Here is a 57,179-nt window from a genome sequence, read left to right as displayed (position 1 = left end):
GGTTTGCCATCCAGGGTTTTGCTTGAGAACTCGTACACATTGCTTGCCATGGGAATTGCCTTTCAAGTGAAGATTGAAAGCCAAGTTTACCCGCAAACCAGAATGGCTCAAGCTTGGTTGGACCCCGAAATCACGCTCATCGCCACTTCTCGAGTAATCCTTCCAGTCATCAAAAGCCGCTGTACCGCCTGCTCCATGGTTTGCATGCCATGCTGAGAACCCGTTTGAATCGAGGACAACATTTGCGCCACCTTGCCCTCTCGAATCAAATTTCGAATCGGCGGTGTGGCCATCATAATCTCGTGAGCAGCAACCCGACCACCACCCTGCTTTTTCAGCAAGGTTTGGCAAATCACAGCGCGCAGTGATTCCGACAACATGGCGCGTACCATGCTTTTGTCAGCCGAAGGAAATGCATCAATAATTCGATCGATGGTTTTGGGTGCTGACGAAGTATGAAGGGTTGCAAACACCAAGTGCCCGGTTTCTGCGGCGGTCAGCGCAAGCTGAATGGTTTCAAGATCACGCATTTCCCCAACCAGAATCACGTCAGGATCTTCCCGCAACGCAGACCTTAAAGCCGCGCCAAAAGAATGGGTGTGCTCTCCAAGTTCTCGCTGGTTGATAACGCAATTCATTGGCGTGTGTGTGAATTCAATGGGATCCTCAATGGTCAAAATATGTGCCTTCTGGTTGCGGTTCACATCATCCACCATGGCAGCCAAAGTAGTACTTTTTCCAGAACCCGTGGGCCCGGTTACCAGTACTAAACCATTCGGTTCACGCGCAATTTGTCGAAACACCGCGGGTGCTTCCAGTTCCTCCAGTGTTTTTACGCGGCTGGGTACCACTCGAAACGCGGCAGCAGCTCCCCTGCTTTGCATGAACGCATTCACACGGAAACGCGACAAACCATCCACTGAAAAGCTGTAATCACATTCATGCGACTGTTCCCAACCTTGCCATTGCGCTTCTGTCATCGACCCTTGAATCAGTCGATAAATCTCACGGTGCCCCAGCACTGACTCGCTCAGTTTGCGCATTTCACCGTTTACGCGGACCATGGGTGGCATGTCTGCCGACAAGTGCAAATCCGATGCGTGCTCCTCCACAGCCCAGGTCAACAATTCGGTCAGTGTCATATGGCTATAATCTCCCTTTAAGCATTGAATTGATGCACCATGAGCCGAGCCACACAACTGGCTGACATTCAAAGCCGAATCAAGAACGCATGCAGCAAAGCTGGCCGACCTAGCTCGGCTGTCAAGCTGCTGGCAGTCAGTAAAACTTTTCCCCTAAGCGACATACTCGAGTTTTACAACTTCGGGCAAACCGCCTTTGGTGAAAATTACCTGCAGGAAGCACTGGATAAAATCACCCAGCTGGCTGATCACCCCAATGCGCAAACAATCAATGCCAACATTGAATGGCATTTCATTGGCCCCATTCAAAGCAACAAAACAAAAGCAATTGCGGAGAACTTTTCCTGGGTACACAGTGTTGATCGCTTCAAGATTGCACAGCGTTTGTCAGATCAACGGCCCGACAAGCTTGCTCCCTTGAATGTGTTGGTGCAAATCAACACCTCTGGTGAAGACAGTAAATCGGGTATCAGCCCGGAACAGGCATTCGATTTGTGCATGCAAATTCAGGGCTTGAACAACATTGCGTTGCGTGGGTTGATGACGATTCCCAGCAACACCGACAATATCGAGCAACTGAAAGCTGAATTTTTAAAGTGCAAATCAATTTTCGATTCGCTCAATTCAAAGGGCCTGAGCATGGACACACTTTCAATGGGCATGTCCGCAGACCTGGAACTGGCGATTGAATGTGGCTCAACTTGCGTGCGTGTGGGCTCGGCCCTGTTTGGCGCACGCGACTACTCAAAATAAACACACGGAATCACGATGCAAAAAACTCTATTCATTGGCGGCGGCAACATGGCGTTTGCCATTCTTGGCGGATTAATTGGCAGTGGCGTACCCGCCAGCGCATTTCATGTGCTTGACCCCAGCCCGGAAGCAGCCGCAAAAATGTCTACTTTGAATATTCAGTGCACCACCGATTGGCCAGGCAATTTCATCCCGGACATTGTGGTGCTTGCCGTGAAACCTCAACTGATGCAAAGCGTACTGAACAGCCAGGCGGCGCATTTGAAAAACATGCTGATCATCAGTATTGCAGCTGGCGTAAGTGTGGCTCAAATTCAGGACTGGAGTCAGCAACACCAGGCACGGGTGGTGCGTTGCATGCCCAACACGCCCGCCTTGGTGTCACAAGGTATCTCGGGCTTGTTTTTCACTGCCAATTGTTCTGAAGAGGATCGCAACATTGCCCGGCAAATCTTCAGCAGTTGTGGTGAGGTACTGGTACTGAATAATGAAGACGAAATCAATGCAGTCACAGCGATTTCCGGCAGCGGTCCTGGCTATGTGTTTTTCCTGATGGAGGCATTGGCAAAGGCAGCGAAGAACCTGGGATTCAATGAAGCGCAGGCCAACTTGCTGGTGAGCCAAACTTTTCTCGGAGCTGCCACGCTGGCCAGGCAGTCCGATGATTCATTCGCCACCCTGCGGGAGAAAGTCACCAGCAAAGGTGGTACTACTTTTGCCGGGCTAGAGCAGTTGCGCACACTGGGTGTGCAAGAAGCAATTGACAGCGCAGCCAAAGCCGCCTGTGCACGCGCTGTGGAGCTGCAAAAAGGTAGCAACTAAATTTAACTCAGAGGTACTGCAGCACCAGGCCCGCAAACAAGGCAGCACCCAGCCAGTTGTTGTGTAAGAACGCTTTAAAACACAGCGCACGGTCTCGATTGCGAATCAGCGTAAAGTGATAGGCGGCAATTCCCGCAGCGCAAACCCAGCCCAGCCAAAAAGCAGGGCCATAAGCCTGCAAGCTGGCCACCCAAGCCCAAATCAACAGGCTGGCTGCGTAGCACACCACAATGCCCGCTACATCATATCGGCCTAGCGTTATCGCAGCCGTTTTGATGTTCAATTTCAAATCATCTGGCTTGTCGACCAGCGCATATTCCGTGTCGTAAGCCACGGTCCAAAATACATTGGCAACAAAAACAAGCCACGCGTACCCGGGCACAGTGCCCTGTACAGCCACAAACGCCATGGGAATCGAAAAACCAAATGCAATGCCCAAATATGCCTGCGGCATCGGAAAAAAACGCTTGGTGAACGGGTAGCTGCCTGCCAAAAAAGCGGCGGGAATACTCATCAAAATCACAGGCCATCCCAAAGGCAAGGTAATCAGCAAAGCGAGAATTGCCAAAGCCGCCGCCAAGAGCAAAGCCTCTTTTTCACCAATACGCCCGCTGGTCAAAGGCCGGTTACGGGTTCGTTCTACATGCAAGTCAATGTCACGGTCCGCATAATCGTTAATGGCGCAACCCGCAGAACGCATCAACACCACGCCCGCAACAAATATTAGAAGCACATGCCAGGGCGGCATGCCTTCAGCCGCCATCCACAACCCCCACAGCGTGGGCCACATCAAGAGCAAGATCCCGATTGGCTTGTCCAGGCGCAACAGCAGGTAATAGTCCCGCAGACGCGCCTTGTTCAAAACGGTCATCACTTATCGCACCATTTGGGGTGCATCCAGAAACTCAACACCATTGAGGTCGCACGCCATAATTGCATCGCGCAAGGCCTCCAGCGCTTCACGCCGGCCAAAACTTTTTCGCCACACCAATGCCACGGTTCGTCGCGTGTCATCGTCGGCCAAGGGAATGTAAGTCAGCAAACTTTCTTTGGGTACCGGGTTTGGAACTGAACTGGAAGGCAGCACCGTGATCCCCACACCGGAAGCAACCATGTGGCGAATGGTTTCAAGAGAACTGCCCTCGAAGGTGCGCTGAATGCCTTCAGACGATTGAGAAAATCGCGACAGTTCCGGGCACACACCCAAAACCTGATCCCTGAAACAATGCCCTGTGCCCAGCAACAACATGTTCTCACTGCGAAGGTCATCAGACTTGATTGATTTTTCGTTGGCCCAGCGGTGAGACTTTGGCAAGGCCACCATGAATGGCTCGTCGTACAAAGGCTGAATCACAAAACCCGATTCGTTGATTGGCAGCGCCAACACTGCCACATCAATTTCCCCCTGCTTCAGCAACTCCAGCAAGCGCACCGTAAAATTTTCTTGCAGCACCAAGGGCATGGAGGGCACGCGCTCAATCATGCTGGAGACCAAACCCGGCAACAAATAGGGCCCAATGGTATAGATGACACCCACACGCAGGGGGCCAGCCAACGGGTCCATACCCTGCTGGGCAATGCTTTTGATCGCCGATGCTTCCTCGAGTACGCGCTGCGCTTGAACCACAATTCGCTCACCCACAGGCGTCAACGACACTTCGCTGGACCCCCGTTCAAAGAGGGAAACACTGAGCTCTTCTTCAAGCTTTTTAATCGCGACGGACAAGGTGGGCTGGCTGACAAAACAGGCATCCGCAGCACGGCCAAAATGCTTTTCGCGGGCCAACGCCACAATGTACTTGAGTTCGGTGAGGGTCATTTAATTTTGCTATCAAAACTGCGAGTGCAATTATTATTGCAAACGCAGCCACATCAAGCAACACATCTTTTGTTCGAAACCTTAAAGACGCATGGGCAAAATCACCATTTGCTGGCCAGCGTTGTGCAAACGGCGTTGAAGTTCCAATGCAGCCTGATTGTGCAACAAGCGGGTCAGAATGTTTTCATTCTCAAACACCAGCTTGCTGGTGAAGAAAATTGCATTGGGATGGTTTTCAGCAACCGCCTTCGCCAGGTTCGTTAGCTCTTCCACCGCGTCCGTTCCGAAAGACAAATAACTCTTGGCACGCAAACCGTGGCTGCGACAGAAGTTCACGAAGTAGTTCAGTGAAACAGAAGCATCCACGCGCATTGCTTCAAGCGCTTCACGACCACCGTAGGCCTTGGAGTCTACAGTGCGTGCATTCATGAACACGAAATTCTGAAAGTGGTTGGGAAACATGCGCTGCACCCAAAGCAAGGCGTGCAAGCCACCACCCCGGCTGTTGCCCACAATGAACACCGCCGTGTTGCCATCGGGAATCAACTCGGGTGGCGAGTGTGCCGAGCCATACTGCGCCATGGCAAACACTTCATCAATCTTCGCAATTTTTTCTTTGGTTTCCCGGTAGTGGTTGCGTACCCACAAGCACACCACCACCACCACCGTGGTGATCAGCATGGTGATCCACCCACCTTGAAAAAACTGGGTAATGATGGTGCCCAACAAGATCGAAGCAGAAACAGCAAAGCCCAGCGACGCTGACAAGAAGCCTTTGACGAAACGTTTCTCGTGTCGATTTTTGAGCCAATAAACGCAAAGTCCCAGCATGGAAAGGCTGAACACGATAAACACATTGATGGAGAACAGCACCACCAACAAATCCACATTCGCATCGCTTAGGTAAATGGCCAGCAAAGCCAAACCGCCCATCAACATAATGCCGTTCTTGGTCACAAAACGGTTGGACAGGTAGCGGAACTGGTGAGGCAACCAGGAGTCAATTGCCATGGTCGACAACACCCGCGGGCCTACAGCAAAAGCGACATGGGCTGCCAGTAACAACACCGCCGTTTCCAGCCCCAGCATGACCAACAATCCCAGAATGACATAAGGCCAGTCCCAGCCAAGGTCGGTAAACACCCTTTCGAACAACACACCATTCAGAGCCATCGTGGGCTCAATGTTCACGTCCCACAACAAATACAAAGCGGCCAGGCTTGCTGCTGCAAAAGCCAGGGCACAGGCCACGTAGGCCAACATTTTCCGACGGTTCTCGCTGCTTTGCCTGTAGCGGCTTAACTGCACCGTGTCTGAAGCGGCCTCAATGCCGGTGTAGGTACCACCGCCCAGAAAAAAGCCACGCGCAAAAATTGCCAACACCGGCAACCAGCCCAAAGTATTCAGATCAGACTCGGTGGTTTCAATACTGCGCTTTACCACCCCACCGATGTCCTGAAAGTGGTCAGAAAAACCCACCAGAATGAAAACCAGGTGAGTCAACAGAAAAGCCACAAACAAGTACTTGAAAGGTTTCAGGTTCAGGTGGCGTCCCTGAATGTGGAAATTCATCAGCGCAAGCATCAGGGCCATTGAAACCCACACCCGGTACTCGTAAAAGTACGGTGGCAAAAAGCTGAACATCAAGTGCGTCGATGCACTGATGCCCAAAGCCACCATCAACACATAATCCACCAACAACGCCGCACCAGCGATCAAACCCACCCTGGGGCCCAGCAAATTGGTGGCCATGGCATAGCCACCGCCGCCCTTTGGAAAAAGCTCGGTGACACGGAAATAGGTCAGCGAAACAAGAAGAATTGACAGGGCCGTCAACAGCCCCAGAAACAACAGCAAATGCCGAGAATCACCCAGCGCCTTGAATGATTCCTCAGGCCCAAAAGCCACAGAAGCCAAACCACAGGCACCTACAGCAACCCAAGCATACTTCTCGGAGAAAATATCGTCGCGTTCCCCCGCCTCCAGGGACGAAGACGCAGAGCGCGGCGAAGCCGGTTTTTGGGTTTGACTCATGCCTACATTGCAGCGCAACAAACAAGTCGAGTATGGTATACCGTCCCCAAGGGCAACACAATGCACCACTCAGCGTTATCATTGCAAATGAACGCAATTAGATTCCTTTACCCAAACATTCTCGAATTCTGAACATGACACAAGCCACCGTTGTATCTACCTCCAAAGCCCCCGCCGCCATTGGGCCCTACAGCCAAGCCATCAAACTGGGCAACCTGGTGTTCACCTCCGGTCAAATTGGCCTGAACCCCGCCACAGGTGATCTCGTAGGCCCCAGCACAGAAGAACAGGCGCGCCAGGCATTCACCAATCTGAAAGCAGTGGCCGAAGAAGCCGGTGGAAGTCTTGCCAATGTGGTGAAGTTCACCCTGTTTCTAACCGACTTGAGTGAATTCGCCCAGGTCAACGCGATCATGCAGGAATATGTGTCTGCACCCTTCCCAGCTCGATCCACTGTGGGTGTTGCCAGCCTGCCCAAAGGCGCACGCTTTGAAGTTGAAGCCATTCTGGCCCTGTAACAGCGCCCTCAAGCCACGCACTTGACCGCAGCAGCCCCAACCCAACAGCCCGGCTTCGAGGAGCTGCTGCCGCTGCCGACGACCATTTCAGACGCGGTCGCAAGCCTGCTGACCGCCCCGCACTGGATGGGGCTGGCACTTCACCTGCCACTTCGTTTTGAAGACAAGGCATCAATTACGGCGATGGACTCGCTTCAAGTGGGTCAGAAAGTGAACTTGCTGGCCACCGTGGTGGGCAATGAAGTGCAGTACCACCCCAGAAAACAACTGCGGGTTTGGGTTGAAGACGGCGACACCACCTTGCTGTTGCGCTGGCTTCATTTTTATCCCGGTTTGCAACAAAAACTGAGCGAAGGCACCCGGATCCAGGTCAGCGGCCAAATTCGCCAAGGCTATGGCACTTTCGAGATGGTTCACCCCACCGTCAAAATTGCGCCACCTGGAAGCTTGGACGAGAACACCAACCCAACAGTACAAGCCACAGGTGCGAATGCCGTGCTGGAACCCGTATACCCCAGCACCGGGCAACTAAAACAAAGTGACTGGCACCGCTGGATGAAAAAGCTTCCAGCAGCTTGTTTCATCGATACCCTGCCCATCCATTTGTGTAAAAAATACAAGTTGCTACCCTGGCCCCTTGCCTTACAAACCCTGCACGGCCAGGCCAAACCCGAAGAACTCTACAACTTGAATTTGCGCACCCACCCCGCTTGGACGCGGGTGAAGGTGGATGAACTGTTGGCCCAGCAGCTTTTGTTGCGTGAGTACCGCCAACAACGCACCCAGGAAAAAGCAAGCCCACTGAAAGCCCCGAAAACCTCAAAAACCAGCCTGCTTGGGCAGTTCATGGCCCAGTTGCCCTTCAAGCTGACAGGAGCCCAAGAACGTGCCTGCCAGGAAATTTTCGAAGACCTCGCCAACCCCTACCCCATGCAACGCCTGCTTCAAGGCGATGTGGGAAGCGGGAAAACACTGGTGGCTGCAATGGCCTGTTTGCGCGCTGTCGAGAACGGCAAACAGGCTGCAATTTTGGCCCCCACAGAAGTACTGGCAGCACAACACCACCACAAGCTAAGCCCACTGTTTGATGCGGTAGGCGTGCGCTGCGCAAAGTTGCAAGGGGCCATGAAAAAAAGTGAAAAAGACCGCGCCTTGAAAGCACTGGCCGCCGGTGAGGTGGATGTGATTATTGGCACGCATGCCCTGGTTCAGGACCATGTGGAATTCAAAGCCTTGGCACTGGTTGTGGTGGATGAACAGCACCGCTTTGGTGTGGCCCAGCGCCTGTCACTGATTGCCAAGGCAAACAACGGGCATTTGGCCCACCAACTCATGATGAGTGCGACACCCATTCCTCGCACCTTGGCGCAAACCTATTTGTCTGACCTTGCAGTATCCAGCCTGGATGAAAAACCACCAGGCCGAAAACCCATCATCACCAAGCTGCTGTCCCAAAAAAAACGGAATCAACTCATTTCAGCCATTGAAGTTGAAATTGACAAAGGGCAACAAGTGTACTGGGTCTGCCCGTTGATCGAAGAAAGCGAAACGCTCGATCTTCAAGCTGCACAGGCCACCTACACCGACTTGTGCGAACAACTGCCCACACGGCGAATCGGCCTGCTACATGGCAAACAGGACAACAAACTGAAACAGACCACCATGGCTGCGTTTGCAGCCGGTGAACTCGATTTGCTGGTGTCCACCACAGTGATTGAAGTGGGCGTGGACGTGGGCAACGCCAGTTTGATGGTGATTGACCAGGCGGAACGTTTTGGCCTGGCCCAACTTCATCAACTCCGAGGCCGTGTTGGGCGCGGCAGCGTGCAAAGCGTGTGCGTGCTGCTGTATGGCGGGCCTTTGTCAAACACCTCCAAATTGCGCTTGAAAGCCATGCATGAAAGCGATGATGGATTTTATCTGGCTGAAAAAGACCTGGAAATTCGGGGCCCCGGCGAACTGCTGGGCAAGCGGCAATCTGGTTTGCCCATGATGCGCTATGCCGACCCACTGGTGGACAAAGACCTGCTGGATTTGGCCAGAACCCTGGCGCAACAAATGCCACCGGAAGCAGAGAACACGCGTCGGCACATACAACGGTGGATTGAAGAAACACCTTGGTGGTTAAGCTAAGTTGCCCTCTTCGAGCTCAGGATTCACGAATGCGAGACAACAAAAAAGCCAGTTCACTGAACTGGCTTTTCTGACTGCTGCGGCATTTCTGCCCCGTGAACTACAGACTGCTTATTGGGCAGATTGCTTGTTCACACGGTTTGGCAACTTTTCCTTGATACGTGCGGACTTGCCAGAGCGATCGCGCAGGTAGTACAGCTTGGCGCGGCGAACATCACCACGACGCTTCACTTCAATCTTTTCGATGGAAGGTGAGTACATCTGGAATGTACGCTCTACACCTTCGCCAGATGAAATCTTGCGAACGATGAAAGACGAATTCAGACCACGGTTACGACGGGCAATTACCACGCCTTCGTAGGCCTGCAGACGCGAACGTGTACCTTCGATTACGCGAACGCTTACGATTACTGTGTCGCCAGGGGCGAACTCGGGAATTTCTTTACCCAAGCGAGCAATTTCTTCTTGCTCAAGTTGTTGAATCAAATTCATTGATAGCTCCAAGTCATCATTCACGGGCTTTTTTGGCTCAATAAATTGAGTTTGCACCGCCAGAGGATGAAAAAATTAAAAGGTGTTTGCCTGCCGGTTTGATGCAAGCAATCCACCAACCTAAACCTCCTTGCCAGTTTTCCCGGCTTGATTCGTCGAATCAGGCGCAAAGCTTTCCAGCAATTCAGGTCGATAACGTTCCGTGTAAGCTTTCGCTTGCTCAAAACGCCAACTCTCTATTTTGGCATGATTTCCAGACAAAAGCACGTCCGGAACTGCTTTATTTTCAAAAACTTCCGGTCGAGTGTAGTGCGGACAGTCCAGCAAACCCGCCTCAAACGAATCCTGAGTCGCAGACAAGGCATGATTCAACACATCAGGCAACAAACGCACCCATGCATCAACAAAACAGGCCACCGCAAGTTCACCACCCGACAGTACAAAATCACCCAAACAGTAGGTTTGATCCACGTACGCATCGATAAAGCGCTGATCCACACCCTCGTAGCGGCCACACAATAAAATTGCACCGGTACCCTGATCACTCATCGCCCGAATGTTGGCCTGTTGAAGCAATGGACCGTGCGGCGTGAGAAACACCACAGGAGCCTGGTCGCCGCGTTCAGAACGAATCGCTTTGACACAGCGCACCAAAGGTTCAGCCAGCATCACCATGCCCGGGCCACCGCCGTAAGGCCTGTCATCCACAGTTCTGTGGGGGTCCTCGGTGAAATCGCGCGGATTCCAGCAATTCAGTTCAAACAACTGCTTCTTGAAAGCCCTGCCAACCACACCCAACTCAATCAAATTCGGAAACTGGTCGGGAAAAAGCGTGATCACGTCAAAGCGAGGACCTGGCATCAGTAGTCTTCCTGCCAGTCCGCTTGAATTTGCTTGGCCTGCGTGTCTACATTCAAAACATAGGCTGCCACGAATGGAATCAGCATGTCCTGCTCAGCTTCGCCCTTGACCGACAAAATAGGGTGCGCGCCATGGTCAACAACCTGAACAACTGTACCCAACACCCTGCCTTGCAAGTTGCTCACCACACACCCCACCAAATCGACCCAATAGTACTCACCCTCAGCAGGAGCGGGAAACCGTGCGCGCGACACATAAACCCGGCGCCCCTTGAATTGGGCTGCCAGTTCTGGCTGCTCTACCCCCTCAAGATGGGCAACAATGCGGCTGGAGTGTGACTTGCTTTGCAAGACACGAAAAGGCTCAAACACAAGGTCTTCGAATTTCGGCTGCGCTGTGCGACCAACCGCGGCCCCTTCGGAGGCTGGCAGGCGCGAAACCCACCACTGCTTGCTCTTTAGCAACACATCGGGCTCTTCAGACGAAGGCAACACATTGACCCAGCCCTTCAGGCCGTAGGGTTCACCAATTCGGCCCAGTTCTACCAAATCGTCGGGTACGTTCATGCTCGGTGTCCAAAAATGGCAAACCATCAAACCAAAAACAAAAGTCCGCGAACGGAGCATCCACGGACTTTGTATCACAACCTGCTTTCTAGCTTGCGTGTGATCCGGACCAAGCCGGATCGCAATCGCTTGTATTAAGCAGCTTGCTTGGCGTTGTATTCACCCACCAAGCGCTCTACTGTAGAAGAGCACTGTGCACCAACGCTTTTCCAGTAGGTCAGGCGATCCATGGCAATACGCAGGCCTTCAGAGCCTTCAGGTGCTACTGGGTTGTAGAAACCGATGCGCTCGATGAAACGGCCATCGCGACGGTTGCGTGAATCAGCAGCCACCAGGCTATAAAATGGGCGCTTTTTAGAACCACCACGTGCGAGTCGAATGACGACCATAATTTCCTCTATTAAATTAGTGCCTGCAGCACAAACTTTGGCCACTGCAAACGAATGAATCATTGGGATTTCGACACACGAAATCCGATAACCCGCTATTATAGCCAGCGTAATCCAATCTAACAAGCAGTGTTTTAAAAAATGAATGCATCACCCCAAGAACCCTTTAAATCCAAGCTTTTGTTCTGCTGGCTTGCCCTGCTCACCGGCGCCATTGGCGGTCACTGGATTTATGCGGGTAAAAAACGTTTCTGGTTTTACATGCTGACCTTTCCCTTGTCAGCTTTTGCAGGCTGGATAGACACCATGCGCTATGGCCTGATGAAAGACGAACAATTCAATGCCTTGCTGAACCCCGAATACCCGGTTGATACGCGACAAACCACTGGCGCCGTGGTGGTGTCGATAGCCCTTTCCCTGGCGTTTGGCATGACCGCCCTGATGGCCACACTGGCCATGGTGTTTCAATGGTATTTCAGCGGCATAGTAAGCTGAACCGTGAGTTAAGCACCGCCGCCCGACCGGTGCGTGCAAAAAAAAGCCCGCTTGAAAAAGCGGGCTTAACAGGGCTTGAGGAGACAGAGACACTTGCTTGGTCGCAATGCTCGCCCCTAGGGGGAGTATGCGATTGCACAAGCAGTTGGCCTACCCTTAAAACGTGGGGGAACCCCATCGCTTTGCGGGCGACTCGGTTCAAGAGGCCGAATCAACCAACATTAATAAGTGTCAGCGCCACCACTTTAGTTTCATGGTTTCAAGTATTTTTTAATCAAACGCCCCACATACCGCGCCACACCTACTTCTACGCTGTAAAAACTTCCGGTGTAACCCGCAGCACGCAAATTGTTTAAGTCGGCTTGAGTGTAGCTTTGGTACTTGCCTTTTAAAGCATCCGGAAACTCAATGTATTCAATAAAACCACCCTGCACTGCCTCCTGCAAGTTCAAAACTGCACTGCCCTGGCTTTCACGCAAAGTGTTCAGTGTGGTCAAGGCGACATCATTGAAGGTTTGTGCACGCCCTGTGCCCAAGTTGTACACGCCCGAAGGCGCGGTATTGGCGTGCTCGAAAAAAAACATGTTTACTTTGACCACGTCTTCAATCGATACAAAATCCCGCTGTTGGCAGCCAGCCTCATAACCCCCGTAAGGGCCAAACAACTTGACTGAACCACCCTCACGGAACTGGTTGAAGTTGTGAAAAGCCACCGAGGCCATGCGACCTTTGTGCTGCTCACGATCGCCGTACACATTGAAATACCGAAAGCCGAATACCGGCGCCTTCAAGCCAGTTTTCATTTGCCGACGCAGCACCTGGTCAAACAAAAACTTGGAATAGCCATACACGTTCAGCGGTTTTTCAACCTCACGGTTCTCAAAGAATTCCGTGCTACCACCGTAAACCGCCGCCGATGACGCATACAGGAATGGTGTTCCCGTGCGTTGTGCCCACTCAAACAGGGTTTGGGTGTAGCGAAAATTGTTGGTCATCATGTAGTTGCCGTTGTGCTCCATGGTGTCGGAGCAAGCACCCTCATGAAAAATCGCATCAAATTTGCCAAACTCGCCACGCTCAATGCGAGCGAGAAAATCAGCTTTGTCCAGGTAATCGGAAATTTCACAATCCACCAGGTTCAAAAACTTGTCACCCTTGGTCAGGTTGTCTACAGCCAGCACCTCGGTAATGCCGCGTTCATTCAATGCCTTTACCAAATTGCTGCCGATTAAACCCGCTGCTCCGGTCACAATCACTTTCATCATCAAATCCTTTAATTTAACTCTTCCGGCAATATCACCGCAGTACCCAACTTGCCGACCACCACACCACCGGCCTTGTTGGCCAAGGCCACGCTGTCAGGCAGGCTCATTCCAGAACCCACTGCACAGGCCAGTGTGGCGATGACAGTGTCGCCAGCGCCGGATACATCAAATACCTCGCGGGCCTGCGCAGGCACATGAAAACTTCCATCGGCTGTAAACAGCGTCATACCCTCTTCTGAACGCGTCAGCAACAAAGCCCCCAAACTCAAACGCTCACGCAAGGTTTGCGCTTTTTCAATCAACTGGGCTTCGGTTTTCCAGCTGCCCATCACCTGTTTGAACTCCGATCGATTCGGCGTTAACACCGATGCACCCGCGTACTTGCCATAGTCATCCCCCTTGGGATCAACCAAGGTAGTTTTGCCTGCCTTTTTACACAAGGCAATCATTTCGGCCACGTGCTCCAGGCTGCCCTTGCCATAATCGGAGAACAGCACCACATCATGCTTGGCGTATTCCTGCTCAAACAACTCCATTTTCGTGGTCAATTGTTCGGGCGAGGGGCGCTCCTCGAAATCAATGCGCACCAGCTGCTGCTGACGGGCAATGACACGCAGCTTAACCGTGGTGGGAAAATTCGGGTCTTTCAGCAAACGTGAACGTACACCACTTTTTTCAAGCAAAGCCTCAACGGTATGGCCCGGTTCATCGTTGCCCACCACGCCCATCAAACAAAGCTGCGCACCCAGTGAACTGGCGTTAATCGCCACGTTGGCCGCACCACCCAGGCGTTCGTCCTTGGTGCCCACCAGCACAACAGGCACTGGCGCTTCCGGAGAAATGCGCTCTACATCACCGAACCAATAGCGGTCCAGCATGACATCGCCGACCACTAGAATTTTTGCATCTTTGAATTGGGACCTGTCGACCATTGTTCAGCCTGTTTTAATGGGTATGAGCCTGGGTATGTGCTGCCTTTTTTGCAGACACAGGATAAAAATCAAGTTCCTCGGCGCGGCGCGGCACAATCGAATCCCAATTGGCGCAACCCGGACACTGCCAGTAAAACTTCTTGGCCTGAAAACCGCAAGACTGACAACGATAACGCTCCAGGCGCTGCGTATGTTTTGAAATCAACTCGCGCGTCAAGCGAAGGTCTTGCATTCTGTCGTCGTCGAGCTTGCCACGCAGCTGGTGCTCAAGCAATTTGTCCAAGCCCAGCAAGCTGGGGCGGGCACGCACCTGCTCGCGCAACAATTCAAATGCCGCAAATGGCCCTTTCGTCTCTTCAACAGCTTGCGCCAACACCAATAGCAAATCAATCGAAGGATACATGGTGCAGTATTCCAGCAAGGCTGCAATACCCTCTTCTTCACGTTCAAGTTTCTTGAATGCAGCCCACATGTTCGGCCCCACCAAGGGCAGGTACCAAGGATTCTGTCGTTCAGCTGCCCGCCACTGGCCAATGGCCTCTTCAAACTGGTTTTGAGTAAAGTAAATGTCACCCAGCAACAAAGAGGCCCGCACGTTCTGTGCATCGGTCAGCAAAGCATTTTGCAACTCGGCCTTGCCCTTGTTCAAATCGCCCGCATCAATGAATTGGGCTGCAAGTTCACAGTAAAAGTGTGCAATATCACCCGCAGGAACATCAGCGCCGTATTCGCGAAGTTTGTGCGCTTGCGCAATCGCCTTGTCCCACGCTTTCTCCAGCTCGTACAGCTCAAGCAACTGGCGCGAAGCCTCGGCTTTCATGTCCGATCCCGACAAACTGTGAAAAGCCTGCTCGGCACGGTCCAGAATACCGGCCCGTAAAAAATCCACACCCAGTTCATAGGTGGCTTTTTCTCGGTCTGCCGGCGTAATTTGTTCGCGTGTGGTCAAAAACTGGTGAACCCGAATTGCACGATCAATTTCACCCTTTTTACGAAACAAGTTGGCCAAAGCAAAATGCAACTCTACGGTGTGGGTGTCGATCGCTGCCACTTCCAGAAAAGCATCAATCGCCTTGTCAGGCTGCTCGCTCAACAAGAAATTGACACCTTTGAAATAGGATGCTGGCAGTTGACCACGCTCAGATGCGTCTGAACGTTTTTCAAGGCGTGCCGCCATCCATCCCAAGCTGAATATCAGCGGGATGAGTACCAACCACCAGGTTTCAAATTCCATGGCTTGGGCCTATCGGCAAGGCCGGCATGGGTTCTTCAACGACAACAGGTGCATTACCCTGCGCTTTAAGTTGAGTCAGTTCTCGCTCAAGGCGTTCCGCATTTTTGGAGGCCACAGAGGCAGCACGTTTGGCTTTTAACCAGGAAGGCAACAAGGAAATCCAGGCGAATACTGCACCCAACAGCAAGGCCAACAACAATGCAACCACCAGTTGCACCTGAATTTCAAGCCCAGGCAACCATTTGACGGTGACTAAATCGGTATTTCGAATGGAAAAGGTGAGAACAACAAGGAAGAGTGCAAGGCGCACTACCCAGGCAAGTATTTTCAAGGTGGTCCCCTGTTTGTAGTTGGATCAACGCCGATTCATTCATCGGCGTGATAACTCAGGCTTCACCGAAGAACGATCGAATTAACTCTCTTTCTTGGAGTATAAATCAACTCGCTCGCGTAGCTCTTTGCCGGGCTTAAAGTGTGGCACGCGCTTTTCAGGCACAACCACTTGTTCGCCTGATTTTGGATTGCGACCCACGCGCTGAGGGCGACGGGTCAGAGAAAAACTGCCGAACCCACGGATCTCGATGCGCTGACCTTCGGCCAAGGCTTGAGTCATGGAATCAAGAATGCTTTTGACAGCGAAGTCCGTGTCGCGCACAGGCAACTTGGGGAAACGCTTGACCAGCTGATTGATGAGTTCTGATTTTGTCATTGTTCTTAAAATAAAAAGGCGCTTCCCGAACAGGAAGCGCCACTTCTACAGACTGATTACTGGTTGTTACCCAGTTTTGCTTTCAACAACGCGCCCAGGCTGGTGGTACCAGCAGAGCCTGCGCTTTCTTCAGCAATTTTCTTCATGGCTTCATCGGTATCAACCTGGTCTTTGGCCTTGATGGACAAAGCGATCGAGCGAGCCTTGCGGTCCACGTTGATCACCATGGCTGTTACAGCATCACCTTCCTTGTATGCATTGCGAGCATCTTCAACGCGATCGTTGGAGATTTCGGAAGCACGCAGGTAACCTTCAATGTCGTCACCAAGGTCTACAACCACGCCCTTGGCATCTACTGATTTAACAGTACCGTTGACCATGCTGCCACGGTCGTTGGAAGACGCAAATACGGTGAAGGGGTCGCCAGACAACTGCTTGATGCCCAAGCTGATGCGCTCACGCTCAGTGTCGATGGCCAACACCAAGGCTTCGACTTCGTCACCTTTCTTGAAACGACGCACGGCTTCTTCACCGGTTTCGTTCCAGGACAGGTCGGACAGGTGCACCAGACCATCGATGCCACCAGGCAAACCGATGAACACGCCAAAGTCAGTGATCGACTTGATTGCGCCAGATACCTTGTCGCCTTTCTTGAAGCTGGTGGAGAACTCTTCCCAAGGGTTGGCTGCACATTGCTTCATGCCCAGGCTGATACGACGACGCTCTTCGTCAATTTCCAGAACCATGACTTCAACTTCGTCGCCCAACGTAACCACTTTCTTGGGATCGACGTTCTTGTTGGTCCAGTCCATTTCAGACACGTGTACCAAGCCTTCGATGCCTTGCTCAACTTCAACAAATGCGCCGTAGTCAGTGATATTCGTAACCTTTCCGAACAAGCGTGTGTCGGCTGGGTAGCGACGTGACAAACCGACCCATGGGTCTTCGCCAAGCTGCTTCACGCCCAAGGACACGCGGTTCTTTTCCTGGTCGAACTTCAACACTTTTGCTTCGATTTCTTCGCCAACTGTCAGCACTTCTGACGGGTGACGTACACGACGCCATGCCAGGTCGGTGATGTGCAACAGACCATCGATACCGCCCAGGTCCACGAACGCGCCGTAGTCGGTGATGTTCTTGACGATGCCCTTGACCACAGAACCTTCCTGCAGGTTGGACAGGAGCTTTTCACGCTCTTCACCCATAGTGGCTTCAACCACTGCACGGCGCGACAATACAACGTTGTTGCGCTTGCGATCCAGCTTGATCACCTTGAATTCGAGGGTTTTGCCTTCGAATGGGGTGGTGTCTTTTACGGGGCGCACATCTACCAGTGAACCTGGCAGGAAAGCACGGATGCTGTTGACCATCACTGTCAGGCCGCCCTTCACCTTGCCGGTGATGGTACCTGTCACCAGCTCGCCTGATTCCAGGGCTTGCTCCAGGCTCAGCCATGCGGACAGGCGCTTGGCCTTGTCGCGTGACAACAGTGTTTCGCCGTAACCGTTTTCCAGCGCTTCGATGGCCACGGAGATGAAGTCACCGTCGTTGACTTCGATATTGCCGTGGTCGTCTTTGAATTCTTCGAGAGGGATGTAGCTTTCAGATTTCAGCCCGGCATTCACAACAACGTAGTTGTAATCAACACGAACAACTTCGGCTGTGATCACTTCACCTGCACGCATTTCTTTGCGATTCAGGCTTTCTTCAAACATAGCTGCAAAGCTATCTGGGGCTTGGGTAATTTCAGTTGTGGTCATAAATTTGAGATTTAACACGCCACTGCGGGAAGCAAGGCGGAGTTCAAAAACGCATTTTTCGGGATTGAAAAATACGGCATTCCCTTTTTAATGAACGATCACCAACAATTTAGTAAGGTTCATTAAACGAGGGATAGCAGTGTATCAAGAAAGCCTTTGCTGATCAAGCGTTTAAATGCGTTCTTGCGCCCAGTTCAGGATGGTTGCAACCACTTGATCGATGGGCATGTTGGAACAATCCAACACGAGGGCATCATCGCAGGGCTTAAGCGGCGCCACAGCCCGCTCGGTGTCGCGTTTGTCGCGGGCCATCAAATCGCTGTATATGGCCTGAAAATCTGCTTTCTGACCACGCCCTTCAATTTGATTCACACGCCGCTCGGCACGCACCTGAGCACTGGCCGTCAAAAACACCTTCAGAAAGGAATCCGGAAAAACAACGGAACCCATGTCGCGACCATCGGCCACCAGCCCCGGTGTTTGGCGAAAATCACGTTGCCGCTGCAACAAACCAGCGCGAACTTCCGGCACCACTGCCAGGCGGGAGGCCATGACACCGGCCTCCTCGGTACGAATCGCCTCAGAAACATCTGCACCGTCAAGCAATACCTTGTCACCCCGGAATTGCACCGGCAAATTGGCGGCCATGGGAATAATGCGCTGTAAATCGGCTGACAAATCGGGATTCAAGCCCCCTTGAGCAACCGCCACCGCCAACACGCGGTAAATTGCACCGCTGTCCAGGTAGTGGTAGCCGAGCTTTCCTGCCACCAAAGCGGCCACAGTACCCTTGCCTGAGGCAGTGGGACCATCGATGGCGATTACCGGACATGTGGACATGGTCTTCTACCTAACCCTTGCGAACTGATTGAACCTGCATGCCCAGTGCGTTGGCCAATGTCACAAAGCCCGGGAAAGATGTATCTACCGTTTGCGCACCATGAATTACCATGGAGCCGTGGGCGCGAATGGCCGCCACGCTGAATGACATCGCGATGCGGTGATCGCCTTGTGATTCAATGCTGGTGGCTTTGTAGCGCAGGCCGTCCACATGGCCCAGGCCCTGAATAATCATGCCGTCCTCAGTGGGCTCGGCATCAATGCCGCACTTTTGCAGGCCATGCGCCATTACAGCAATGCGATCAGACTCCTTTACGCGCAATTCTTCGGCACCAGTCAGTACTGTGCGCCCCGTGGCGTTGGCCGCTGCCACGAACAACACAGGAAATTCATCGATCGCCAAAGGCACCAGGTGCTCCGGAATATCGATGCCTTTCAAAGCGGCGCTGCGAATACGAACGTCGGCAACGGGTTCCCCGCCCACCTCGGCGTGGTTACTCAGTTCAATGTTGGCGCCCATCAACTTTAAAATATCGATGACCCCAGTGCGAGTTGGATTCAAACCAACATGCTTCAGGGTGATGTCCGCCTGCGGCGCAATCGAAGCTGCCACCATGAAAAAGGCGGCTGAGGAAATATCAGATGGCACATCAATTTTGGTGGCTTTCAAAGTTTGCCCACCCTTTACACTGGCTTTGGAGCCTTCGGTGATCACCTCGACCCCGAAGCCGCGCAACATGCGCTCGGTGTGGTCGCGAGTTACCGCAGGCTCGGTGACGGTGGTGGTGCCCTCAGCATACAGACCGGCGAGAAGAACACACGACTTCACCTGCGCCGAGGCCATGGGCAACACATAATCAATCGCTTTCAAGGTGGTGCGACCATGAATATGCAGTGGCGGACGCCCCCCTTCCTGCGCTTCTATTCGTGCCCCCATCAGCACCAAAGGGTCGATTACCCGTTTCATGGGGCGCTTGCCCAGGCTTGAATCCCCAGTCAGCATGCAATCAAAATCCTGGCCGGCCAGCAAACCCGACATGAGTCGCATGGAGGTGCCCGAATTGCCACAGTCGAGTACCTCACGCGGCGCTTTCAAACCATGCATGCCCACGCCGTGAACTTTCACCTTGCCATGGTCAGGCCCCTCGATACTTACACCCAAGGCGCGAAAGGCATTCATGGTTGCGAGTGCGTCTTCGCCCTCCAGAAACCCCTCAACTTCAGTGGTGCCCTCTGCAATCGAGCCCATCATGATTGAACGATGGGAAATTGATTTGTCGCCAGGCACACGGGCGGAACCCGACATGCTTTCGGTGCTGCTGGCGTGAAATTCGATCAAATTCAGATCTGACATAACAAGGTATCCGTTGAATAATTGGACTGAATCAATTTTGTTTCCAGCGACTGCGGTATTCAGAAGCCTGAGCAAGAATACGCTCGAGTGCAGCCCTGTCATCATTTTCTATAGCGGCCCGAAGAGTTGCGATATTTGCTTCAAAACCGCTCAGCATGTTCAACAGGGCAGCGCTGTTATTTTGGAAAATATCAGCCCACATTTCAGGCGAGCTGGCTGCAATACGCGTGAAATCGCGGTAGCCAGCCCCACCCTCTTTCATGAATTCTGCGCCCTTGGGATGACCCAATACGCTGGCCACGTAGCCAAAGGCGAGCAAATGAGGCAGGTGGCTAACCGCGCCAAACATTTCATCATGGTCCATGGCATTCATGGTGCTCAGCTTTGCACCAATGGCCGACCAAAAGTTTTCCACTTTTTTCAAACCGGCGGGGTTGGTTTGTGGCAAGGGGCACAACACACAATTGCGACCCTCAAACAAATTGGCGACTGCAGCAGAGGGGCCATGCGACTCGCCACCTGCAATTGGATGTGCCAACACAAAACGGGACTTCAAGCCCGGGAACTGTGGTTCAAGTTCGTCCAGCATCACAGCCACATCCGATTTGGTACTACCGGCATCGAAGATCAGGCAGTTGGGCGGCAAAGAAGGCAGAAACTGGGTCAGCACCTGTTTGTATTGCCGAACAGGAATGGACAACACAACAACATCGACATTGCGAACATTGGCATCCCCGGGACCTGCGATGCACTCATCAACAATGCCAAGCCGCAGTGCCTCATGGGCTGTTTCAAGCTTGCGGGAATAGCCCAGCACATGCCCTGCCAAACCTTTTTTCTTGGCGGCCAAACAAATGGACCCACCAATCAAGCCTACGCCAATGGCGAGCATTCGATTAAAGACAGTTCCCTTGGCCATTACGAAGCCTGCAGGCTGGCCAGCGCCTTGGGCAAGGCCACCAAAAAGGCTTCGTTTTCATGCGGCAGGCCAATGGACACACGCAACCACTGTGGCAAACCATAACCATTCACCGGGCGAACAATGACGCCCAGTCGTTGCAGGGCATCGAACACTTTCATGCCAGCTTCATCGGTGTTTCCAGCCTTGAACAACACAAAATTGCCGTAGGAAGGCACGTATTCCAAACCCAGAAACTTCAAACCACCTTCGATTTGCTCAAGCCCTTTGAGATTAACTTCATAGGTTTTCTGAAGGAATTCCTTGTCATCAATTGCAGCTTCAGCCGCGGCCAAGGCCAGGGAGTTCACATTGAACGGCTGGCGAACCCGGTTCATCAAATCCGCCACTTCTACACTCGACACCGAATAACCGACACGCAAACCAGCCAGACCATAAGCCTTGGAAAAACTGCGTGACACCAGCAAATTGGGGAACTGTGCAACCCACTGGGTGGAATCGTACTGATCCTCGGGTTTCAGAAATTCGTTGTAGGCCTCATCAAGCACCACCAACACATTCGAAGGCACCTGTTTCAAGAAAGCCAGCAGTTTTTCCTGTGGCAAAAAAGTGCCGGTTGGATTGTTGGGGTTCGCAATAAAAACAATGTGTGTTTGCGCATCAATGGCTTTCAAAAAACCATCGAGATCATGGGTAAAACTCACCGCAGGCACTACTTTGGACTGCGCGCCGCAACCCTGCGTGGCCAAAGGGTAAACCGCAAAGGCATATTGTGAAAACACGGCATTGGTGCCCTGGGTCAAAAAGGCTTTTGCGGCCAGTTCCAATACGTCGTTGGAACCGTTGCCCAAGGTAATTTGCTCAGGCTTTACACCATGGCGTGCCGCCAGCTTGGCTTTCAAGGCAAAACCGTTTGCATCGGGATATCGTCCCAAATCGGCTGCGGCCTGCGCTATGGCAGCCTTGGCCTTTTCGCCAAGACCCAGCGGGTTTTCGTTGGAGGCCAGTTTCACAACGGTGTTGGGGTCAAGACCCAATTCGCGAACAACATCAGAAACCGGCTTTCCCGCCTTGTAAGGGGCTATCGCGCGAATGAATTGAGGGGCTTGCTCGGTCAGTTTTTGCATGGTGCTACGTCGTCAGGTGCGTTGTGCGGCCGGGTATGAACCCAGCACTTTCAAAAAAGAGGCGTTTTGCTTCAGTTGATCCAAGGCTTTTGCCACAGCTGGCTCGGTTTGATGGCCCTGCAGATCGATAAAGAAATAATATTCCCAGCGCCCGTTGCGAGCGGGTCGGGATTCAAGCCGGGTCATGGACACGTTCTCAGCATTGAACGGCTCCAACATTTTGTAAACCGCACCCGGTTGATTGGGCACCGAGGCAACCAGGCTTGTTTTGTCTTGCCCGGAGGGTCCGGTTAATTGATTGCCCAAGACCAGAAAACGGGTGGTGTTGTGGGCATCGTCCTGAATGTGCTCCTGAAAAGCCTTCAAGCCATAACGTTCTCGCGCAGCCTGACCGGCAATTGCAGCCACTTTGACATTTTCGCTGGCCATTTGAGCCGCCACACCGTTGCTTGCCACGGTTTCCTGCTGAATGTGTGGTGCATATTGCGAAAGCCAGCCACGGCACTGTGCCAAGGCTTGAGGATGCGCACAAATTTTTTCAATACCCTCGAGCGACCCGGTTTGACACAACAACTGATGATGAATGGCAAGCTGCACTTCACCACACACCAGGGCACTTGATTCAACCAGTGCATCGAGCGTGCGGGCAATCGACCCTTCTGTTGAGTTTTCAACGGGCACCACGGCAAAATCAACCTGCTGTGCCTGCAACTGGCGAAAGGCTTCTTCAATGGTTTCTACAGGTTCAGCCTGAACACAATGCCCAAAGAACGACCACACAGCCTGTTCGCTGTAGGTGCCTAGCGGGCCAAGAAAAGCCACATGCACTTCACGCTCCAGGGAGCGGCAAGCCGACATGATTTCTTTGAACAGGGTGTTGATGTGCTGTGAATTCAAAGGCCCCGAGTTGGCAGCATTCAATTTGTCGAGCACTTGTGCTTCCCGCTCGGGGCGCATCACAGGGGCATCGGTTTTCGCTTTCACATGACCGATGGATTGTGCCAGGCTTGCCCTCTTGTTCAGCAACACCAGCATTTGCTGATCGATGTCATCGATTTGATCGCGAAATTTCAACAACTCCGCATTAATATCAGGCGTGCTCATCAAGCCTCCGTCTTTTCAAATTCAAGCATGAACTCGACCAGGGCCTTGACCCCTTCGACCGGCATGGCGTTGTATATGGAAGCACGCATTCCGCCCACTGACTTGTGTCCTTTCAACTGCACCAAACCGCACTCGGCAGCCTTGCTTAAAAACCGCCCGTTCAGGGACTCATCAGCCAAGGTGAAAGGTACATTCATGCGAGACCTGTCGGCAGTACGAACCGGACAGTTGTAAAGATTGCTGCTGTCAATGGTGCCATACAACAAAGCGGCCTTCTCTTGTGCCTGGGCCTGCGCCCAAGGCACACCACCTTGCTCAAGCAACCATTCAAACACCAAACCTGCGATGTAAATGGAGTAAGTGGGCGGGGTGTTGTACATGGACCCGTTCTCAGCCACGGTGCCCAATTCAAATGCAGATGGACATATCGGCAAGGCACGATTAAGCAATGTCTTGTCGACAATCACGATGGTGACCCCGGCAGGGCCCACGTTCTTCTGCGCACCACCGTAAATCAAACCGTATTTGCTCACGTCGAGCGTTTTTGACAAGATGTTCGAGGACATGTCGGCAACTACAGGGCAGTCCAGCTGACTGGCCATGGCTTCAATTTGACCACTGAATTCAACACCGCTGATGGTTTCGTTGTCGCAATAATGCAGATAAGCCATTTGCTGACCATTCACCCGGTCAAGCAACGAGCTGCACTCGGGCACATAACAGGCGGCGGCTGCATCGGCCAAGGCGTTTGCATTGTCCAGCACCACACGCGCTAGCCCGTACTTTGAAAATTCCTTGGTGGTTTTTTTCGACCATGCACCTGTGTTGACAAAGGCTGCTTGCTCAAAACCCTGAAGCAAATTCATGGGCACAATTGCATTCATACCCACTGCGCCACCCTGCATAAACAAAACGTCGTGAGTGTCGGGCACATTCAACAGTTTGCGGAAATCACTGCGGGTTTTCTCGAAAATGCTGGTGTATTCGGGACTGCGATGGCTCATTTCCATCACGGACAAGCCCTTGCCATGCCAATCCAGCATTTCCTCGGCGGCACGGCGCAAGACTGGCTCAGGCAAAGCCGCCGGACCTGCAGAAAAATTCCAAACTCTAGACATGCGTGCCCTGTGCAATTAACCGTTTATTTACTCTTCAGTGGCGGCGGGCGCGTCAGGGGAGTTGTCCTCCTCGGCCTCACCCAAATCTTCGGCATCCGACTCGACAATCCGCTGCAAACCAGACAACCAGGTACCTTCGTCCACACTGATCAGGGTCACGCCCTGCGTGGCGCGCCCCATTTCGCGAATTTCTGAAACCCGGGTACGAACCAGCACACCACCGGTGGTAATCAACATAATTTCATCGGCGGGGTTGACCAACACAGCCGACACAACCTTGCCATTGCGCTCGGAGGTTTGGATCGCAATCATGCCCTTGGTACCACGACCGTGGCGGGTGTACTCGGCCACCGGTGTGCGCTTGCCATAACCGTTTTCGGTGGCCGTCAATACCGATTGCTCTTCACTTTCAGCGACCAGCATGGCAATTACGCGTTGGCCCTCTTCCAGGTTCATACCGCGCACGCCACGGGCATTTCTACCCATGGCTCGCACATCGTTTTCATCAAAACGAACTGCCTTGCCCGAATCGCTGAACAACATGACATCGTTGGTGCCGTTGGTCATGGCAGCACCAATCAGGAAATCGCCTTCATCCAGGTTCACCGCAATAATGCCGCGCTTCATGGGGCGGGAGAAATCGCTTAACTTCGACTTCTTGACCGTACCCAAACTGGTGGTCATGAATACATACTTTTCTTCGTCTTCAAAGCTTTTCACTGGCAAGACGGCGGTAATCTTTTCACCTTCAGCCAATGGGAACATATTGATGATCGGGCGACCACGCGAAGTGCGCGAACCTTGCGGTACTTCATACACCTTCAACCAATACACACGACCTGCGTTGCTGAAGTAGAGAATGGTGTCGTGGGTGTTGGCCACGAACAGGTAATCAATCCAGTCGTCATCCTTCGTGGTGGCAGCCTGCTTGCCCCGTCCACCGCGTTTCTGGGCGCGGTATTCGGTCAATGGCTGGCTCTTGATGTAACCGGAATGGGAAAGCGTCACCACCATGTCCTGGGGCGTGATCAAGTCTTCAGTGCCCAGTTCCGTGGCATTGAATTCGATCATTGAACGACGTTCATCGGCGAACTCGTTGCCAATCGATGTCAATTCGTCTTTGATGATCTGGTTGATCCGTTCGGGCTTGGACAAAATATCGAGCAGGTCGGCGATCTGGTCTATCACCTCTTTGTACTCATTCAAAATCTTGTCTTGTTCAAGGCCAGTCAGGCGCTGCAGGCGCATGTTCAAAATTTCCTGCGCCTGCACTTCGCTCAAGCGATACATGCCATCGTCTTGCAAGCCCAGACGGGCGGGCAAACCTTCGGGGCGGAACGCTTTGGCACCACCAGAATCGCCGAGCTCAGTGCGCGACAACATTTCGCGAACAATGGACGAGTCCCAGCTTTTGGCCACCAAATCGGCTTTCGCAACCGGTGGTGTGGGTGCAGCCTTGATGATTGCGATGAATTCATCAATATTGGCCAATGCCACCGCCAAGCCTTCAAGCACATGGCCACGATCCCGGGCTTTGCGCAGCTCGAACACCGTGCGGCGGGTAATTACTTCGCGGCGATGGCGCAAGAAGTAGAAAATCAGATCACGCAAGTTCAACAAACGCGGCTGGCCATCAACCAAAGCCACCATGTTGATGCCGAAGGTGTCCTGCAGCTGGGTATTTTTATACAGGTTATTCAGGATAACCTCGGGCACCTCACCGCGCTTCAGCTCAATGACGACTCGGATACCGTCTTTGTCAGATTCGTCGCGAATGTCGGAAATGCCTTCAATTTTCTTTTCAGACACCAACTCGGCAATGCGCTCAAGCAGTGTTTTCTTGTTCACCTGATAAGGCAATTCATCGACGATGATGGACTGGCGACCACCTTTGTCCATGTCTTCGAAGTGGGTTTTCGCGCGCATGACCACGCGGCCACGGCCAGTTCTGTAACCTTCGCGTACGCCTTGGATGCCGTAGATGATCCCTGCGGTGGGGAAATCGGGCGCCGGGATCAATTCGATCAAATCGTCAACCGTGCACTCTGGTGCGTCAATGGCATAAAGGCAGGCAGCTACAACTTCTTTCAGGTTGTGCGGGGGCATGTTGGTGGCCATACCCACCGCAATACCCGACGAACCATTGACCAGCAAATTGGGCAAGCGGGCAGGCAATACTTTTGGCTCTCGCTCGCTGCCGTCATAGTTTGGGCCGAAATCGACGGTTTCCTTGTCGATGTCCAGCAACATCTCCTGAGCAATTTTGGCCAGACGAATTTCGGTGTATCGCATGGCCGCAGCATTGTCGCCGTCGATTGAGCCAAAGTTACCTTGGCCATCGACCAACATGTAACGCAAAGAAAAATCTTGCGCCATGCGAACAATGGTGTCGTAAACCGCAGAGTCACCATGGGGATGGTACTTACCGATCACATCACCCACAATACGGGCCGATTTCTTGTAAGCCCGGTTCCAGTCGTTGTTCAACTCGTGCATGGCAAACAGCACTCGGCGGTGCACGGGCTTTAAGCCGTCGCGCACATCCGGCAGAGCCCGCCCAACGATTACACTCATGGCATAGTCGAGGTAAGACCTGCGCATCTCCTCTTCAAGACTGATAGGGAGCGTTTCTTTTGCGAATGAATCCATGTTTCTTCTTGTGTTGAATTATTTGACTGAAGGAATAACAATCCGGGACGCTGCCATTCACGGCGGCGTCACATCCCTGGCGCTACACTTGCAAGCTTTCGATTGTATCAGCCAAAATCGCTGAAACTGGGCGCAATGGTGCGTTCCAAATCATCTAGTGACCCTGCCCATGCAACTGCTGACCCCCCAATGGCTCTTGTGCCTGAACCACACCACCGAAGTGCTTGAAAACCATGCGGTTTTAATCAATCACGATCAAATTCAGGCGATTGGACCACGCGACGACATGTTGCAGACACACCCCGACGCAGACAGGGTTGATCTGCCCGGGCAAGTGCTCATGCCAGGCCTGATTAACTGCCATACCCACGCGGCCATGAACTTGCTGCGCGGTGCCGCAGACGACTTGGCCCTGCATGACTGGCTGCAAACCCGGATTTGGCCGCTTGAAGGCGAATTGGCGGATGCTGAATTCGTGTACGACGGCACCGTGCTTGCGGCCACAGAGATGCTTCAAGGTGGGATCACAACGTTCAACGACATGTATTTCTACCCCGATCAGGTTGTGCAGGCTGCGCTGGACGTGGGTTCGCGGGTATTTGTAGGCATCACCGTGATCGAATTTCCGACCCGCTACGCATCAGAAGCGAAGCAATACATCGAATTGGGGATAGCCGCCCGAGACAAATTCAAACACGAGACCACCGTGCACTGGACGGTGGCCCCGCATGCCCCCTATACCGTGAGCGACGATACCTTCAAACACATGGCCATGCTGGCCGAGGAACTTGACCTGCCCATTCACTGCCACCTGCATGAAACCGCCAGTGAAGTGAGCGATGCCACAAGCCGCGACGGCATGCGGCCCTTCGCCAGATTCGAACAACTGGGCCTGATCAACGAGCGTTTGTTGGCCGTTCATGGGGTGCACCTGAACGAGCATGAATTGCAGGTGATGGCGGCCAAGGGTGCAACGTTGGTGCATTGCCCGGCTTCCAACCTGAAACTGGCCAGCGGCATCGCACCTGTGGCAGCAGCCCTGAAAACGGGCGTCAACGTGGTAATCGGCACCGATGGCGCAGCCAGCAACAACAAGCTGGATCTTTGGGAAGAAGGCCGCCTGGCCTCCTTGCTGTGCAAAGGAGCCAGCGGCGATGCCACCGCATTCAACGCGGGCGAGTTGCTCAAGAGCATGACTTGCAATGCGGCAAAGGCCCTGGGTGCAGACCACCTGATTGGACACATTGCTCCGGGAATGCAGGCTGACCTGATTGCAGTGGCGATCGGAGAGTCTGCGCACCAGCTACCCAACCACAATCTAATCTCGAAACTGGCTTACAGCGGGGCTTCCAGAGACGTGAAGCATGTTTGGGTAGCGGGCATTCAAGTTGTGCAATCGCAACAACTTGTGGGCAAAAGGGCACAATTAGTCGGGGAAATCATGCGAAAAACCCAACGAGTGTGGCAGACTCGTGTCGAGAAAGTTGGTTGAGAGGGTGATAACTATGACAGCCTCTACTGTAAACTATCAACCAGCTTGAACCCCTATTTAACCCAAGGAGCAACAATGAAAAAAATGTCGACTCTCACGCAAGTTCTGATGGCAATGGCCATTGGTACAGCGTCTACAGCCGCTATGGCCCACACAACAGACAAAGGTGAAGGCCTGGCAGGCTATGTAGTAGATGGCAGCGGCAAGGTTGTTAAAGACGGCTCCGGCGAGTGCATCCGCACCAGCTATTTCACAGCCGCTTTGGCAATTCAGGAATGCGATCCTGACTTGATCCCCAAGAAGCCAGCACCAGCACCAGTTGCTGCACCAGCACCTGCTCCTGAGCCTGCACCTGCGCCAACACCAGTGATTACGAAAGTAAGCCTGGAAGCTGATGCATACTTCGACTTCGACAAGGCCACTCTGAAGCAAGGCGGCAAGGACCGTATTGATTCTGAAATCGCCAAGTTGGGTCAGGTTGACCTGAACAGCGTCATCGCAATCGGCCACACCGACTCAATCGGTTCCGATGCTTACAACCAGAAGCTGTCCGAGCGTCGTGCTCAGGCTGTGAAGGACTACATGGTAAGCAAGGGCGTGCCAGCTGACCGTATCCAGATCAAGGGCATGGGCGAAAGCCAGCCAGTGGCTGACAACAAGACCCGTGAAGGTCGCGCCAAGAACCGTCGCGTTGAGATTGAATTCAACGCAACACAGAAAGTTGTTAAGTAATTAATAACCTCTGGTTCTGATCAAAAAAGCCCGGCCCAGCCGGGCTTTTTTGTTTCTGCCTTCGGTTAAACTAAAGGCTGTTGAACACACAACGCGAGCCTTTAACAATGAGCAGTATCGAATCCAACAACGTTGACCATGCCGAACTGGCCAAATTCTCCGCCCTGGCCAGCAAATGGTGGGATCCCAACAGCGAGTTCCGCCCCCTGCATGAAATCAACCCGCTCCGATTGAACTGGATTGATGAACGGGTTGGACTGAAAGGCAAACGCGTGCTGGATGTGGGCTGTGGTGGCGGCATTCTGGCTGAAAGCATGGCGCGCCGTGGCGCAGATGTTCTGGGCATTGATCTCGCAGACAAATCACTGAAAGTGGCCGAACTGCACAAACTGGAAACTGGCGTCAACAACGTGAACTACCGGTATGTGTCGGCAGAACAACTGGCTGCCGAGGAACAAGGCACTTTTGACGTAGTGACCTGCCTTGAAATGCTGGAGCATGTGCCAGACCCCGCACAAACCATTCAAGCCTGTGCCGACTTGTGCAAACCCGGCGGTTGGCTGTTTTTCTCGACCATCAACCGCAACCCCAAAAGCTTTGTGTTTGCGATTGTCGGTGCGGAGTATGTACTCAACCTGTTGCCCAAAGGCACGCATGAGTATAAAAAATTCATCAAACCGTCCGAATTGGCCCAATATGCCCGCCTGTCCAAACTTGATTTTTCGGAGATCATCGGGCTTGTGTACAACCCGCTCACCAAGGTGTATAGGCTGGCCCGCGACACCGATGTGAATTACATGGTGGCTTGCAGAAAACCCGCTTAAGGAATTGTTCAATGCCTTTTAAAGGAATTCTGTTCGACCTGGACGGCACGCTGGTAGACACCGCGCCCGACCTGTGCGGCACCATTCAAGACATGCAAAGCGATCGCGGCGTGGACATTACGCCTTATCGTGCCATGGAACATCTGGCCTCGGGCGGTGCGCGCGCTTTGCTGAAAGCAGGATTCGGGCTGGAAATGCACTACCCGGAATTCCCGGCCATGCGTGCCGAGTTTCTTGAACGTTACGAGGCCAGAATTGCCCGGGAAAGCGCGGTGTACAGCGGGATTATTCCCTTGCTGAATGAAATCAAGGCACGTGGCGCGCAGTGGGGAATTGTCACCAACAAACCCTTCTACCTAGCCGAGAAATTGGTACATGAACTGGGCTTGACCCAAGGATGTAGTGTGTTGATTGGCGGCGACACGGCTGAAAAACCAAAACCCTCACCACTGCCCTGTTTCATGGCAGCGGGCCACATGCGCCTGCCCACCGAACAATGTGTAATGATTGGCGACGATGAGCGGGATGTAATCGCAGGCCGGGAGGCTGGCATGGCGACCGTGGCTGTTGAGTATGGCTACATTGCCAGCCCTATTGAGCAATGGGGTGCCGATGCGGTGATTAAAACTGCGCATGATTTGGCCAGGTGGCTTGAAATAAGAATGTGAGCCCCCACATCAAGGGTGTTATAATTGGGTTTCCAATGGGGTCGATCTGGTTTCGACGTGGGTTGCAAAGCTATTGGGGCGTGTCGAGGATCAGTTACCTCGTAAATCCATCTGAAAAACTTTAAACGCAAACGACTCTTCGTTTAGCCCCGAACTCAAACTAGCTGCTTAAGCTAGTTTAGTTTGGACTTCCTACACCAGCTCGCCGATGGGCTGGGCGGGGTCAAACCCGCAGTGGGATCATCTACATCGGACCGCTTACCGGAATGCTGCCGGCCGGTAAGTTAAATTAGGTGGATCGCGGATGCTGAAGAATGTCGCTTTTCGTCAGTAGCCGTTAAATACAAAGAAGACGACTACACACGTAGAACTGGTAGTGGAGGATTTGCGGACGCGGGTTCAATTCCCGCCGGCTCCACCAAACAAAAGAAAAAGGCCATCCCTGTGATGGCCTTTTTTTATTTACTTCACCGACAAAATATACCGGGCAATGGCCAGTGCATCTTCGTCAGTCACACGCGGCTGCGCGGGCATGGGCGTATTCCCCCACACCCCTGCACCGCCTGTTTGAATTTTCTTGGCCAGCTTTTCAGCCGCGCCAGCCTCATCAGAATATTTCAAGGCCACTTGTTGATAGGTAGGACCGTACTTTTTTTTGTCCTCGGCATGACATGCCGTGCAATTGTACTTTCTCACCATCTCAGGGCTGGCCATCGCGCTGCCGAGATTAATGAATAGGGAACCCGCGATTAGTGCTGCTGCGTACTTGCTCATATTCCACTTCCTTGAAAAGGCCGCGCTCCCGATAAGGTTGCGCGGCCCTGTTTACAACGCCAGAATCATTCAGTTCGGTTTGATTTGATAAATCTCACCTTCATCTGTGGCCACATACAAATTGCCATCATGGCCCTGCACCACGGAACGGAATCGGCCCGCAGGCATGGGCAAAGGCATGATGGTGCGCTTGGATGTCAAACCGTCTTTGCTGATATCCAACAGGTCAATCCGGTTGCCAACCGGGGTGCCATGAATGCCGATTCCCATGTAGCCAACCGCCATTTTCCCGTCCCAGTCTTTCCACTGTTTGCCACTGAGGAAAACACCTGAGGACATGCCCTGAGACAGGTTTTCATTGTTCCAGGCCGGTTTCATCGCCTTGGGGTAAGTTTTGGTGTCGGTCATCGGCATGAATGCCGCGCGCTTCACAGGTTCCATCGCACCCATTTGATTCGGGCTGTAGCCACAATAGGCATCGGGACAATCACCACGACCACCGACATTGGGACGGGGATCCCAGCCAGCATTGCCGCCGTTGCTCAACACGGTAACCTCATCGGAATGCCAAGGTCCATTCTCGGCAGTGACCGGCTGATTGGTGCCCGGCCGGAACGCGATGCCCTGGGGATTGCGGTGACCATAGGTGAATATGCGGGCATCGAACCCCTTGGGCGGCTTGTTGCCAGCGGCGGCTTTTCCATCGCGATCAATGCGCAATACCTTACCGCCGAGCTTGCTCGGGCTTTGTGGTACGGCACCATTGTGTGTGTCGCCAGTAGTCACATACAGAAAACCGTCGCCTGAATTGAAGCGGATTCTCCCGCCGTTGTGCGCGCCTGAAGAACCGAAGGGATGATCACTTGCAGCGGTTTTGTAGGGAATGTCGTCCACAATATCGATCCTGTCCGAGGTCTTGCTCAAGTCAGCATTGACCGTCAAACGAATTACCCGATTAGTTTGGGGATTGGATTTGCTGGACGTGGAGTACACATACACAAAGCGGTTTTTCGCAAAATCAGGGTCAACAGCCACACCATTCATGCCCGCTTGGCCATCACAAAACAAGTCGGGCATGGAATCGGCGTAACCCGTCGCGTCTTTCATCCCTACCAGCTTATTGACGGTGCCTGAAGGCAAACGAACAGAAAGACCGTGACATTTCTCAGTGAAAAACATCGCGCCGTCTGGCAAAAACGCCATGTCCCAAGGATTCTCCAGCTTGGTCAAAACGGCGGTTGCTGTAAGATTGGGGGCTGCTGCAATCGCGATTCCGTTGAAGGCCATGGTGGCTGAGGCGAGGACTGCGCAGGACAAGAGTTTATTAAGCTTCTTCATTTTGTCTCCTGATTCTGAGGTAAGGCAAGCATGTAATCTGAAATCAAAGCGATTACAACATCGCTTGGGATCAAATCACACCAAGCGAAAATTGCACATATTTAACACTCGGTCAATATGGCCTTACCCGCGGTGAATCATTCAGTTTTGGAAGACTTGCCTTTCAGAATCAGGCTGAAGAAATTTTTGCCGCTTGCCTTGTCACCTTGATCGGAAAGCAATCGCGGCACACTGCAACCCAGCAGCAAAATAGTGGATCCGCTAAAGGCCAAAAGTCCTCCCATCAGGGACAATGGCCAGCTAAGATCGAGAAGACGCAACAACAATGCGACAACGAGGCTGAACAACACCAAAAAACACAAATAAATTTTCATGATCCAAAACACCAGTTCAGTTCTTCAATCACAGGTCTCCAGACTTGTGAAAGTTCACTGCAATGCAAGGTTTCCTTGCCAACGAACAACGCTCACCGGAGCGTACCTGTTTAATTGCCAAAAACTATTAATTGGATTGCATGTGTTTTTGGACCAGCGAATATTAATGAAAATAGCAATCTATAGCCAGAAAATGTAATGTCGAATTACGGCCATATTTGGAAATGCACATGACTCATTTTTCTCACAATGCTAATTTGTACAAGTCATGTTTTTTAACAATTTCGACATACAATTGCTGCAGCGCAAAAAATTCCCGATTGTCTATTTCTCGAACTAGACAAAATTAGAATTACGATTATTTTTTTATTTAACAACTGTTCACTTTTCGCCACACCTGACAGGCACCAGCCCCACAAATCATGCAAAAAGGCGTTTTTCTCTCTGTTTTGGCCTCCGTGCTGTTTGGCAGCATGTACTACTACACCACCCTGCTTGAGCCACTGAACGGCGAAGAGATTTATGGCTGGCGAATGCTGCTCACCTTGCCTGTAATGACCCTGTTTCTGATCGGAACGAAGGATTGGGGCTTGGTGCGATCAATTGCACTGCGCCTGAGGCGCGAGTGGAAGCTGTACTTGGTACTGCCCGCAACTTCCTTGTTGCTTGGCATACAGCTGTGGCTTTTTCTTTGGGCCCCACTGCATGGGCATGCCATGAATGTGTCGCTGGGCTACTTCATGATGCCGCTTGTGATGGTTCTGATTGGCCGCCTGCATTACAGAGACAAACTTAGCCCATTTCAAAAACTGGCAGTTTTACTTGCGGCACTTGGCGTCATCAATGCTGTATTGCAGGCGGGGGGCTTTGCCTGGACGTCACTTTTGGTGTGCCTGGGTTATCCGTATTACTTTGTGCTTCGATCCAGGTTCAAGGTGGACAATTTGGGAGGACTTTGGTTTGACATGCTCCTGATGACGCCACTGGCGCTTTATTTTGCATTGGCGGGCGAGGGTTTGGCGCAAATGACGGGGCTTCAATTCCAACTGCCTTTACTCATTCTGATATTGGGCTTTTTAAGTGCATCGGCCCTGATTTCCTACATACTGGCCAGCCGAATGCTGCCATTCAGCCTGTTTGGCTTGCTGGGCTACGTTGAACCTGTGCTTTTGGTGCTTGTTGCATTCTTGATTGGCGAGACCATTGCTGAACAAGAGTGGCCCACCTATCTCGCCACTTGGCTCTCGCTGAGTGTTCTGGCTGTGGAGGGCTTGACTAAACTTTATAAGAACGAATCACGGTCGATAAATCAGGGTCTTGATTGAAAGTTTCGGTGAAGAAATCCACAAAACTACTAATCTTGAGCGATGGGCGACGCTCCGGTTGATACACCACATTCAGTGGCAATGTGCTGGGTTTGTAGTTGTCCAATATTGTTTGAACACTGCCTTCACGAATGTCATGACCATAAATCCACGTGGGCGAATAGCATATGCCAAGCCCCTCGAGCACGCCTTGGCGAATTGCCTCAGAGCTGTTTGATTGAAAGTTGCTACCCACGCGCACGGTGATGGCCTTGTCTTTGCTGCCATAAAAAGTCCATTCATTGAAGTTATCAATGCCTGTGTACAACAGGCAATTGTGGCTGCTCAAGTCATCGGGGGTTTGAGGAGCACCATGTCGAGCCAGATAAGATGACGAGACAATCACTGCCCGTGCCACCGACCCAATGCGCCTTGCAATCAGGCGACTGTCCTTGAGTTCGCCCACACGGAAGGCCACATCAATACCGGCCGCAACAAGATCGACGAAACTGTCGTCCAATTGCAGATCGATCCGCATTTTTGGATAGCGCGCATAAAATGCCGCCAGCTTGGGCACAATGTGAATTCGACCAAACGCCACAGGCGCAGCCACGCGCAACAAACCACTTACCTCGTGTTCAGCGCGATGCACCTCACTGCGAGCCTCTTCCAAAGTGTCCAGCACCTGCCGACACCGTTGATAATAAAGGCGCCCTGCTTCCGTCAATGAATGGCTGCGGGTGGATCGCACCAACAGCAACACGCCAACATCGGCTTCGAGTGCCTGTACCTGCTTGCTGATGGCCGATTGCGTGGTGTGGGCCTGCCTGGCCACTGCCGAGAAATTACCTGTTTCCACCACACGGACGAATGTTTCCATCAGCTTGAGGCGATCCATTGAGTGATTCCTTTATGTATTCCCGACAGGAATAAATACTATAACAACTGTTCCGTAGATCAATGGGCTTCGAATACGCATAATGTGCAACATTGCAGCGCAACACAAGAGGAGTACCGACGTATGAATGCACCCACCCCACATGTGAATGAACAAATTGCCAACGTGGATGATATGAAACTGTTTCAGCCCGGAAGAATTGGCAGCATTGAGGTGAAGAACCGGGTTGTGATGGCACCATTGACTCGCTGTCGCTCAGACGAAGCAGCAGGGGACATTCCCGGCAGCGAAATGAATATCGAGTACTACAAGCAACGAGCCAACGCTGGCTTGATCATCAGCGAAGGAACGCAGGTGTCACCAGCAGGCAAAGGCTACATGGCCACGCCCGGCATATATTCTGAAGCCCAAGTGCAAGGCTGGAAACCGATTACCGAAGCTGTGCATGCGGCTGGCAGCAAGATTATTGCCCAGATTTGGCATGTGGGTCGCATTACTCACCCCGACCTGACAGGTGGCTTAAGCCCAATTGCACCCTCTGCCATCAAGCCCAATGTGCTTGCCTACACCCACAATGGCAAAGTCGATGTACCGGTGCCGCATGAACTGAGCGCAGAGGAAATCAAAACAGTGGTGAATGAGTATCGCCAAGGTGCAGCCAATGCCATCAAGGCTGGCTTTGATGGCGTGGAAATTCACGGTGCAAACGGCTACCTGATCGACCAGTTTTTACGCGACGGCGCCAACAAACGCACCGATCAATATGGCGGATCCGCTGAAAACCGTGCGCGCTTTGCGCTAGAGGTTGTTGATGCAGTGATCGCCGAGATTGGTGCTGGCAAGGTGGGCATTCGCCTGTCCCCGGTTACTCCATTCAACGATTTAAGCGACAGCAACCCTCAATCAGTGTTTGGCTATCTGATCGAGCAATTGAACCAGCGCGGAATTGGCTTCATTCACATGATTGAGGGTTCGACCGGTGGTGACCGCGATGTGCCGGGTTTTGATTATGCGTGGGCTCGCAAAACATTTAAGGGCACTTACATTGTCAACAACGGGTACACCCGTGACATGGCAATCAATGCCCTTGAAACAGGCTGGGCCGATGCGGTGTCCTTTGGTCGTGCTTACATTGCCAACCCCGACCTTGTGCAACGTCTGAAACTCAATGCACCCCTGGCCGAGGGGAATCCGCAAACTTATTACGCACCAGGGCCTGAGGGCTACATTGATTACCCATCACTGAACGTGTAAACAAAAAACGCCAGCCACAAGCTGGCGTTTTTTTTGATACTCTCAGGGCATGAGCAAAGACAGCCTTGAGCAACTTCAACAACGATTGATCGAGTTTTCCAATGCACGACGTTGGGAAAAATTCCATTCGCCCAAAAACCTCAGCATGGCCTTGTCCGTCGAGGTGGCGGAATTGCTTGAACACTTCCAATGGCTCAGCGAGGAAGAATCTCGACAAGTCCAAGGAAACAAGCTGGATGAGGTGAAGGAAGAAGTGGCCGATGTGCTGCTTTATTTGCTGCAAATTTGCAACCAGCTTCACATCGACCCAATCGATGCTGCCCAGAAAAAACTGGTTAAAAATGCCCTGAAGTACCCGGCGATCGACTAAGTCTGCGCTGCTTGCGCTGGGGGTTCAGCCAGGCGTGCTGTGGTTCCGCAAGCATGGCAATACTTCGAAAAAGTGCTCTTGCGTGCACCACAGTTCGTACACTTGTCGTGAAGACCAATGCCGCAATGCGGACAGAAATCAATACTTGTGTCTTTCAGATCAACAGTGCGCTCACAACCCGGGCAAATGCCCTTGTGCAAACGGGCCAGTGCTGTGTCGTAATCCAGAACCTCGCGCCGCTTGGTTTCGGGCTGCGCCTCGGCCAATCGTTGCTGTTCCAGATAACGGTTCAGGGCGAGAATGGCTTGACGCCCCACCAACACCGTAATTGCAATGCCCACAATGTAGCGAATGTAACCACCATAGCTGGGCAAATAAGGCACCAACTCAACGAAAAACACGAACAAGGCAAAGTAGATGAAGCCCCACACAAAGGGCCAATAAGTACTTTGGCGTTTGCTCTTGTAAAGCCAGGCTGCCACCAACAACAACGGCAAAGTCAATGCAAGGCGATACGCAAAAACGCGCAATTCCTGGCTTTGAATGGCGCTGGTGTAATCGCCTTGCGCAGCCTGCTCCAATTCATTCAAGCGCAATTGTGCCCTTCGGTTGGCCTGCTGAGAGTCGAGCAGCAACTTTTGCTGCATTTCGAGTTGGGCCAAGGCCACGCGCTCCAAGGCCTGCAAGTTGTCCACCCGCTCGGTTCGTGCAATCAGTTCCTTGTCTTGATCAGGAAGTGCGGTGGCCTTTCGGGTCGCCACCCATGCCATGAATTTCTCACGTTCGGAATCGGTATCCGCCTCGGCTGCGCTGTGTTTGAGCCTGGCCTGTTCCAGCGCATCGCTCACCTCACGCTCATTGAGTTCAGTCTTTCGAATTTGCTCTCGAACTGTTTTCAGTTCGACAGGATCCATGAAATCTTCGAGCGTTTGGGTTTGCTCAATTTGAGGCAAATCGCCCACCAGCGTACCACCCAAACCGATCAGGAACCATGCAAAAACCACAGCCACCAACCACAGGCCGCGACGGAACCATTTTTCTGACAACCTCAGTGATTTGCTCATCTGAATCTCATCCTGTTTTTATATGGTTTCATCAACGCGCGAGAAGCCTATTTCAGATACCGCGCATGGAAACGCAGATGATCTTCAATGAAAGTAGCAATGAAGTAGTAGCTGTGGTCGTAGCCAGGCTGATAACGAACCTCGGCTTTGTAGCCCGTTTCTTGCAAAGCAGCCTCCAGCAATTCAGTTTTCAGCTGGGTGGCCAGAAAATTGTCAGCCAAGCCCTGATCAACCAGCATTGGAAGTTGCTGTGCGCCTGCGCGTATCAGTGCCACGGTGTCATGGCGTTGCCAGGCGGCGGGGTTATCCCCCAGATACAAAGCGAGGGCCTTCTGCCCCCAAGGGCATTGCATGGGGCTCACAATCGGTGAAAACGCACTGACTGAGGCATAACGACCAGGGTTATTCAATGCAATGGTGAGGGCACCATGCCCACCCATCGAATGCCCAAACACCGATTTCAGCGGGCTGACCGGCAAGCTTTCTTCAACCAAGGCGGGCAGTTCGTCGACAACGTAGCTGTACATGTTGTAGTGCTTGCTCCACGGTGCCTCTGTGGCATCCACATAAAAACCAGCACCCAAACCAAAATCGTAAGCTTTGTCGGCGTCATCTGGCACGCCCTCCCCACGTGGGCTGGTGTCGGGCATAACAATCGCAATGCCCAATTCAGCCGCCACGCGCTGGGCGCCGGCCTTGGTGGCAAAGTTCTGGTCGGTGCAGGTTAATCCGGACAACCAGTAAGCCACAGCTACCTTTTGCCCAGCTTGAGCTTGGGGTGGCAAGTAAACACTGAACTGCATCGTGCAGCCCAGTGTTTCCGACACATGCTCATACTGGTTTTGCAAACCGCCAAAGCATTGAACGCTGCTGAGTAATTTCATATCAGAAATGGATCACTGTGCGAATGGATTTGCCCTCGTGCATCAGATCAAATGCCTCATTGATTCGCTCCAAAGGCATGGTGTGGGTGATGAAAGTATCCAGATCAATTTCATCATTCATGAACCGGTTAACGTAACCTGGCAGCTCAGTGCGGCCTTTTACACCACCAAATGCACTACCACGCCACACACGGCCAGTCACCAGCTGAAAGGGGCGCGTGGAAATTTCCTGCCCAGCACCCGCAACCCCAATAATCACTGATTCACCCCAACCTTTGTGGCAGCACTCCAGGGCTGATCTCATTACATTCACATTGCCGATACACTCGAACGAGAAATCAACGCCGCCGTCCGTCATTTCCACAATGACTTCCTGAATTGGCTTGCTGTGGTCTTTCGGATTCACAAAATCAGTGGCACCCAATTTCTTGGCAATTGCAAACTTGTCAGCATTGATGTCGATCGCGATGATTCGGCTTGCCTTGGCCTGCACAGCACCGATAATTGCAGCCAAACCAATTCCGCCCAATCCAAATATGGCCACAGTGTCACCGGCCTGGACCTTGGCCGTGTTGTGCACCGCGCCAATGCCCGTGGTTACTCCGCAGCCCAACAGGCATACCTTTTCCAGTGGCGCCTTGGGGTCGATTTTTGCCAGTGAAATTTCAGGCACTACGGTGTGCTCTGCAAAAGTCGAAGTACCCATGTAGTGATAAATCGGCTTTCCGTCTTTGGAGAAGCGGGTGGTGCCATCGGGCATCAAGCCCTTTCCCTGTGTGGCACGAATGGCCTGGCACAGATTGGTTTTACCCGAGGTACAAAATTTACAAATCCTGCATTCAGCCGTATACAGCGGAATAACATGATCACCCACCGCCAGGCTTGTTACCCCCTCTCCAACTGCCTCAACAACACCAGCACCCTCATGCCCTAGAATCGCGGGAAAAATCCCTTCTGGGTCATCACCGGACAAGGTGTAAGCATCGGTGTGGCACACACCCGTTGCCACAATCCGAACGAGAACCTCGCCCTTTTGTGGAGGCATCAGATCGACCTCTTCGATCGTGAGAGGTTGACCTGGGCCCCAAGCTACTGCGGCGCGTGTTTTGATGGATTGCAACATGTTTCCCCCAATGCTGGCGAGTGTCTAAAACAGCCCCCATTATAGGGGTTCAAGGCCGCCGTGCAGGCTGCAAGCGACATTTGAAGTGTGGTAGTGTCTTGGAACAATTAAAAGCATGCCTTTGTAACCGAATGACCCTTCCCAACGAATCCCATCATGTGTTTCCACACGACGACTTTGAGCAGTCGCTCAAGCCCTTGTGGATGCGCGCGCAAAATGGAGATTCAAAGGCTTACCGAGAGGCGCTGGCAAAAATTGCGCAGCGCTTGAGGCGTTTTTACAGTCGCAGGCTTCAGGCCCTGCCAGATGAAGTCGAAGATTTGGTGCAAGAAACCTTGCTGGCTTTGCACATGCAGCGCGGCACCTATGACGAAACCTTGCCGGTGAGCAGTTGGGTGTTTGCAATTGCGAGGCACAAGTTGGTGGACTTGTGGCGCAGGCGTGGTCGGCGAGACAATCTGAACGATTCTCTTGAAGACCTGACCGAGGACCAGCACCCGGCCACCCTGGAGGAACTGCCCTCAAAACGTGATCTGGGTGTATTACTGGAACAACTGCCGGAATTGCAAAAACAGGCGATTCTACTCACAAAAATAGAGGGCTTATCGATGATTGAAGCCTCGCAACGCAGTGGCGTGTCTGTTGCCGCGTTGAAGGTGCAAGTGCACCGGGGACTGAAACAGCTGGCCGCTTTGGTCAGGAGCGAAATATGAAAACTGATGATCTGATCACCATGATTGCCACCCAGGCCGGGCCTGCCCCGAGAGTATCGGCGGCAAGCCGCTTGTTGCCCGCAGGTGTTGTGGGTGGCCTGATCGCAGCAGCAATTGTTTTGGGTGTTCTGGGACTGATACCTGCTGCAATGTTTACTGAGCCTGGCCCCTGGATCAAAATTGGGTACGCCAGCACACTGGCAATCGCGGCGGGTTGGTTGTTTGCTCGCCTGGGAAAACCTGGTGCGTCCGGAAAACAGGCCACCTCGGCTGTGATTGGCGTGGTGCTGCTCATGCTCATGGCTGGAGTACTTTCTTATCTGGGCACGCCAGAATCGGAACGTGCCACTGTGCTACTTGGGCACTCGTGGTTGGTGTGCCCATGGGCAATACTCACTTTGTCCCTACCTGTGATGGCGGGGTCATTCTGGGCCATGCGAGGGCTCGCTCCAACCAACCTTATCTTTGCTGGTGCCGCCTGTGGAATATTTTCCGGCTCGGTGGCGGCTTTGGCTTACGCTTTGGCCTGCACTGAACCAGCAGCGCCTTTCATAGCGGTGTGGTACACGCTGGGAATTGCGCTGTGTGGTGTATTGGGTGCGATGCTTGGGCCAAGGCTTTTGCGCTGGTAATGCCTTGCTGACGGACTCCATCTCAAGCAGGAGGGTCGATGCGCAAGGTGCTGGACGTATTGACCCGGTACCAGCCCGCAATACTGTAACGGTCGCGCTTTGCAGGGCGCACTTCGTGCGGAAAATCTTCACTTAAAAACACAACAAGGGTTCCACCCAGCGGCTGAATTTTCTCCAGCACAGCTTGTGTGCCTTGATCAGAATAAAGCACCATTTCCCCACCATCTTCCGGCCCCCATTCAGGATTCAAGTACAGCACCACCGACAATACGCGGTTGGCTTGTCCCTTGAAAGCATCCACATGGGTTTTGTAGAAAGCACCGGGCGCGTAATGCGCAAAATGAGATTCAAAAGAAAACAGGCCAAGCATCAAATTGCGATTCAGGTATTGCTGTAACTGTGCGCTGAACTCAAGCCACTGACCTGCAGCGCCGCCATGCGCACTTTCAATCCACGCAATTTCATCACCACGAATCTCTGAATTTGCATGCTGGCCTTGTGCACGACCAATACCCGCCTGTTTCAACTCGCCAGAAGGTATTGAGGTGAATGTGCGTAATAGTTCCGAGACCACACTAGGGGACAGTGCATCTTTTTGGACGCTGTAACCTTTTTGCCGAAGATCACTTGCGATTAAATCAAACATGAAACGTTGTACTCAGAAAAGCACTCACTTCGAATGATCGAAGTGTAGCGCTTTCTGGATGTTTGAGATCAGGCGTGTGCCAAAAGCTGACCGATGGCGTTGGACAGAGAAGTGGAATCAAACTTCTTCACGTAAATGTTTACACCCGCTTCGATGCCACGCCGGGCATTTTCCTCAGAGGTCAAGGACGAATACATGATGATGGGAATGTTCTTGAACCGTGGATCACCCTTGAGCTTTCTGGTCAAAGTGCAACCATCCATAATCGGCATTTCCTCATCCACCAGCACCAAAGAAACCCGCTCCTCCAGTTCCTCTGAATTTTGACTGACACTGGACGCAATGGCCAACAACTTTTGTTCAGCCTCAACACCGTTCACGGCATGGCTGTGTTTCAAACCCATGGTATCGAGTACTTCGCTGATTTTTCGTCGGGCCACAAGAGAATCGTCCACAAAGAACACTGGCCCAGCCTTGTTCAATTCAAAGCCAGTGCTAACGGGTGTTGCGTCCTTTTCTGGCAACACACGGTGACACACACTTTCAATGTCCACCAACGAAACCAGGCTGCCATCTGCCAGCATGACAACGCCGAAAACAGCTCCCTCTTCAGAATCATACTTCTGAGGCGGTTTCACATCAGACCAAGGCACTCGGATGATTTTATCAACATCCGTTACTGCGAAAGCGACCGAACGGGAAGCGAATTCGGAAATAATCATCTTGGAGTTTGGCTCGCCAGTCGACATGCCGATCGCATCGCCAAGTGACACCACAGGCAACACCTGTCCGCGCAGCGAAATCACTCCATTCATGGCACCCTGCTGTCCGGGAATCTGGGTGACTTGCGACAGCTCAGTGACTTCACGAATTTTGAAGACGTTCAAGCCGAAAGTTTCCTGACCGCCCAAGGAAAAGAGCAGAATTTCAATCATCTCGGTGGATGATTCACCAGGAGTGCGTTCGTTGTTGTAGTTCATGAGTGGATTTAACCGTTGACGTGGTTCAGCCTTTATTCTGAACCAAGCCGAAACGAATCAAATCCTTAGGAAGGGGGATAAAAGCGGTCTTTTAGGCCTTTAGAGCAAATGGACAATTAACCCAGGTATGCCGACAATTCCTCGCGGGGATCTGCAAGCAAAGGGCCAACTCGAGGCGCAGAAATTGAACCGATTGGCTGCACCACCGCATCCATCACACCGTTCAAAACTTCCCCAGACTTGGCATAGTAGTCAACGCTCAACAACGGATCTGCGATTGGATCGAGCAACGTCACACCCGTGGCATCGATGGTCGAAGACAACAATTCACGCCCCGTACCAGCCACGTTGTCCTGTAAGAACTCACGGACTCCGGAACCCAACTCCCGCCCGGCGTCCACCAAAAGCTCACGGAACTCACCCTGACGGCTTCCGTCAAAGGTCTCCCCAAACTCTTGCTGGGAGGCCTCGGCTTGCGCAATGGCCTGTTCAATAAAGTCCAGCAATGAGAATGTCATGCTGCCAGTTGACATGGTTTCAGCTGATTCATCTGAACCCAGGGTAGTAGCGAGAACGCCTACCTGCAGAATTCCAAGTGACCCTTCATCATCGAGTGAAGAACCTTCAAATCGTGACATCAGTTCTGGATTCTGAACTTCGGGTTCGACGAAACCGCTGGACGACTCGTTCAGTTCCTCAGAGGCACTGAGAGGCAAAGGCCGCGCGGTGGGCAATGGAGCAGAAGTGTCGACAAACAATTTTTCAAGAGACAATGAAGCCGCCTCGGAATGAATCCCAGGACTTTTCTCAGTCAATTCAGAGGAAGAAAGATCGGCATCTGCGTGTTGTAAGTCGAGCGTTGCAGGAGAAACGTTCAAACTCACCACATTATAAGACTGGGCAGTCGCCCCACCCAAAAGCGCAATGGCTTGGTTGGTTTGATCCGAGATTTGATGTTGAATACCGCTCATTGTTATTAAATGCCCCTTGACCGAGCCTTTATTTAAACAAAAGCAAACCCAAGACTCAATCCGGAAAGTGATATATTTCAATCACTTGTTTGTAGGCATTTGATGCGTTTTATTAGGAAAAATTACTTAATTTCCCCCTCTTTGGGGTTACTGATTGGCCACTGCCACATAAAACCACTCCTGGCCAGCTTGTGACAGCGTATTTGGGAAAACAATAAATCCATCTCGACTCGCCCTGACCTCCTCCCCGCTCTGCCGAATGCCTATCAACTCACCTTTGCGTATTGGATCAAAGCTTGACCAGGCCCGCACAAATTGGTCGTCAAAATGTTGCTTGTCATTGACCTCAATCAAACTGAGGTGTTGATACTCGCTTACCGGTGACACTGGCAAGCCGTCGACCAATCCCAAATGAAGCAAGGTGTTGGCAATCGCTTGGTAAGCCACGCCAGGCCCGGCTGGGTCATCATGCTGACCACATTCCAAAGTAACCGCATAACCACCACTGGAGCGCATGCATTCCGTGGTACCCATGCCATAACGCGGATCGGTGTTCAAACCTTCGCCCGATTGACCTGTCGCCTTTAAATACGCAACTCGGTTTGCAACGCCCTTGGCATAGGTGTCCAGCCAACCATCCACAAAGCGACTCACCCCCAGCCTTAAGGCCAGACCACGCTCGGCTTCTTCGTGCTGAAACGACTCCAGCTTGGTCTTGTTGTTCTTTGGACCGAACAAAGCGAACGGCACGTCTCCTTTCTGAAAACTGTGGATGTCCAAAAGCACATCGTGCCCAGCCAACAGTGGACACAACCAGTTCGCCACATGGTCTTCAAAATCAACCGGATTGTTCGTTGGCGTCAAATTGCGGTTCAGGTTTCTGTCGCCATTGCGCTGCTTGCGGTTGTACGCCAAAGGGTTGGTAATTGGCACAAAAGTCAACTGCCCTTTGGTCAGCAGGCGTTCGCCCACCTCAAATTCCTGAATCATTTTCAGAATGGCCTTGCTGCCCGATACCTCATTGCCATGCACTGCACCCAAAACAATCAACCTTGGTCCTGGCTTCAACGCTGTGAACGTTACCGACTTGAACTGCAAGGGGTGAGGAATGGTGGGTAGCTCGGGAAACTGCATAGCCTGACGCGCGAAGAAATCTCTAATGCGAGGAGATTACCACAAACACATGGGCATAAAAAAAGGGCAGCCGAAGCTGCCCCTGAGTTCGTCACTTCACCAATTATTGGTTTGGTACCTCCACTGAGGGACCAAACCTTTTCTTCACCGCACCAAATGCAAACAAACGCACCAATGCTGGAATCAATATGACCGCACCTACCATGTTCCAAAGGAACATGAATGCCAGGAGCATACCCATGTCGGCCTGAAACTTGATCGCAGAGAATGCCCATGTGAACACGCCCAGCGCCAAGGTAACCGCAGTCAAAGCCACCGCCACACCAGTGGAACGTAAAGTTTCAAAATATGCATCCTTGAAGTTCAGACCCTTGGCCAGGAAACTTTCAAGTCTGTTGTAGATGTAAATACCATAATCCACCCCAATACCCACACCCAGCGCAATCACGGGCAGTGTTGCAACCTTGATACCCAGGTTCAGCTGCACCATGATCACCTTGCACAGTACCTCGGTGATGAACAAGGGAATCATGATGGCCAACATCACACGGAAACTCTTGAACTCCCACCAAACCAGCGCACCGACAATGCTGTACACCAACAGCAGCATGGTTTTCTGGGCCTGTTCCACCACAATATTGGTGGCAGCCTCGATACCACTGTTACCGGCAGCCAGGATGAACTTGGCATCGGCAGAGTCATTTTCCGCAGCGAAAGCCTGTACCTTGGCCACCACTCGCTCAAGTGTTTCTGCCTTGTGATCAGACAAAAACAAAATCACTGGCGTCATTGAACACTCGGAGTTGTACAAGGATGTGGGGATATTTTTGTGAGCCCCGTTGGAGATGAATCGATCACGTGAAATGGCCAGCCATTTCGGATTGCCACCATTGAAACCTGCAATGATGTTTTTCATCACCGTGAAAAGCGAAACGGTGCCCTCAACTCCCGCAGTATTTTCCATTTCCCACTGAAAGCGATCCACAACCGAGGCCACTGGGTAAGCGCCACACTCCCCTGCAGGCGTCTCTACCATGACGACAAACACATCCGAACTGGTGGAGTAGTTCTCTACCAAAAACTTCACATCCTGGTTGTAACGTGAATCTGGCCGCAATTCCGGTGCACCTGGATCCAAGTCACCAATCTTGATGCCAGAGGACGCATACAAACCACCCACCAAAACCAGGCCTGCCAAAGCACTCACACTGTACGCCACCTTCTTCTCGGTGAGTCGGGACAGGAAATGAGACACAGTGTGCTTGCTGGCTTCCTGTTTGGCGACCTGTCTTAAGCCTCGTTCGGTCACATCGGTGTAACTCATCAAGACAGGCAGAAGAAACATCTTGGTGAAAATGATCACAGCCACGCCAATTGAGGCACTGATCGCCAGTTCGCGAATAACACCAATTTCAATCACCAACAAAGTGGAAAAACCAACCGCATCGGCCAACAAAGCCACAGAACCGGGGATGAACAACAAATGGAAAGTGGCTTTGGAAGCCTCAATCTTGTCGGCACCGTGGAATCGCTCCGTCGCCATGGTTCGAACGTTTTGAATCGCATGGCTGACGCCGATTGCAAAAGTCAAAAACGGCACCAGAATTGAATAAGGATCCAAACCAAATCCAAGCAGGCTCACCGAACCCAAGTGCCAGATCACAGCCAATGAGCAACAGAAAATTGTAGCGGCCGTACTTTTCCAACACCTCGAATACCACAACAACAAAATTACAGTGAGGACAAAGGTAATCGCAAAGAAACCAGCGATGTCTTTTGCCCCCTCAATCAAATCACCCACCACTTTGGCAAAACCGGTGATGTGAATTGATATGTCGTCACTCTGGTATTTATCGCGAATCAATTCTTCAATTCGCTCTGACAATTTGCCGTAACTCAGCTTCTCACCCGTATCGGGATCCACTTCCAGCAGCGGTGCCAGAATAATTGCCGATCGCTGGTCGTTTGACACCAAGGAACCAATGCGCCCCGATCGTTCCACATTGGCCTTCACAGCTTCGATTTGCTCAGGCGTACCAGAAAAGCCCTGTCCAATCACAGGGCCCATGCGAAGACCCTCTTCTGTCACCTGCCGCCACATCACGTTGGGCGTCCAGATTGAGCTCAAGTTACCGCGATCCACGCCGGGAATATAAAACACCTCGTCGGTGATCAAGCGCAGCTTTTCCAGAAACTCCGCTTCGTAAATCGTGCCATTCTTGTTGTGAACCGCGATGCGAAGCACGTTACCCAAGGGGCGTAACTCATTCTCGTAGTTCAGGTAATTTGCAATGAACGGATGCGTGACAGGCACCATTTTCTGAAACGACGCATCAGGCCTCAGCTGCACTGCGTGGTAAGCAAAAAACACCGACAACACCGCAAATACAGCGATCACCAATTTGCGATGTCCGAACAAAATCGATTCAAAAAACCGTTCGACTTTTCCCAATTCTTCTTGATTGCTCATATCAATTCTTCCAGTTAGCGTGGCAGCGCGAGGGTTCGGGGGCCGTTCTGCCCGCTCAATACCAATGTGTCATTGACCAAAGCCATCCCTGTGACCGGTTTGCCTTCCTCATTGCTGACCATTTTCAAGGTAGTACCTGATTCATCGGTACTGACCAATCGACCCTTCTGGTCAACAAACAACACGGTCTTCCCAATCGTAATCCCTTGAACAAAGCTTTCCTTGCTTGGGCTCTTCAGTTGCCACCATGCCGTGGCCCCGGCTCCCAAACGATAAACATTTCCGCCAAAGCCGTATGCAAATACAATCGGCTGCCCCTGATCATTGCGCGTCACCACTGTGCCGTAGAAATGGCCGTTATAACCAGTATCAGACCGTGCCCAAGTGGCCCCGAAATCGTTGGAGATGTAAACCCGTCCAGCCTCACCCGCGATCAACAGCAAACCAGTGTCATCTCCGTACAAACCGTTGTAATGGCGAAAATCAGGATTGTCCAAGCGATTCGCAATCAGGGTCCAGGTCGTACCGCCGTCTGTGGTCTCAAAAATCTGACCATAGCTACCCACTACCCAGCCCGTGTTGGCATCCTTGAACCACACGTCCAGCATAGGACGAGCCGGGCCAAACCTGGCACCCGCCTCGGCGTCTTCAAATGCGAAAGTGGCTGTTTCCAGCGCTTCATTCATCTTGTCCTGCTCTGCCGGGCTGGCCGCATCGTAGCGGGCCTGCATGTCGTCCATTTTCTTTTTGGCAGCCGCCACCACCTGCTCGTTGGCTTTAATACCATCAAACACCTTCACCCAACTCGCGCCCGCATCTGTCGACTTCAATACCACGCCGTCGTGGCCCACTACAAAAGCAAGGTTGTCAGTCACAAACTGCACACCAGTCAAATTGACCGAGACAGGCACTTTGGCTTGAGTCCAAACTTTGCCCTCGTTGTCCTTGACACCCTGTGCAGTATCACCAGCGGCAAAATCACGTTTCAAAATAATGCCGCGCTCACCCACCATCAATACAGAATCGCCCATCGAAGTGACATTCAGCAACAGCGCTTTGGCCGCTTTGGGCGCTTGAATTGCAGGCAATTCCAGAGGATCTTTAAATGCATAACCGTATTGACTTGCACACAACCCAAAAGCGAGCAATGTTGCACGCAACAGTGGCTTACTCATGCCATCTCCAATTTAAAAAACCCAGAGAAGCAATTTCTCTGGGTCACAAAACAATTAAACCTCAGGCGCCTGGAACACAAAACGCACCAAGCCCCTGAAGCCTCATTACCTACCCATGCGACGCAGGGCAGCAGTTGAAAAGTCTGCCGTGGTGTACTTCTTGCCAAACTCCACTGGCTTTTCTTCATTGGTCAAGGCATTAACCAAGTAGCGGCGAGCCTGCAAATCGTAAATCACTTCACCAGCAGGACCAAAAGCTGGTGCATCGTACAACTGAACGCCATACACTTCACGTACTCGCCACAGGCCACCACGTGCATCGTACTGGTCCGCATGCAACACCGCCCATGAATCTTCATCGATGAAGAACACGCGCTTGGAGTAAATATGACGTGCACCAGGTTTCAAGGTAGCCTCTACCACCCAGACACGGTGCAACTCATAGCGCAAAAGCTCAGGGTTTACATGATTGGTTTGGATAATGTCTTTGTATTTCAGCGCCTTGCTGGTCAACTTGTAGTTGTTGTAGGCCACGTACATTTCTTTCTTGCCCACCAACTTCCAGTTGTAGCGGTCTGGAGAACCATTAAAACCGTTAAAGTCATCGTTGGTACGCAAGCCATCCGCACCAATACCGGGTGAATCGTATGCCAATTCAGGCGCGCGAATTACGCGACGCTGACCCGGGTTGTACTGCCAAGCCAAACGCGGCTCTTGAACCTGATTCAACGGCTCATGCACCAATGCCACCTCGCCAGCGGCATTTGCCGGCGCAGTAGTCTGGTTCAAGTAATAAAAAATTCGGTTGGGTTCAGGATCAGCCATGAACGATGCATAGGAAATCGTCTCTGTACGCTTGCCCACAGTGAAGCTGCCGTTGGTTTGCACCGGAAAATCCGCCGAATAACGCGTGATCGAACCACCCAAATCACGCATGATGTGGTTCCAGATCACCTGTATTCCCTCTGTCGGAATCGGGAAAGGTACATTGGACTTCTTCAAATTCACAATACCATTGCCACCCTCAGCCAGCTTGATGCCAGCGGCCTCTTCCTTGGCAAACTTGTAGACATCTGGACGATAGGCTGCCGTACGCTGTGTCGGGTACACATTGATTTTGTAGCTTGGGTAGCGCTTCATCATTTCCATTTGCCCGGGCGCCAACTTGTCCTTGTGCTGCTCCATATTGGCGGCAGTAATGGTCAACGTCGGCTTGTCCGCGGCAAACGGATCCAGATAACCTTTGGCCGGATCAAATCCCGCCGGCGGCTTGCTCAAGCCACCGTTCCACGCAGGAATGGTTCCCGCTGCGTTGCCGGCTTTTTCTGCGCCGACAGGGGTCAATGTAGCACCCAGCTTTGAAAAATCGGCAGACTGCGCATGCGCAGTTGCTGCTGAGCCCAGCAGTGCCAAGGACACGGCCAACTGCTTGATTTTCATCAATTTCATTTCAATACTCTCCTAAAAACAAACCTTGAATGGCTCACCCTCGTCTTTCCACCTTTTACAGGTTGGCGCCCACTACCAAAGACACGAAGTCACGATCTTTGAATGGATCAAAATAAGCCTTGTCATTGAACATGCTGTAATTCATCTCGGCAAAATACTTGGCCGACTGAATTTCAGCGCGCAAACCCAAGCCCAAATTCATGCGGTCTTCAAGAAACACACCGTCTGCGGAATAGCCTTTGAAGTCATGCGAGAAGAAAATACGTGGCGCCAAAGTCACGCCAAAAATTGCGTCTGGATATTGCGCAACCGACAAAATACGATAACCAAATGCGGTTTCAGTTGCATACCCGTCCACCGCACAGTTCTGAGGATTCGGATTCACACCGGCATTGCAGTCACCACCGTTGTAGGTTGCATGCGCCCCGGCGCCAAAGGCTGGGGAACGGCCAAAACGCTCACTGGTAAATGGGTCACCAATGCCTCGCCACATCTGCGCACCAATCTCGCCAATGACAGCAACCTGGCTCGCGCCCAGTCGACGGGGAAACAAGGCAATTGTCGACATCTGGGCCTGAATTTTGTCCAAGGGCTTGGAGCCAGGCAAAATTGAACCAACAGGGAACTGTGCATTGTCGCCATAACGTGCCAAAGGCCCATCTCCAGTTGCTCCACCCTTCAACAAATCTGCAGTGTTGTACGCAGCCGGGAAGTCTTTGGTGTAACTCACTTCACCGAATACCGAGTATCCAAACAATTCAGTGGCAGCCGACAAACCTGCAACCTGAATATTTTCCGAACCGTAATCAAAGAAATAAGACAGCGGATTCACTACACTTTGACCGGCGAGTTCAAGTCCGTTGAACAATGAACCATCGAAACCAGACGGAGTTTTCTTCAAAGACAAATTCGGGATGCGCTGGTGATAGTTAACAATGTATGCACCAAACTCCGTACCAATCTCGCCCGCATAATATCGACCCGACAAACCGACCTGCCCAGAGTCTTTGGGTCTACGGTCAGCCAACTGGGCCATCCTGAAATTCAAACCACTCAAATCTGCGGGTAATCCGGTAATACCGCCTAAAAGTCCGGTCAACGGTCCCAATCCCGAGAATAAGGTGGTGTCGATAGGAATACCACCGGCAGTAATCGTGCCCCCACCAGAGAAGCTTTGCTGGTCGTCATATCCAGTGAAATCAATGTCACCAACCGGTGTACTCAAAATACCGGGATTGATTGGAGCACCCTGGAAATTACAGTTCAACAAATCCGCTTGGGAGAAAAAAGTACCGCACCCATCAGCAACCACTTTTTCGTGGTTTAGCTGAATAAATCCCTCTAGCGAGAGTTCATCGGTGGCCTGAATATTTGCTGAAATTTGAGGAATCGGTAAAAACACTTCCTTCAACTGGGCACCCGGGCGGCGAAGTGCAGCCGAGTCAAAGTTGGAATACTGGTTCACACCACCCAACACGAACAAGGCTTCACCCCAGGTCACAACCTGGTTACCGATTTTCAGTGTTAGCGGCTTGCCAAGCGGCTCATAATTGCCAAAGAAGTAAGCATCCAGAAACTGGGCGTCTTCAAACTTTGTGCCCTTGTCAAAACCGTTGTCATTCAAAGGCTCATTCGGTCGGAATCCATTGTTCGATGAACCATGGGGCACTCTATTGCTTCGGTTGTGAAAATCCGAGAACGCTTTGGCTCGGATAAACACACCATAATTGTCTTTTTTAAGCTCAAGTTCACCTACGGCCTTGGCCACAGCATTGAACACATCGCCCTTGCTGTAGTTCAAATTACCGTCATCCACCGTACCGCTTGACGCCTTGCCACCATTACCAATGAACACTAGCGACTCATCAGCGTCTTTTGTTCGCATGGATGCGCCGACTGTCACCTCCATCGCCCACCGACCTTCAATACCCGCCGGCCCCTCAAAAGAACCAGCAGCGGAAGACAAACCGTGCATGGACACCAGCGCAGATAGAACGGCAAATTTCAATGTGGAATTCTTGGGCAGAAAACCGGCCATGTGTGTCTCCTCAGGGCCTTGCTGGCCTCTCGAATAGATAGTGCGATAACTAATCTAAAGTGTGTAATTGTTACCCCTCATACTAAGACACACTCCATTTAGATTCACAAATCGAACAATACCCACAAGAAATAGAAAAGCGCCTGCAAAAATCCATGTAACTTGTGAGTAAATTTCGATTCTTACTGTGCGCCCAAGTTTAAATTTGCGCAAGAAACAGATTGCCCTAACAAACAGTAAGAATCAGACTGACAAAGTGAATAACCATTCAGAACGCGAACGTGAAACAATTTGAAACCGACAAACAGTACAAGCTGATTGAGAAAGCGATTCAGATTCTGGAACAACATGCAAAAAGCTTTGCAGGTCAACACACTGGAACTGAACCAAAACTAGCGGAATTGGCCAGACACCTGCACACCTCCCCTTATCATTTGCAACGCACCTTCACAGCATGGGCGGGACTCAGCCCAAAACAGTTTTTTCATTGTTTGCAGAAAGACCACGCACGCAAACTGATTTCTTCCGGAAAAAGCATGCTTCAAGCCACCAACGACCTCGGCCTGTCAAGCAGCAGCAAACTCCACCACCTCATGTTGAAGTTTGAAGCACTCACACCCGGCGAGATAAAAAATGAAGGACTGAATCAAATAATCACCATTGGGCAAGCAAGCAGCCCTTTCGGTCAAGTATTTGTTGGCCTCACGAACAAAGGCATAAACAGCCTCGAATTCGAAACACCAGAACTGACTTATGAATCGTGGAAAAATGAGATTGAGAAACTGTATCCAAAGGCAACGTTCAATGAGTCACACTCAACAACGGACAAACTGATTCAGCAAATTTTTCACCGGGCAGACCATCAAGCATTCGATTTTCATTTGCACCTGCGAGGTACCCCCTTTCAGCTTCAGGTCTGGCAAGCATTGATCCATTTGCCGCTGGGGCAACTGGCCAGTTATCAGCAAATTGCCACCCGGGTCGGAAAACCGTCTGCCAGCCGCGCCGTGGGAAGCGCGATTGCGAAAAACCCGGTTGCTTTTCTGATTCCCTGTCACAGAGTTATACAAGCCACAGGCGAATTGGGCCAATACCGCTGGCAAACTGAACGTAAAAAAGCCCTGCATCTATGGGAGCAGGGCCAAATCACAGCTCAAGTTAACGCCGCTTGAGCAAGCCGTCCTCAATCATTTGCGCAAAATGGTCGCACAAGGTTTCAATCAACGGTCTGTACTTCACACCCAATATATCAATCGAACGACTATTGTCAAAACTCAAGTGATAACCCACATTCTTCTGAATAAATTCTCGACTCACCCCGGCTGCAATCGGCGCAACAAGCTTCACCAAAAACTTGGGCAACTGCTTGGTTGGCAATGGGTACTTCGGGAAACGTGTCCGCAAAATGGTGGCCATTTGCAACAAACTGGCGGTGTGAGCAGTCAGAATATAGCGCCCCTCCGCCTTGGAATTAAAACCAGCCAATACATGCGCCTTGGCCACCTCGCGAACATCGACAATCCCAAACTCCAGCATTGGCACACCTGTCCTCTGCCGACCACTGCCCAAATCTCGCATCACATCAATACTGGTGGATTGGGTTTGAGTGGTCAATGAAGGCCCCATCACCAAACTGGGATTGATTGTTACCAAGTCCCAGCGAGATTGATTTTTGCAAATTTCCCATGCCTTGCGTTCAGCCATCACTTTTGAATACGAGTAAGGCTGATGACTGTCGCTGCTGGTGTTATTCCAAAGCTGCTCGGTGAAAATACCGCCAGGAGCCTTCAAAATTTCAACAGCATCCCCGTAAATAGAGGCAACTGAACTGGTCAACACCACCCGACGAACCGTCTCAACCTCATTACAGGATTTCAATACATTCTCGGTGCCTTCCACAGCAGGACGAATCAGCGCCTCATAAGGGTCAGTAATCCCCTTGATCACAAAAGGCGAGGCGGTATGAATCACCAACTCACACCCTTCAACAGCCGCCTTGAAACTGCCAGGCTGAATCAAATCTGCGTCAAACAACTTCAAGGTGCCTTTGGCACCATCAGCCAGCTTCCACAGGTGCGCAACCGAACTGGCTTTGCTTGAATCACGCACCGTCGCGTGCACCAGAAAGCCCTGGTCGAGCAAATCCTTCACAATCCAACTGGCAATATATCCCGAAGCCCCAGTCACACAAACCGGCTTGTTCTTGTCAATTGCTACCATCGTCATCATCCTGCGTTCAAATTCTGTTTAATATAAAGCATCACCAATGAATAGCACCGCTCGTGCGCACCACTGTAGCATCCCATGAGATCAACACTGTCTTTTCTACGCACCCTTAAAGTTATTCCATTAATCCTCTTGGGCGGCTGCTCGGCGCTTCAGGTGGTTAATTCAGTGTCCAAAATTTACACTGCAGAAGTGAAAGAAAACATTGAATTCGGCACGCATCCCAAACTGAAATACGACCTGTACCTACCCAGCGATCCGAATGAAGAATTCAGCAATACCCCGGTTGTCGTTTTCTTTTATGGTGGCAGCTGGAACAGGGGTGACAAATCTGAATACGAATTTGTTGGCCGCCGCCTTGCGTCCATGGGTTATATCACTGCAGTACCCAACTATCGCCTATACCCCGAAGTGCAATACCCCGATTTTTTGGAAGATGGCGCGCAAAGTATTGCGCACCTGAGCAAAGAACTGGCCAAGCCTGAATACAAAAAGCTAAACCCCGCTACGCAATATGTTTTGATGGGCCACAGTGCCGGGGCCTACAACGCCGCCATGCTCGCACTCGACCCACGCTGGCTAAATGCTGCCGGTGTTGAGCATCAAACCAGTGTTCAGGGATTAATTGGGTTGGCCGGTGCCTACAACATCTATCCGATCAAAGACACAGATGTACAGCCAGTATTCAATCACCCCAATTACCCGCCCAAATCGCAGCCAATTGACTACGCTGACAAAAACAATGTTCCCTCGCTACTATTGGCCCCCCAAACTGACACCTTGGTCAGCATCGAAAGAAATACGATTGCGCTTCACAAGGTCTTGAAGGCCGCCGGGAATCCATCGACAGTGGAAAGTATTGAAGGGACCGATCACATCACCCTGATTGGCACCCTGTCGCCGCTCCTGTTCTTCAAAGGAAGCACAGCCAAACCAATCGACGACTTCATGCGGGAACTCCATCAAAAAAATCAACTGAGCTCCGGAACGCCCGGGCAAGGCTAGAGAGTCCGCCCTAAAAACTCAATTGACCTGAGGTTTGGCTTGGAATGATACTTGTAAGTTACACAAATACTTACAACAACGAGACAAGCCAAATTTATGTTCAAAAAAACAAATACTGTTTCCATCCCGAGAAACGTTGGATCGGTCACTCAAATCGACTCCAAAGCAGAAACCAGCCCCTATGACGTCAGCATGACCCGCGACAATGTCGAGGCCATATGGAACAGCGTTGAAAGCTTTTACCGAACTGGTTTGCAACCAGGAATGACCATGGTTGTTCGCCGTCAAGGCGAAATCGTGCTGAAACGTTCAATTGGGCACGCCCGCGGTAACCCGCCCCCAAATCACCCCGATCAAGATGTCGATCAAGTGTTAATGACACCCGACACGCCAATTTGTCTGTTCTCTGCCTCCAAAGCAATTACAGCCATGCTCATTCACAAACTCTGCGAGCTGGGAAAACTTGAACTCAATGACACCATTGGTCAACACATTCCTGAATTCGCATGCAATGGCAAGGAAAACATTACGATCGGGCAAGTGTTGTCACATCGTGCCGGTGTTCCTCAAATACCCATGAGCAACCCGCACCCCTCTTTGCTTTTCAAATGGGACAGTGTGATTGATTTGATCAATTCTGGGTACACAAACCGTGGAGACGGAAGCCAACAGGCCTATCACGCCATCGTCGGGGGTTATATTCTCGGTGAATTGGTGAAAAGAATAACCGGGAAATCAGTAGAATCTGCCTTGCAGGAATTCATCGCAAAACCTTTAGGCGCCAAATACCTCACCTATGGTCTTCAAAAAAAGCATCAAGAACAAGCCGCGTTCAACTACAGCACGGGCGCCACGCCAGTATTCCCAATCAATGTGTTGGCCAAACGAGCCCTGAACATTGAATTTGAAAAAATTGCCAGTATTTCAAATACCCCAAGCTTTATGGACGCCAGCATACCTGCCGGCAACATCTATGGAACAGCAGACGAAGTCAGCCGCTTTTATCAAATGATGCTCGATGGTGGAACATTCAATGGAAATCAAGTATTTGAGGAATCAACGATCAAGCAGGCCACCCGCCCAGCAGGCCCACTAACAATCGACCAAACGCTGATGATTCCGATTCGATTTTCAACCGGCTTCATGCTGGGTGAGAATGTATTTTCCTTATTTGGAATAAAAGCTCGCAAAGCATTTGGTCACCTAGGCTTGATCAATATTGTGACATGGGCTGATCCTTCGCGAGATATCTCTGTCGCATTTTTGAATACAGGAAAATCGTTGGATCCCAGGTCAGTACCAGCGCTGGGCAAAGTACTGGTTTCAGTAAGCTCCAACTGCAGTGTCTTGAAATAATCATTTCCCCCCTGATCTGCGGCTGTCTCTGAAAGTGTAGCTATCAAACAAAAAAGCCAGTTACTTTTGAACTGGCTTTTTTGTTTGGATCGATTGGTGGCTCAAGTGAATGCTTGAGGCAATAAAAAACCCCGCGTCCTTTTGGGAGCGGGGTTTTTTGGAATTGGAGAGCCTGACGATGTCCTACTTTCACATGCGAATGCACACTATCATCGGCGCTAAGGCGTTTCACGGTCCTGTTCGGGATGGG

The 57,179-nt window shown here is 51.8% G+C and carries 56 protein-coding genes and 1 other RNA gene (1 of these 57 running past the window's edge); 18 read left to right on the top strand and 39 right to left on the bottom strand.

The features are described 5' to 3' along the window. Positions 1 to 50, bottom strand: the 5' end (the start) of a protein-coding gene (locus tag FCS97_RS13325; protein WP_138518928.1) for a glutathione peroxidase. 439 nt of this gene lie to the left of the window's left edge; 50 of the gene's 489 nt are visible here — the first part of the coding sequence; its start codon is at positions 48 to 50; its stop codon lies off the left edge, out of view. A 57-nt stretch (positions 51 to 107) separates the two neighbouring features. Continuing rightward, on the bottom strand, positions 108 to 1,142 hold the full coding sequence (locus tag FCS97_RS13320; protein ID WP_138518927.1) for a type IV pilus twitching motility protein PilT: 1,035 nt from the start codon (positions 1,140 to 1,142) through the stop codon (positions 108 to 110). A 39-nt stretch (positions 1,143 to 1,181) separates the two neighbouring features. Here FCS97_RS13320 and FCS97_RS13315 point away from each other — a divergent pair, with 39 nt between their 5' ends. Both FCS97_RS13315 and proC read left to right on the top strand, forming a co-directional pair. Further along, on the top strand, positions 1,182 to 1,895 hold the full coding sequence (locus FCS97_RS13315; RefSeq protein WP_138518926.1) for a YggS family pyridoxal phosphate-dependent enzyme: 714 nt from the start codon (positions 1,182 to 1,184) through the stop codon (positions 1,893 to 1,895). Between the two features lie 15 nt (positions 1,896 to 1,910). Then, entirely contained in the window at positions 1,911 to 2,717 is an 807-nt protein-coding gene (gene proC / locus FCS97_RS13310; RefSeq protein ID WP_138518925.1) for a pyrroline-5-carboxylate reductase, read from the top strand. A gap of 7 nt (positions 2,718 to 2,724) precedes the next feature. Here proC and ubiA read toward each other — a convergent pair whose 3' ends face one another. From ubiA to FCS97_RS13295, 3 genes are all read right to left on the bottom strand, one after another. Beyond that, complete coding sequence (gene ubiA / locus FCS97_RS13305; protein WP_138518924.1) at positions 2,725 to 3,588, bottom strand: 4-hydroxybenzoate octaprenyltransferase; 864 nt, start codon at positions 3,586 to 3,588, stop codon at positions 2,725 to 2,727. Positions 3,589 to 3,591: 3 nt separating this feature from the next. After that, a complete protein-coding gene (locus FCS97_RS13300; protein WP_138518923.1) occupies positions 3,592 to 4,536 on the bottom strand; it encodes a LysR substrate-binding domain-containing protein in 945 nt (314 codons plus the stop codon). Positions 4,537 to 4,617: 81 nt separating this feature from the next. Beyond that, a complete protein-coding gene (locus FCS97_RS13295) occupies positions 4,618 to 6,570 on the bottom strand; it encodes an APC family permease (protein WP_138518922.1) in 1,953 nt (650 codons plus the stop codon). Positions 6,571 to 6,704: 134 nt separating this feature from the next. Here FCS97_RS13295 and FCS97_RS13290 point away from each other — a divergent pair, with 134 nt between their 5' ends. Together FCS97_RS13290 and recG are read left to right on the top strand one after the other, a co-directional pair. Then, positions 6,705 to 7,088, top strand: coding sequence for a RidA family protein (locus FCS97_RS13290; RefSeq protein WP_138518921.1), 384 nt, complete (start codon positions 6,705 to 6,707; stop codon positions 7,086 to 7,088). 21 nt (positions 7,089 to 7,109) lie between these two features. Continuing rightward, entirely contained in the window at positions 7,110 to 9,221 is a 2,112-nt protein-coding gene (recG, locus tag FCS97_RS13285; protein ID WP_138518920.1) for an ATP-dependent DNA helicase RecG, read from the top strand. A gap of 111 nt (positions 9,222 to 9,332) precedes the next feature. On the opposite strand, the gene rplS is transcribed toward recG, so the two are convergent. From rplS to rpsP, 4 genes are all read right to left on the bottom strand, one after another. Beyond that, on the bottom strand, positions 9,333 to 9,713 hold the full coding sequence (gene rplS, locus FCS97_RS13280; RefSeq protein WP_138518919.1) for a 50S ribosomal protein L19: 381 nt from the start codon (positions 9,711 to 9,713) through the stop codon (positions 9,333 to 9,335). A 120-nt stretch (positions 9,714 to 9,833) separates the two neighbouring features. After that, positions 9,834 to 10,574: a tRNA (guanosine(37)-N1)-methyltransferase TrmD gene (trmD, locus tag FCS97_RS13275; protein WP_138518918.1), complete on the bottom strand. Its 741-nt coding sequence runs from the start codon at positions 10,572 to 10,574 to the stop codon at positions 9,834 to 9,836. Beyond that, the gene (gene rimM / locus FCS97_RS13270) at positions 10,574 to 11,140 is read right to left on the bottom strand and encodes a ribosome maturation factor RimM (protein ID WP_171035319.1); all 567 of its coding nucleotides are present in this window, start codon (positions 11,138 to 11,140) and stop codon (positions 10,574 to 10,576) included. Before rimM ends, trmD begins: the two co-directional genes overlap by 1 nt. Positions 11,141 to 11,274: 134 nt before the next feature. Beyond that, entirely contained in the window at positions 11,275 to 11,529 is a 255-nt protein-coding gene (gene rpsP / locus FCS97_RS13265) for a 30S ribosomal protein S16 (RefSeq protein ID WP_008252743.1), read from the bottom strand. 141 nt (positions 11,530 to 11,670) lie between these two features. Between rpsP and FCS97_RS13260 the strand changes: the two genes are divergently transcribed. Continuing rightward, positions 11,671 to 12,024 (top strand): TM2 domain-containing protein, encoded by a 354-nt coding sequence (locus FCS97_RS13260; RefSeq protein ID WP_138518916.1) that lies wholly within the window; start codon positions 11,671 to 11,673, stop codon positions 12,022 to 12,024. A 251-nt stretch (positions 12,025 to 12,275) separates the two neighbouring features. On the opposite strand, the gene rfaD is transcribed toward FCS97_RS13260, so the two are convergent. From rfaD to gyrA, 13 genes are all read right to left on the bottom strand, one after another. Beyond that, on the bottom strand, positions 12,276 to 13,286 hold the full coding sequence (gene rfaD / locus FCS97_RS13255) for an ADP-glyceromanno-heptose 6-epimerase (RefSeq protein ID WP_138518915.1): 1,011 nt from the start codon (positions 13,284 to 13,286) through the stop codon (positions 12,276 to 12,278). A gap of 11 nt (positions 13,287 to 13,297) precedes the next feature. Further along, a complete protein-coding gene (gene rfaE1 / locus FCS97_RS13250) occupies positions 13,298 to 14,221 on the bottom strand; it encodes a D-glycero-beta-D-manno-heptose-7-phosphate kinase (RefSeq protein ID WP_138518914.1) in 924 nt (307 codons plus the stop codon). A 13-nt stretch (positions 14,222 to 14,234) separates the two neighbouring features. Continuing rightward, positions 14,235 to 15,455, bottom strand: coding sequence for a lipopolysaccharide assembly protein LapB (lapB, locus tag FCS97_RS13245; RefSeq protein ID WP_138518913.1), 1,221 nt, complete (start codon positions 15,453 to 15,455; stop codon positions 14,235 to 14,237). Further along, positions 15,445 to 15,786 carry a lipopolysaccharide assembly protein LapA domain-containing protein gene (locus FCS97_RS13240; RefSeq protein WP_138518912.1) on the bottom strand — a complete coding sequence of 114 codons (342 nt, stop codon included), beginning with the start codon at positions 15,784 to 15,786 and terminating at the stop codon, positions 15,445 to 15,447. The genes lapB and FCS97_RS13240 overlap by 11 nt, the downstream gene beginning before the upstream one ends. Positions 15,787 to 15,867: 81 nt before the next feature. Next, positions 15,868 to 16,164: an integration host factor subunit beta gene (locus FCS97_RS13235; RefSeq protein ID WP_008252749.1), complete on the bottom strand. Its 297-nt coding sequence runs from the start codon at positions 16,162 to 16,164 to the stop codon at positions 15,868 to 15,870. A gap of 56 nt (positions 16,165 to 16,220) precedes the next feature. Beyond that, entirely contained in the window at positions 16,221 to 17,924 is a 1,704-nt protein-coding gene (gene rpsA / locus FCS97_RS13230; RefSeq protein WP_105029927.1) for a 30S ribosomal protein S1, read from the bottom strand. A 171-nt stretch (positions 17,925 to 18,095) separates the two neighbouring features. Further along, positions 18,096 to 18,764, bottom strand: coding sequence for a (d)CMP kinase (gene cmk / locus FCS97_RS13225; protein ID WP_138518911.1), 669 nt, complete (start codon positions 18,762 to 18,764; stop codon positions 18,096 to 18,098). 10 nt (positions 18,765 to 18,774) lie between these two features. Next, entirely contained in the window at positions 18,775 to 20,118 is a 1,344-nt protein-coding gene (aroA, locus tag FCS97_RS13220; RefSeq protein ID WP_138518910.1) for a 3-phosphoshikimate 1-carboxyvinyltransferase, read from the bottom strand. 31 nt (positions 20,119 to 20,149) lie between these two features. Continuing rightward, positions 20,150 to 21,037 (bottom strand): prephenate dehydrogenase, encoded by an 888-nt coding sequence (locus FCS97_RS13215; RefSeq protein ID WP_138518909.1) that lies wholly within the window; start codon positions 21,035 to 21,037, stop codon positions 20,150 to 20,152. Next, positions 21,037 to 22,164 (bottom strand): histidinol-phosphate transaminase, encoded by a 1,128-nt coding sequence (gene hisC, locus FCS97_RS13210; RefSeq protein WP_138518908.1) that lies wholly within the window; start codon positions 22,162 to 22,164, stop codon positions 21,037 to 21,039. The genes FCS97_RS13215 and hisC overlap by 1 nt, the downstream gene beginning before the upstream one ends. Before the next feature lie 12 nt (positions 22,165 to 22,176). Then, positions 22,177 to 23,268 (bottom strand): prephenate dehydratase, encoded by a 1,092-nt coding sequence (pheA, locus tag FCS97_RS13205; protein ID WP_138518907.1) that lies wholly within the window; start codon positions 23,266 to 23,268, stop codon positions 22,177 to 22,179. Then, entirely contained in the window at positions 23,268 to 24,386 is a 1,119-nt protein-coding gene (gene serC / locus FCS97_RS13200; protein WP_138518906.1) for a 3-phosphoserine/phosphohydroxythreonine transaminase, read from the bottom strand. The genes pheA and serC overlap by 1 nt, the downstream gene beginning before the upstream one ends. Before the next feature lie 27 nt (positions 24,387 to 24,413). Further along, complete coding sequence (gene gyrA, locus FCS97_RS13195; RefSeq protein ID WP_138518905.1) at positions 24,414 to 27,035, bottom strand: DNA gyrase subunit A; 2,622 nt, start codon at positions 27,033 to 27,035, stop codon at positions 24,414 to 24,416. Positions 27,036 to 27,204: 169 nt separating this feature from the next. On the opposite strand from gyrA, the gene FCS97_RS13190 reads away from it, so the two are divergent. The 5 genes from FCS97_RS13190 to ssrA all read left to right on the top strand — a co-directional run bounded on the left by FCS97_RS13190 (position 27,205) and on the right by ssrA (position 31,172). After that, the gene (locus FCS97_RS13190) at positions 27,205 to 28,527 is read left to right on the top strand and encodes a TRZ/ATZ family hydrolase (RefSeq protein WP_138518904.1); all 1,323 of its coding nucleotides are present in this window, start codon (positions 27,205 to 27,207) and stop codon (positions 28,525 to 28,527) included. Positions 28,528 to 28,602: 75 nt separating this feature from the next. After that, a complete protein-coding gene (gene ompA, locus FCS97_RS13185) occupies positions 28,603 to 29,259 on the top strand; it encodes an outer membrane protein OmpA (RefSeq protein ID WP_138518903.1) in 657 nt (218 codons plus the stop codon). A 107-nt stretch (positions 29,260 to 29,366) separates the two neighbouring features. Next, a complete protein-coding gene (gene ubiG / locus FCS97_RS13180; RefSeq protein WP_138518902.1) occupies positions 29,367 to 30,083 on the top strand; it encodes a bifunctional 2-polyprenyl-6-hydroxyphenol methylase/3-demethylubiquinol 3-O-methyltransferase UbiG in 717 nt (238 codons plus the stop codon). An 11-nt stretch (positions 30,084 to 30,094) separates the two neighbouring features. Next, positions 30,095 to 30,751, top strand: a complete 657-nt coding sequence (locus FCS97_RS13175) for an HAD family hydrolase (RefSeq protein ID WP_138518901.1) — start codon at positions 30,095 to 30,097, stop codon at positions 30,749 to 30,751. A gap of 37 nt (positions 30,752 to 30,788) precedes the next feature. Continuing rightward, positions 30,789 to 31,172, top strand: a transfer-messenger RNA (tmRNA) gene (gene ssrA, locus FCS97_RS13170). Positions 31,173 to 31,213: 41 nt separating this feature from the next. Here ssrA and FCS97_RS13165 read toward each other — a convergent pair. The 3 genes from FCS97_RS13165 to FCS97_RS13155 form a co-directional block, all read right to left on the bottom strand. Beyond that, entirely contained in the window at positions 31,214 to 31,525 is a 312-nt protein-coding gene (locus FCS97_RS13165) for a c-type cytochrome (RefSeq protein ID WP_138518900.1), read from the bottom strand. A 69-nt stretch (positions 31,526 to 31,594) separates the two neighbouring features. Next, positions 31,595 to 32,863 carry a PQQ-dependent sugar dehydrogenase gene (locus FCS97_RS13160; RefSeq protein ID WP_138518899.1) on the bottom strand — a complete coding sequence of 423 codons (1,269 nt, stop codon included), beginning with the start codon at positions 32,861 to 32,863 and terminating at the stop codon, positions 31,595 to 31,597. A gap of 137 nt (positions 32,864 to 33,000) precedes the next feature. Continuing rightward, positions 33,001 to 33,237 (bottom strand): hypothetical protein, encoded by a 237-nt coding sequence (locus FCS97_RS13155; RefSeq protein ID WP_138518898.1) that lies wholly within the window; start codon positions 33,235 to 33,237, stop codon positions 33,001 to 33,003. A 422-nt stretch (positions 33,238 to 33,659) separates the two neighbouring features. Here FCS97_RS13155 and rarD point away from each other — a divergent pair, with 422 nt between their 5' ends. Beyond that, positions 33,660 to 34,562, top strand: coding sequence for an EamA family transporter RarD (gene rarD, locus FCS97_RS13150; RefSeq protein ID WP_138518897.1), 903 nt, complete (start codon positions 33,660 to 33,662; stop codon positions 34,560 to 34,562). Here the strand turns inward: rarD and FCS97_RS13145 are convergent. Beyond that, entirely contained in the window at positions 34,513 to 35,439 is a 927-nt protein-coding gene (locus tag FCS97_RS13145) for a LysR family transcriptional regulator (protein ID WP_138518896.1), read from the bottom strand. The two genes, rarD and FCS97_RS13145, sit on opposite strands and share 50 nt — an antisense overlap. Positions 35,440 to 35,562: 123 nt before the next feature. Here FCS97_RS13145 and FCS97_RS13140 point away from each other — a divergent pair, with 123 nt between their 5' ends. Both FCS97_RS13140 and FCS97_RS13135 read left to right on the top strand, forming a co-directional pair. After that, a complete protein-coding gene (locus FCS97_RS13140) occupies positions 35,563 to 36,693 on the top strand; it encodes an alkene reductase (protein WP_138518895.1) in 1,131 nt (376 codons plus the stop codon). Positions 36,694 to 36,742: 49 nt separating this feature from the next. Beyond that, positions 36,743 to 37,063 (top strand): nucleotide pyrophosphohydrolase, encoded by a 321-nt coding sequence (locus FCS97_RS13135; RefSeq protein WP_138518894.1) that lies wholly within the window; start codon positions 36,743 to 36,745, stop codon positions 37,061 to 37,063. On the opposite strand, the gene FCS97_RS13130 is transcribed toward FCS97_RS13135, so the two are convergent. The 3 genes from FCS97_RS13130 to FCS97_RS13120 are packed head-to-tail and all read right to left on the bottom strand — an operon-like array spanning position 37,060 to position 40,122. Further along, positions 37,060 to 38,127, bottom strand: coding sequence for a zinc ribbon domain-containing protein (locus FCS97_RS13130; RefSeq protein WP_138518893.1), 1,068 nt, complete (start codon positions 38,125 to 38,127; stop codon positions 37,060 to 37,062). The two genes, FCS97_RS13135 and FCS97_RS13130, sit on opposite strands and share 4 nt — an antisense overlap. Positions 38,128 to 38,174: 47 nt before the next feature. Beyond that, positions 38,175 to 39,011, bottom strand: a complete 837-nt coding sequence (fghA, locus tag FCS97_RS13125; protein ID WP_138518892.1) for an S-formylglutathione hydrolase — start codon at positions 39,009 to 39,011, stop codon at positions 38,175 to 38,177. A gap of 1 nt (position 39,012) precedes the next feature. Next, a complete protein-coding gene (locus FCS97_RS13120; RefSeq protein ID WP_171035327.1) occupies positions 39,013 to 40,122 on the bottom strand; it encodes an S-(hydroxymethyl)glutathione dehydrogenase/class III alcohol dehydrogenase in 1,110 nt (369 codons plus the stop codon). A 143-nt stretch (positions 40,123 to 40,265) separates the two neighbouring features. Between FCS97_RS13120 and FCS97_RS13115 the strand changes: the two genes are divergently transcribed. Beyond that, positions 40,266 to 40,847 (top strand): sigma-70 family RNA polymerase sigma factor, encoded by a 582-nt coding sequence (locus FCS97_RS13115; protein WP_138518891.1) that lies wholly within the window; start codon positions 40,266 to 40,268, stop codon positions 40,845 to 40,847. After that, a complete protein-coding gene (locus tag FCS97_RS13110) occupies positions 40,844 to 41,479 on the top strand; it encodes an NrsF family protein (RefSeq protein ID WP_138518890.1) in 636 nt (211 codons plus the stop codon). The genes FCS97_RS13115 and FCS97_RS13110 overlap by 4 nt, the downstream gene beginning before the upstream one ends. Before the next feature lie 22 nt (positions 41,480 to 41,501). Here the strand turns inward: FCS97_RS13110 and FCS97_RS13105 are convergent, their stop codons facing one another. The 8 genes from FCS97_RS13105 to FCS97_RS13070 all read right to left on the bottom strand — a co-directional run bounded on the left by FCS97_RS13105 (position 41,502) and on the right by FCS97_RS13070 (position 52,342). Then, the gene (locus FCS97_RS13105) at positions 41,502 to 42,125 is read right to left on the bottom strand and encodes a 2OG-Fe(II) oxygenase (protein ID WP_138518889.1); all 624 of its coding nucleotides are present in this window, start codon (positions 42,123 to 42,125) and stop codon (positions 41,502 to 41,504) included. A 68-nt stretch (positions 42,126 to 42,193) separates the two neighbouring features. Then, entirely contained in the window at positions 42,194 to 43,105 is a 912-nt protein-coding gene (locus FCS97_RS13100) for a chemotaxis protein (protein WP_138518888.1), read from the bottom strand. A gap of 116 nt (positions 43,106 to 43,221) precedes the next feature. After that, positions 43,222 to 44,157 (bottom strand): hypothetical protein, encoded by a 936-nt coding sequence (locus FCS97_RS13095; protein ID WP_138518887.1) that lies wholly within the window; start codon positions 44,155 to 44,157, stop codon positions 43,222 to 43,224. Positions 44,158 to 44,223: 66 nt separating this feature from the next. After that, positions 44,224 to 45,210, bottom strand: a complete 987-nt coding sequence (locus FCS97_RS13090; protein WP_138518886.1) for a M14 family metallopeptidase — start codon at positions 45,208 to 45,210, stop codon at positions 44,224 to 44,226. Between the two features lie 103 nt (positions 45,211 to 45,313). Next, complete coding sequence (locus tag FCS97_RS13085) at positions 45,314 to 47,680, bottom strand: efflux RND transporter permease subunit (protein WP_138518885.1); 2,367 nt, start codon at positions 47,678 to 47,680, stop codon at positions 45,314 to 45,316. A gap of 14 nt (positions 47,681 to 47,694) precedes the next feature. Further along, positions 47,695 to 48,855: a WD40/YVTN/BNR-like repeat-containing protein gene (locus FCS97_RS13080; RefSeq protein WP_138518884.1), complete on the bottom strand. Its 1,161-nt coding sequence runs from the start codon at positions 48,853 to 48,855 to the stop codon at positions 47,695 to 47,697. Positions 48,856 to 48,960: 105 nt separating this feature from the next. Next, positions 48,961 to 50,304: a DUF1329 domain-containing protein gene (locus FCS97_RS13075; RefSeq protein ID WP_138518883.1), complete on the bottom strand. Its 1,344-nt coding sequence runs from the start codon at positions 50,302 to 50,304 to the stop codon at positions 48,961 to 48,963. Between the two features lie 55 nt (positions 50,305 to 50,359). Then, entirely contained in the window at positions 50,360 to 52,342 is a 1,983-nt protein-coding gene (locus tag FCS97_RS13070; RefSeq protein ID WP_138518882.1) for a DUF1302 domain-containing protein, read from the bottom strand. Between the two features lie 281 nt (positions 52,343 to 52,623). Between FCS97_RS13070 and FCS97_RS13065 the strand changes: the two genes are divergently transcribed. Beyond that, a complete protein-coding gene (locus FCS97_RS13065; protein ID WP_138518881.1) occupies positions 52,624 to 53,514 on the top strand; it encodes a methylated-DNA--[protein]-cysteine S-methyltransferase in 891 nt (296 codons plus the stop codon). Here the strand turns inward: FCS97_RS13065 and FCS97_RS13060 are convergent. Further along, positions 53,501 to 54,562 (bottom strand): SDR family oxidoreductase, encoded by a 1,062-nt coding sequence (locus FCS97_RS13060; protein ID WP_138518880.1) that lies wholly within the window; start codon positions 54,560 to 54,562, stop codon positions 53,501 to 53,503. The genes FCS97_RS13065 and FCS97_RS13060 overlap by 14 nt on opposite strands. Positions 54,563 to 54,736: 174 nt before the next feature. Between FCS97_RS13060 and FCS97_RS13055 the strand changes: the two genes are divergently transcribed. Next, positions 54,737 to 55,573, top strand: a complete 837-nt coding sequence (locus FCS97_RS13055) for an alpha/beta hydrolase (protein WP_246066353.1) — start codon at positions 54,737 to 54,739, stop codon at positions 55,571 to 55,573. 96 nt (positions 55,574 to 55,669) lie between these two features. Beyond that, positions 55,670 to 56,929 (top strand): serine hydrolase domain-containing protein, encoded by a 1,260-nt coding sequence (locus FCS97_RS13050; RefSeq protein WP_138518879.1) that lies wholly within the window; start codon positions 55,670 to 55,672, stop codon positions 56,927 to 56,929. A gap of 43 nt (positions 56,930 to 56,972) precedes the next feature. Here the strand turns inward: FCS97_RS13050 and FCS97_RS16625 are convergent. Next, on the bottom strand, positions 56,973 to 57,179 hold a 207-nt coding region (locus FCS97_RS16625), incomplete at its 5' end, for a hypothetical protein (protein ID WP_212746492.1).

It is taken from the genome of Limnobacter alexandrii (assembly GCF_005871185.1).
GTDB classification, from domain to species: domain Bacteria; phylum Pseudomonadota; class Gammaproteobacteria; order Burkholderiales; family Burkholderiaceae_B; genus Limnobacter; species Limnobacter alexandrii.
The sequence above is the reverse complement of the archived record's forward strand: the minus strand, read 5'-3'. Positions and strand labels throughout refer to the sequence as shown.

Excerpts from the sequence above, each read along its gene's own strand:
- FCS97_RS13320 (WP_138518927.1), bottom strand. The coding sequence starts at position 1,142 with ATGACACTGACCGAATTGTTGACCTGGGCTGTGGAGGAGCACGCATCG.
- FCS97_RS13315 (WP_138518926.1), top strand. The coding sequence starts at position 1,182 with ATGAGCCGAGCCACACAACTGGCTGACATTCAAAGCCGAATCAAGAAC.
- proC (WP_138518925.1), top strand. The coding sequence starts at position 1,911 with ATGCAAAAAACTCTATTCATTGGCGGCGGCAACATGGCGTTTGCCATT.
- ubiA (WP_138518924.1), bottom strand. The coding sequence starts at position 3,588 with ATGACCGTTTTGAACAAGGCGCGTCTGCGGGACTATTACCTGCTGTTG.
- FCS97_RS13300 (WP_138518923.1), bottom strand. The coding sequence starts at position 4,536 with ATGACCCTCACCGAACTCAAGTACATTGTGGCGTTGGCCCGCGAAAAG.
- FCS97_RS13295 (WP_138518922.1), bottom strand. The coding sequence starts at position 6,570 with ATGAGTCAAACCCAAAAACCGGCTTCGCCGCGCTCTGCGTCTTCGTCC.
- FCS97_RS13290 (WP_138518921.1), top strand. The coding sequence starts at position 6,705 with ATGACACAAGCCACCGTTGTATCTACCTCCAAAGCCCCCGCCGCCATT.
- rplS (WP_138518919.1), bottom strand. The coding sequence starts at position 9,713 with ATGAATTTGATTCAACAACTTGAGCAAGAAGAAATTGCTCGCTTGGGT.
- trmD (WP_138518918.1), bottom strand. The coding sequence starts at position 10,574 with ATGCCAGGTCCTCGCTTTGACGTGATCACGCTTTTTCCCGACCAGTTT.
- rimM (WP_171035319.1), bottom strand. The coding sequence starts at position 11,140 with ATGAACGTACCCGACGATTTGGTAGAACTGGGCCGAATTGGTGAACCC.
- rpsP (WP_008252743.1), bottom strand. The coding sequence starts at position 11,529 with ATGGTCGTCATTCGACTCGCACGTGGTGGTTCTAAAAAGCGCCCATTT.
- FCS97_RS13260 (WP_138518916.1), top strand. The coding sequence starts at position 11,671 with ATGAATGCATCACCCCAAGAACCCTTTAAATCCAAGCTTTTGTTCTGC.
- rfaD (WP_138518915.1), bottom strand. The coding sequence starts at position 13,286 with ATGAAAGTGATTGTGACCGGAGCAGCGGGTTTAATCGGCAGCAATTTG.
- rfaE1 (WP_138518914.1), bottom strand. The coding sequence starts at position 14,221 with ATGGTCGACAGGTCCCAATTCAAAGATGCAAAAATTCTAGTGGTCGGC.
- lapB (WP_138518913.1), bottom strand. The coding sequence starts at position 15,455 with ATGGAATTTGAAACCTGGTGGTTGGTACTCATCCCGCTGATATTCAGC.
- FCS97_RS13235 (WP_008252749.1), bottom strand. The coding sequence starts at position 16,164 with ATGACAAAATCAGAACTCATCAATCAGCTGGTCAAGCGTTTCCCCAAG.
- rpsA (WP_105029927.1), bottom strand. The coding sequence starts at position 17,924 with ATGACCACAACTGAAATTACCCAAGCCCCAGATAGCTTTGCAGCTATG.
- cmk (WP_138518911.1), bottom strand. The coding sequence starts at position 18,764 with ATGTCCACATGTCCGGTAATCGCCATCGATGGTCCCACTGCCTCAGGC.
- aroA (WP_138518910.1), bottom strand. The coding sequence starts at position 20,118 with ATGTCAGATCTGAATTTGATCGAATTTCACGCCAGCAGCACCGAAAGC.
- FCS97_RS13215 (WP_138518909.1), bottom strand. The coding sequence starts at position 21,037 with ATGGCCAAGGGAACTGTCTTTAATCGAATGCTCGCCATTGGCGTAGGC.
- hisC (WP_138518908.1), bottom strand. The coding sequence starts at position 22,164 with ATGCAAAAACTGACCGAGCAAGCCCCTCAATTCATTCGCGCGATAGCC.
- pheA (WP_138518907.1), bottom strand. The coding sequence starts at position 23,268 with ATGAGCACGCCTGATATTAATGCGGAGTTGTTGAAATTTCGCGATCAA.
- serC (WP_138518906.1), bottom strand. The coding sequence starts at position 24,386 with ATGTCTAGAGTTTGGAATTTTTCTGCAGGTCCGGCGGCTTTGCCTGAG.
- gyrA (WP_138518905.1), bottom strand. The coding sequence starts at position 27,035 with ATGGATTCATTCGCAAAAGAAACGCTCCCTATCAGTCTTGAAGAGGAG.
- FCS97_RS13190 (WP_138518904.1), top strand. The coding sequence starts at position 27,205 with ATGCAACTGCTGACCCCCCAATGGCTCTTGTGCCTGAACCACACCACC.
- ompA (WP_138518903.1), top strand. The coding sequence starts at position 28,603 with ATGAAAAAAATGTCGACTCTCACGCAAGTTCTGATGGCAATGGCCATT.
- ubiG (WP_138518902.1), top strand. The coding sequence starts at position 29,367 with ATGAGCAGTATCGAATCCAACAACGTTGACCATGCCGAACTGGCCAAA.
- FCS97_RS13175 (WP_138518901.1), top strand. The coding sequence starts at position 30,095 with ATGCCTTTTAAAGGAATTCTGTTCGACCTGGACGGCACGCTGGTAGAC.
- FCS97_RS13165 (WP_138518900.1), bottom strand. The coding sequence starts at position 31,525 with ATGAGCAAGTACGCAGCAGCACTAATCGCGGGTTCCCTATTCATTAAT.
- FCS97_RS13160 (WP_138518899.1), bottom strand. The coding sequence starts at position 32,863 with ATGAAGAAGCTTAATAAACTCTTGTCCTGCGCAGTCCTCGCCTCAGCC.
- FCS97_RS13155 (WP_138518898.1), bottom strand. The coding sequence starts at position 33,237 with ATGAAAATTTATTTGTGTTTTTTGGTGTTGTTCAGCCTCGTTGTCGCA.
- rarD (WP_138518897.1), top strand. The coding sequence starts at position 33,660 with ATGCAAAAAGGCGTTTTTCTCTCTGTTTTGGCCTCCGTGCTGTTTGGC.
- FCS97_RS13145 (WP_138518896.1), bottom strand. The coding sequence starts at position 35,439 with ATGGATCGCCTCAAGCTGATGGAAACATTCGTCCGTGTGGTGGAAACA.
- FCS97_RS13140 (WP_138518895.1), top strand. The coding sequence starts at position 35,563 with ATGAATGCACCCACCCCACATGTGAATGAACAAATTGCCAACGTGGAT.
- FCS97_RS13135 (WP_138518894.1), top strand. The coding sequence starts at position 36,743 with ATGAGCAAAGACAGCCTTGAGCAACTTCAACAACGATTGATCGAGTTT.
- FCS97_RS13130 (WP_138518893.1), bottom strand. The coding sequence starts at position 38,127 with ATGAGCAAATCACTGAGGTTGTCAGAAAAATGGTTCCGTCGCGGCCTG.
- fghA (WP_138518892.1), bottom strand. The coding sequence starts at position 39,011 with ATGAAATTACTCAGCAGCGTTCAATGCTTTGGCGGTTTGCAAAACCAG.
- FCS97_RS13115 (WP_138518891.1), top strand. The coding sequence starts at position 40,266 with ATGACCCTTCCCAACGAATCCCATCATGTGTTTCCACACGACGACTTT.
- FCS97_RS13110 (WP_138518890.1), top strand. The coding sequence starts at position 40,844 with ATGAAAACTGATGATCTGATCACCATGATTGCCACCCAGGCCGGGCCT.
- FCS97_RS13105 (WP_138518889.1), bottom strand. The coding sequence starts at position 42,125 with ATGTTTGATTTAATCGCAAGTGATCTTCGGCAAAAAGGTTACAGCGTC.
- FCS97_RS13100 (WP_138518888.1), bottom strand. The coding sequence starts at position 43,105 with ATGAACTACAACAACGAACGCACTCCTGGTGAATCATCCACCGAGATG.
- FCS97_RS13090 (WP_138518886.1), bottom strand. The coding sequence starts at position 45,210 with ATGCAGTTTCCCGAGCTACCCACCATTCCTCACCCCTTGCAGTTCAAG.
- FCS97_RS13085 (WP_138518885.1), bottom strand. The coding sequence starts at position 47,680 with ATGAGCAATCAAGAAGAATTGGGAAAAGTCGAACGGTTTTTTGAATCG.
- FCS97_RS13080 (WP_138518884.1), bottom strand. The coding sequence starts at position 48,855 with ATGAGTAAGCCACTGTTGCGTGCAACATTGCTCGCTTTTGGGTTGTGT.
- FCS97_RS13075 (WP_138518883.1), bottom strand. The coding sequence starts at position 50,304 with ATGAAATTGATGAAAATCAAGCAGTTGGCCGTGTCCTTGGCACTGCTG.
- FCS97_RS13070 (WP_138518882.1), bottom strand. The coding sequence starts at position 52,342 with ATGGCCGGTTTTCTGCCCAAGAATTCCACATTGAAATTTGCCGTTCTA.
- FCS97_RS13060 (WP_138518880.1), bottom strand. The coding sequence starts at position 54,562 with ATGGTAGCAATTGACAAGAACAAGCCGGTTTGTGTGACTGGGGCTTCG.
- FCS97_RS13050 (WP_138518879.1), top strand. The coding sequence starts at position 55,670 with ATGTTCAAAAAAACAAATACTGTTTCCATCCCGAGAAACGTTGGATCG.